Source organism: Burkholderia sp. 572, assembly GCF_040545135.1.
Lineage (GTDB): Bacteria > Pseudomonadota > Gammaproteobacteria > Burkholderiales > Burkholderiaceae > Burkholderia > Burkholderia cepacia.
In genome coordinates, this window is the sequence record NZ_JBEPLH010000023.1 from 57,672 (window position 1) to 112,694 (window position 55,023).

Consider the following 55,023-nt stretch of genomic DNA (forward strand, 5'->3'; position numbering starts at 1 on the left):
GAAGGCCGGCGACTGGATGGCGCGCGTGCTGCCGTCCGCGTACCAGGCGCTCGTCGTGTTCGCGACGCGCCGCGAGGCCGCCCGCGCGCGCCGTGACGCCGCCCGCGGCACGCCGGCGCCCGCGCCGCTGCACGCCACCTACAACAATGCAGGCAATCAGGGAGGAGAACAATCATGACGACCCCGAACATGATGCCGGTGCGGCGCGACATCCGTTTCGCGCTGCCGCCGGAACGCGCGAAGGACTGGCACGTGCAGGGCGTGCCGGTCACGCACTTCATGAACGCGCTGTCGCTGCTGTTCCCGGCCGGCGAACGCTTCTTCATGGATTCGGTGCGCAACTATCGCGACCGGATCGAGGATCCCGAACTGAAGAAGCAGGTACTCGGCTTCATCGGCCAGGAGGCGATGCACACGCGCGAGCACATCGAATACAACGACCTGCTGCAGTCGTCCGGCCTGCCCGCGCACAAGCTCGACAAGCGCCTGTGGACGATCCTCGGCTGGTTCAAGAAGGTGCTGCCGCATTCGATGCAGCTCGCGATCACGATCGCGCTCGAGCACTACACGGCGATCCTCGCGAACCAGTTGCTGTCGGGCCACGAGCACCGGATCGACGGCTCGGTCGAAGGCTACCAGCAGATGTGGATGTGGCATGCGATGGAGGAAACCGAGCACAAGGCCGTGTCGTACGACGTATGGACCACCGTGATGAAGCCGGGCCTCGGCAGCTACCTGCTGCGCACGGGCACGATGCTGACCACGACCGTGTTCTTCTGGACGATCGTGTTCGACTTCCACGTGCGCCTGATGCGTGCGCACCGTCGCGAACACGGCAAGTTCGGCGGCATGTGGCGGCTCGTGAAGTACCTGTACAGCCCGAAACACGGCGTGTTCCCGAGCATCGCGCGCGAATGGCTCGACTACTTCCGCCCCGGCTTCCACCCGTGGGACCACGACAACCACCAGTACCTGCAGGGGCTCGACACGCTGCTCGAGAACATCGACGCGACCAACGCGCGCTACGCCGCGCAAGCCGCCCCGCGCCGCGTGCCGCTGCACCCGGTTGCGCAGGCATGACGCCATGGCGCGCGCCCACGAGATGCTGACCGTCCAGTCCGGCGACGTGAAACTCGCCGTCTACGTGAGCGGGTCGCGTCGCGCCCCGCCGCTGATTCTCGTGCACGGCTACCCCGATTCGGCGGCCGTGTGGGCGCCGATCCGCGCGCGGCTCGCGAAGCGCTACCGCGTGATCGCGTACGACGTGCGCGGCGCCGGCGCGTCCGATGCACCGCGCCGCCGCGCCGACTACACGCTCGAACGGCTCGCCGGCGACCTGAAGGCGGTGGCCGACGCGACCTGCGGCGGCCGGCCGTTCCATCTCGTCGGTCACGACTGGGGCTCGATCCAGTGCTGGGAGGCCGTGACCGACCCCGCGTTCCGCGGCCGGATCGCGTCGTACACGTCGATCTCGGGCCCATGCCTCGATCACGTGTTCCGCGCGAAGATGCGGCTCAAGCAGAGCCTGAAGTCGTGGTACATCGCGTTCTTCCACTTGCCGGTCGTGCCGTCGCTGGTGTGGCGGCTCGGCGGCGCGGCGCTGTGGCCGCGCTGGCTGCAGATCACCGAACGCGTGCGTGCCGAGCGCGATCCCGTGCAACTGAAGAATGCGCTGAACGGCATGCAGCTTTACCGCGCGAACTTCCTTGCGCGGGCGCGCAAACCCCGCGAACGATATGCGCAGGCGCCGGTGCAGATCCTCGTGCCGGTGCGCGACCGCTACGTGACGCCCGAAATGTCGGTCGACCTCGACCGCTGGCTCGGCGACCACGTGCGCGAGGAAATCGACGGCAGCCACTGGGTCGTGCTGCGCCACCCCGACATCATCGCGTCTCGGATCGACCGCTTCGCGTCCGCGCAGGAGCGGCCGGCCGTCGCGAACGCCGCGGTTCAGCGGCCCGTCAGCGCCGGCAGGCGTCTGAACAGCGTCTCGTAGTCGATCACGAGCCCGTCTTCATCGATGTCCATCTCGGCGGTGAAATTCCGGAAGATGCCTTCGTAGCGGTAGCGCCGGCCCGGCTCGATGCACGCGTAAGCCTGCTTGACCGGCGTGACCTTCAGGTCCGGCGTCGAGACGTACGCGACGTCGATCGGCCGCCGCTCGCCGCGCGCGAGCCCAAGGCGGCCGATCGGCAGCGCGTTCGTGAACGGCGTCGCCGCGATGTCGATGTCGACGCAGCCGTCGAGTTCGGGCAGCGCACGGCCCGCGCCGTCGCGCCAGTGGCCTTCGCCGTCGCCGCGCAGTTCGAGCGTGCCGCCGCCCATCACCTTCAACACCGCATACGTCACGCGCCAGTGCGCGTCGCACTCGACGCGATACGCGAGCCCGTACGCACGGCCGTACCGCTGGCCGACCACCGCGCTTTCGACGACGATCCCGCCGCCGCTCCGGTCGAACGCCAGATGTTCGACCCCGTCGCCTTCGAGCGACGCCCATCGCACTTCACGCATCGTTCCCCCTCCCGGTTTCCCCGCTGCGGGACACTGTCGCACGAATCCACCGACGAAAACGCCGGCGGATGCCTGAATTCCCTCACCGCGAAACGTTCGCCCCGAAAAACGCCAATGCAACGCCCGCCAGGACATGGCCGGCCGCCCGCATTCCCCATTTCGGGGCAGCGCCGACAAATCCTGACTATCCAGAATTCCCTATTCCGGTGCATCGGATTGTGTCCTATGCTCGCGGCTCGTCCTGTTCCGCCGCCATCATGCCTACCGCCCGCTCCGCCTCGCCGTCGATCGACCTGCGCATTCTGCTGCGCGGCATCGGTCAGATCGTACTGCAGGCGAACGCGCTCACCGGCGCGCTGCTGCTGGCCGCGCTGGCGCTGACCGACCTGCGGCTGGCGTGCGCGGCGCTGCTCGGCTCGGCCGCCGCCAGCATGACCGCCGTGCTGACGGGCGCCGAGCGTCACGACGTCGAACAGGGGCTGCACGGCTTCAACGGCGCGCTCGCCGCGCTGATCGCGGCGCTGTTCGCGCCCGCTTCCCTTGCAGCCGTCGCGCTGGCGCCGCTGGCCGCAATCGGCGCGGCGCTCGTGCAGCGCGCGATGCGCACGCCGCTCGCCCGCTGGCGCCAGTGCCCGTATTCGAGCCCGTGCCTCGCCGTCACCGCGCTGTGGCTGCCGCTTGTCGCACCGCAACACGCGACCGATGCGACGGCCGGCGTGGCACTGACGCCATCGTCCGTCACCGACGCATTGCTGTCGGGTGTTGCTCAGACCACCTTCGCGCAAGGCGCATGGGCCGGCGCGCTGATCGTCGCCGGCCTCGCCGTCGCGTCGCGCCGCGCGGCCGCGTTCGCGCTCGGCGGCGCGATCGTGTCGACCGTGCTGCTGCTCATGCTCGGCGCGAACGGCGCGCTGTTCGCCGACGGCCTGCTCGGCTTCAACGGCGCGCTCGCCGCACTGGCGCTGATGTCGCGCGGCCCGCGCGCGGCACTTGCAGCCGCCGCACTCGGCGCGCTGATCCAGTGGCTCGCGATGCGCGTCGGCATCCCCGTGTTCACGGCGCCGTTCGCCCTTGCATCGTGGGTGACCGTAGCCGTCGCGCGCCGCCTCACCTTCGGAGAACCCGATGTCGTCATTCGCACACCGTCCTGATGCCGTGAAACCGGGCGGCCCGATCTCGGACGCCGAACGCCGGCTGCGCGTCGACCTCGCCGCCGCCTACCGGCTCGTCGCGCTGAACGGCTGGGACGACCTGATCTACACGCATCTTTCCGCGACCGTGCCCGGCGAGCCCGGCCACTTCCTGATCAATCCGTTCGGCCTGACGTTCGACGAGGTCCGCGCATCGAACCTCGTGAAGATCGACCTGGCCGGCAACCGGATCGGCGCCGGCGAGCACGCGGTCAACGTGACGGGCTTCGCGCTGCACGCGGCCGTGCATGCCGCCCGCGCCGACGCCGTCTGCGTGATGCATCTGCACAATACGGCCGGCATCGCCGTATCGATCCAGCGCGACGGGCTGCTGCCCGCGTCGCAGCACGCGCTGCGCTTTCACGGCGACCTCGCGTACCACGACTACGAGGCGCTCGCGTTCTCGCCGGCCGAAGGCGCGCGGCTGACCGCGAGCCTCGGCGCGAAATCCGCGATGCTGCTGCGCAACCACGGCACGCTGACGGTTGGCCGCACCGTCGCCGAAGCCTATGTGCTGATGGACACGCTGATCAAGGCCTGCGATATCCAGGTGCGCGCGCAGGCCGGCGGCGGGCCGCTCGTGCTGCCCGCCCCGGCGGTGGCCGACCGCACCGCCGAACAACTGCGCGACGGCGGCGCGATCGAAGGCGAACTGGAATGGCCGGCGTTGCTGCGCCGGCTTGACCGAATCGATCCGTCGTATCGCGACTGACGCCGCATCCCTGGCCGCGATCGCGGCCGAACCCGACACACTCAACCGGAGCACTTGTCATGCCGACTTTCAATATCCAGCTCTTCGAAGGCCGCACCGTCGAACAGAAGCGCGAATTCGTCGAAGCAATCACGCGCGTCACCTGCGAGACGCTCGGCTGCGAGCCGGGCTCGGTCGACATCATCCTCACCGACGTGAAGAAGGAGAACTGGGCGACGGCCGGGAAGCTGTGGAGCGACGAGCGCTGAACGTCACACCCGGCGATGCTTGAACGCCCGCCTGCATCACACTGATTCATCACCTGCGGCGCCCGTCCGGCGGCGCTGCAGGCGGCTTCCTTCTCCGCCTCCCGATGTGCGCGCGCACATCGCATTGTCACGCGATCGGTGCATATAATGCGGCTCAGACGCAGCAGCCGATGGCCACCCGACGAGGAGACCGCCATGGAAGCGAAGCACGAGGAAGTCGTCGCACATCTGCTCTCGGACGTCGTCGAATTCGCGCGCGGGCGCCTGCCCGAAGCCACGTTCCGGATCGTCGAACCCTTCCTGCGTCATTACTACGATTTCGCCGATGCCGACGATCTGCAGAGCCGCGGCATCGCCGATCTCTACGGCGCCGCGATGGCGCACTGGCAGACCGCCCAGAAATTCGTGCCCGGCAGCGAACGGCTGCGCGTGTACAACCCGATCCTCGAACAGCACGGCTGGCATTCCGACCACACGGTCATCGAGATCGTCAACGACGACATGCCGTTCCTCGTCGATTCGGTGACGATGGCCGTCAACCGCCTCGGGCTCGCGCTGCATTCGGCACTGCACCCGGTGTTCCGCATCTGGCGCGGCGCCGACGGCGGCATCGAGCGCGTCGATGCGGGCGGCGCGACGCCCGGCGACGGCCAGTCGCAGCTCGCGTCGTTCATCCATTTCGAAGTCGATCGCTGCGGCGATGCCGCGCTGCTCAACACCTTGCGCAACGACATCGCGCACGTGCTCGGCGACGTGCGCGCATCGGTGGAAGACTGGCCGAAGATCGTCGACATCGCCCGCGCGACGGTCAAGGAGATGAAGGCGCGCGAATCGACCGCGGAAGACATCGAGGCGCGCGCGTTCCTCGAATGGATGGCCGCCGATCACTTCACGTTCCTCGGCCAGCGCGACTACGCGCTCGTGTCCGACGGCACGGGCTTCGGGCTGCGCGGCATCGAGGGCACCGGCTTCGGCATCCTGCGCGAATCGCTGCGCACGTCCGGCGCCCCCGACGTCACGCCGCTGCCGCAGGCCGCCGCCGACATCATCACCGGCGCCTGGCCGATCTTCCTGACCAAGGCGAATTCGCGCGCGACCGTGCACCGGCCCGGCTATCTCGACTACGTGGGCGTGAAGCTCGTCGGCGCCGACGGCAAGGTCACCGGCGAGCGCCGCTTCATCGGGCTCTACACGTCGACCTCCTATTTCGGTTCGTATACCGAGATCCCGATCGTGCGCCGCAAGTGCGCGAACATCGTGCGGCGCGCGGGCTTCCTGCCGAAGGGGCATCTCGGCAAGTCGCTCGTGACGGTGCTCGAAACCTATCCGCGCGACGAACTGTTCCAGGCCGACGAAGACCAGCTCTACGACATCGCGCTCGGCATCCTGCGGCTGCAGGAACACCAGCGCACGCGCCTGTTCGTGCGGCGCGACCGCTTCGACCGCTTCGTGTCGTGCCTCGTGTTCGTGCCGCGCGACAAGTACAACACCGACCTGCGCCGGCGCATCGCGAAGCTGCTCGTCGATGCGTACAACGGCGTGACCGTCGAATTCACGCCGCTGCTGTCGGAATCGGCGATCGCGCGCATTCATTTCGTCGTGCATGCGGAACCGGGCACGATGCCCGACGTCGACACGCGCGAGCTCGAAACGCGGCTCGTGCAGGTCACGCGCCGCTGGCAGGACGATCTCGCCGACGCGCTGCTCGACGCCTTCGGCGAAGAGCAAGGCAACCGGCTGCTGCAGCGCTATGCCGATTCGTTCCCGGCCGGCTACCGCGACGACTATCCGGCGCGCACGGCCGTGCGCGACATCGAGCTGATCGAGCGGGTGAAGGATTCGGGGCAGCTCGCGATGAACCTGTACCGGCCGATCGAGGCGGAAGCGCGTGCGTTCCGCTTCAAGGTCTATCGCGCGGGCGACCCGATCGCGCTGTCGCGCAGCCTGCCGATGCTCGAGCATCTCGGCGTGCGCGTGGACGAGGAGCGGCCGTACCGGATCCAGACGCAGGACGCCGCGCATGCGTGGGTGCACGACTTCGGCCTCGAGCTCGCGGACGACACCGAATTCGACATCGAGCGCGTGAAAGGCCTGTTCGAGGATGCGTTCGACCAGATCTGGAGCGGCCGGATCGAGAACGACGACTTCAACCGCCTCGTGCTGCGCGCCCATCTGAGTGCGCGCGAAGTGACGATCCTGCGCGCGTATGCGAAGTATCTGCGGCAAGTCGGCTCGACCTTCAGCGACGCGTATATCGAGCGCGCGCTGACCGGCAACCCGGCGATCGCACGGCAGCTCGTCGAGCTGTTCCTGCTGCGCTTCGACCCGGCCACCGGCGACACGCGCGACGTGCAGGCCGAGCGGCTGCTGAAGGCGATCGAAAGTGCGCTCGACCAGGTGCCGAACCTCGACGAAGACCGCATCCTGCGGCAGTTCCTCGGCGTGATCAACGCGACCGAGCGCACGAACTACTTCCTCGTCGACGCAAACGGCGAATCGAAACCGTACCTGTCGTTCAAGTTCAATCCGGCGAAGGTGCCCGGGCTGCCCGAGCCGAAGCCGATGTTCGAGATCTGGGTGTATTCGCCGCGCGTCGAGGGCGTGCACCTGCGCGGCGGGCGCGTCGCGCGCGGCGGCCTGCGCTGGTCGGATCGCCGCGAGGATTTCCGCACCGAAGTGCTCGGGCTGATGAAGGCGCAGATGGTGAAGAACGTCGTGATCGTGCCGGTCGGCTCGAAAGGCGGCTTCGTCGTGAAGAACCCGCCGCCGCCGAGCGATCGCGAAGCGTGGATGCGCGAAGGCATCGCGTGTTACCAGACCTTCCTGCGCGGCCTGCTCGACCTGACCGACAACCTGGCCGGCAACGCGATCGTGCCGCCGCCCGACGTGGTGCGGCACGACCCCGACGATCCGTACCTGGTGGTCGCCGCCGACAAGGGCACGGCCACCTTCTCCGACTACGCGAACGCGATCTCGCACGAATACGGCTTCTGGCTCGACGACGCGTTCGCGTCCGGCGGCTCGGTCGGCTACGACCACAAGAAGATGGCGATCACCGCGCGCGGCGCGTGGGAATCGGTCAAGCGCCACTTCCGCGAGATGGGCATCGATACGCAGACGACCGACTTCACAGTAGTCGGCGTCGGCGACATGTCGGGCGACGTGTTCGGCAACGGGATGCTGCTGTCGCCGCATATCCGGCTCGTCGCCGCGTTCGATCACCGGCACGTGTTCCTCGACCCGAACCCCGATCCCGCGACGAGCTTCGCGGAGCGCGCACGCATGTTCGCGCTCGAACGCTCGAGCTGGGCCGACTACGATCCGGCCGCGATCTCGGCGGGCGGCGGCGTCTATCCGCGCACCGCGAAGACGATCCCGCTGTCGCCCGCCGTGCAGGCCGCGCTCGGCATCGACGCGCACGCGCTGCCGCCGGCCGAGCTGATCCGCGCGATCCTGCAGGCGCCGGTCGACCTGCTGTACAACGGTGGCATCGGCACCTACGTGAAGGCGGCGCGCGAAACCCACCTGCAAGTGGGCGACCGCGCGAACGACGCGGTGCGCGTGAACGGCGCGGACCTGCGCTGCAAGGTCGTCGGCGAAGGCGGCAACCTCGGCTGCACGCAATTTGGCCGGATCGAGTTCGCGCAGCGCGGCGGCCGCATCAACACCGACGCGATCGACAACTCGGCCGGCGTCGATTGTTCGGATCACGAAGTCAACATCAAGATCCTGCTCGGGCTCGTCGTGTCCGACGGCGAGATGACCGAGAAGCAGCGCAACGCCCTGCTCGCGGAGATGACCGACGAAGTCGGGCTGCTCGTGCTGCGCGACAACTACTACCAGACGCAGGCGCTGTCGATCGCCGGTCGTTATGCGGTCGAGCTGCTCGATGCCGAGGCGCGCCTGATGCGCTGGCTCGAACGCGCGGGCCGCCTGAACCGCGTGATCGAATTCCTGCCGACCGACGACGAAGTCGCCGAACGGCAAGCCGCGAAGCTCGGCCTCACGTCGCCGGAACGCGCGGTGCTGCTCGCGTACAGCAAGATGTGGCTGTACGACGCGCTGCTCGAATCCGACGTGCCCGAGGATCCGCTGGTTGCCGCGATGCTCGTCGACTACTTCCCCAAGCCGCTGCAGCAGCGCTTCAGCGAACCGATGCGCCGCCATCCGCTGCGCCGCGAGATCCTCGCGACGCATCTGACCAACGCGCTCGTGAACCGCGTCGGCTGCGCATTCGTGCACCGGCTGATGGAGGAAACCGACGCGAAGCCCGGCGACATCGTGCGGGCCTGCATCATGGCGCGCGACGTGTTCGACCTCGATGCCGTGTGGCGCGACATCGATGCGCTCGACAACCGCGTCGCCGACGACGTGCAGGCGCGCATGTTCGTCGACGTCGCGCGGCTGCTGGAACGCGCGGCGCTGTGGTTCCTGCGGCATCTGCAATCCGGCGCGGTGGCCGACGGCGGCGTCGCCGAGCTGATCGCGCGCTGCCGCGACGCGGCCGAGCGGCTTGCGCCGCAACTGCCGTCGCTGTTGCCGGCCGACGATCTCGAAGCGCTGTCCGAGCGGCAGCGCGTGCTGGTGGAAGCCGGCGTCGACAGCGCGCTCGCGGTGCGCGTCGCGAGCGGCGACATCTCGGCCGCGCTGCTCGACATCGCCGAAGTGGCCGCGACCAGCAACCGCAGCCTCGAACTCGTCGCGGGCGTGTATTTCTCGCTCGGCACGCTGCTCAATTACAGCTGGATCGGCGAGCGCGCGGCGACGCTGCCGACCCCGACGCACTGGGACATGCTGGCGCGCGCGGCCGCGCTCGCGGAAGTCGCGCGCCTCAAGCGCACGCTCGCGTCGAGCGCGCTTGCGGAATCGCCGGATTCGACCACGCCGGAGACGATCGTCGGCGCGTGGCGCGCGCGCCGCGAAGCCGCGCTCGCACGCTACGAGCACCTGCTCGCCGACTTGCGCGCGTCCGGCGGCGCGAGCCTCGCGGTGCTGCTCGTGGTCGTGCGGGAAATGGCCGTGCTCGAACGCGCGTGACCAGGCTGGCCGGTTCCGCGTGACCGGAACCGGCGCGCTGCCGACATGCCTGCGTACGCGCGAGGCTAGACCGTCGCGACCAGCAGTTCCTCCGCGTTGTTCGGCGGCCTGAGTCCGTCCGCACGATCCGCGAAATAGCGACGCGTCAGTTCGGCAGCCGAAACGTGCTCGGTCTTCGTGAAGCCGGCCTCCCGCGCGAGCGCCTGCATCTGTGCCGGCATGAAGAAGCTGATGAACGGCGTGCCGCTTGCGCGCGCGCCCTTCGCGGCCATTTCCAGCCCCGGGCGCACGTCCGGATCCGCATGTTCCAGCGGCAGCAGGAACGTCATCGCGAGCGTCGAGCCCGGCGCGAGCGAGGCGACTTCGCGCAACGCGGCCGCGTTCGCCCCGCACGTCAGGTACATGCTGACGCCGGTGGACACGACGACCGCCGGCTTGCCGGCATCGAAGCCCGCACCGACGAGCGCCGCGCGCCACGATTGTTTCGCCTCGAAATCGACAGGCACGAAACGCAGCCAGTCGGGCACGCCGAAGCCCAGCTCGACGAGGCGCCGTTGCTTCCAGCGCTGCGGCGCCGGCTGGTCGACTTCGAAGACGGTCACACGCGACGCCATGTCGGGCCGACGCTGCACGAAGCTGTCGAGCCCTGCGCCGAGGATCACGTACTGGCTCACGCCGCGCGCGGCCTGCTCCACCACGAGATCCTCGATGAAGCGCGCCCGCGCGACGATCGACGCGCGAAACGGCCGCGTGAACTGCGGATCCATGTCACCGCGCTGCTGCCAGCCGGGTTCCGGTGCGAGCAATTGCCGCCCGACTTCGTCGGCGAGCACATGCGGCGGCGCATCGAGTTCGACGTGCAGCGCACGCCACAGCGCGACGCGCGCGGCGGTGCTGTCGGGGGCGCTTTCGCGGGGTTCGGTCATGTCGGCCTCACGCACCCTGCTGCCCTGGTGCCTGCAGGCGCCACACGCGACCGTCCGGATCGCGTACGGTCATGTCGCGCGTGCTCCAGTGCGTATCCTCGAACGGCGTGACGACGTCGACGATCGGCTGCGGCTGCACCGCCTGTTCATTCGGCACCTTGAGCACGACCTGCATGTCCGGCGTTTCGCCCGGCGGCACTTCGGCGATGAACAGGAAGGGGCCGTCGCCATGGCGCAGCTGGCCCGAGTTGTGATCGGTTTCGAACTCCAGCGTGAAGCCCAGCGCCTGGAAAAACTTCGCCGACTTGCCCCAGTTGTGCGTCGTCAGGTATACGGCTTCGATTCGCTCGGATGACATGTCACTCCTCCTCGATGGACGGTCCCGCGCCCGGCTGCGGCGCGGCCAGGTACGCGCGCAATGCATCGGCCACCAGCGCGGACAGCGATTGCTCCGTTTCGATGGCGCGATGCTTGACCTGCCGGATCAGGCTCAGCGGCAGGTACACGTTGAATTGCTTCACTTCTTCGTCGGTCATGGGAGCTAGTATGCTAGCAATCTAGTAAAAATCAAGTACGGATGCAGCCCATTTGCGCGAGCCGCGATCGGGTATCGTGAGCCCGCGCTAGGCCGCAGCGCGCGCCGCCAGCCGCGCGAACAGCGCGTCGAGATCGAATCCCGTCGTATCGATGCCGATCGTGTCGCGCAGGCACGCGCCCCATGCGGCCGCATCGTCGAACGTGACGGAGTGCCCGGCGCCCGCCGCATCGCGGATCGTCAGCGTGGTGTTGCGCAGCGCAGCGCGGCCGTCCGGCAGCACGCGGCATGCGATCAGGTTGTGCAGGAAGATCGATTCGGGATACGTCGACGTAAACCAGTTCGCAGCGTCGTAATCGATCCATTCGACCCGCTTCGGCTGGAAGCGGTAGGTGGTCTGCCAGCCGTCAGGCGTCTCGATCTGCATCTCGAATTCACCGTCGACCGGCGCGGCGACGACGCGGAACGCGCCGTGCGGCGTCAATTGCCGCTCGCCCGGCACGAAACGTAGCGGCGCGGTCAGCGTGGCGCTGCCGAAGCCGATGTCGGCGAGCCAGGCCGCGCCGTCGAGATCGATGCGCAGCAGCATGTGCGTATGCGCGGTGGCGACTTCCGGCGGCTGCATCCAGCGCACACGCGCGATCATCGGCGTCACGCGAAAGCCGATCGTCGTGAGCGCGGCGTAGAACAGCTTGTTGAGTTCGAAGCAGTAGCCGCCGCGGCGGCGTTCGATCACCTTGTCGACGATCGCGGGCAGGTCGAGCGCGACGCGCGCGCCGGTCAGCGGATTGAGGTTTTCGAACGGAATCGCTTGCGGGTGCAGCAGGTGCAGCCGGCGCAGCACGTCGAGCGTCGGCTCGACCGGGCCGTCGTAGCCGATGCGGGAGAAATAGCGCGAGAGGTCGAACGAGTCAGTCATGAACCTGCACCGAAAAAGGGACACGCCACGATAACATCGCGCGAAATCCCCATGTTGTGCGGGGCGATCTTCGTCGTCGCGCGCGATGCCGGCACGGCATCGCGCGGCCCTGCGCAACGTTACGGCAGCAGCTTCAGCGCGGACGACGCGACCGACGGCACCGAAATGCCCTGGCTCGTCGCGAACTGCACGGCCTGGCTGAGCGTCGCCGCGAGCGACTGCAGCTGGCCCGGCGCACTTTGCGCGATATATGACGCAGCCTGCATGTTCTGCGGATTCAGGCCCGACTGCAACAGCGACGCCGCGCTCGTCGAGCCGAGATTGCCGAGCCCCGACTGCAGCTGCGAATACTGCGTGAGCCCCTGCCCGAGCGACGCGAGGCCGTTGCTGAACGCCTGCTTGTCGATCGGCCCGTGCGTCGCGCCGCCGCTCGCGAACGCCTGGCCGAGCGCCTGCGACACCGATTGCTGCGCGCCGCCCATCTGCGACAGCGCGGCGGGCGTCAGCGCATCGCCGCCGGCCAGCTGGCTCGCGGCCTGCTGCGCCTGCCCGGCCGCGCCGGTCAGGCCCATCGCCGACGCGAGCGAAGACTGGCCGGTCAGTACCTGCTGGTTCGCGCCGACGTAAGCCTGCAGCAATTGGGAAACGCCGCCCTGCGCGGGCGCCGCCTGCTGCTGCCCGCCGCCGAGCAGCGACGCGCCGAGCGACTGCAGGTCGAGCTGCGCGTGCGCGGCGCCGCTTGCCAGGATGCCGAACGCGATGCCTGCCGAGGCCAGGTACCGGCCCGTCGCGCGAATGTGTTTCATGTGTGTTCCTCGTGCCGGAATGATCGAGGCCGATATTGTCGAAGCGCGCCGCGCGCCGCCGCAACGACTGAAACACATCGAAACGAAATCATGAGACGCGAAGGCTTGTAATTCCGCCGCCGGCGTACGCGCTCGAGCGGATTCGTCCGGGTATGCCACGCGATATCACGCGTGTCCCGACATTCGTTCTCGAGCCGCATCAATGGCGGCGAATGTCGGCGTCCGCACGGTGACGCGGCCGGTGGCCTGCAGCCGTCGCACGTCTTGAACCGCACGTCGGATTCAACATCGACCGGCGGCATGTGACGCGGAACGTGCCGGACCGCGTCAATCACATGACGCCACACCGTCGCGCAAATGCGCCCGTGCCGGGATCGGCGTGACGCGCGCCGACGAACAGCACGGCGCAGCGTGACGCAGAACGTTCCGTGCCGCGTCATTGGCATGACTTCATGCCGTCGCGCAACGCGCCCGCGCCACGGGCTCGGCGTGACATGCCCCGGCAACACGTTCGGAAACAAAAACAAAACGAGCGGCTCGACGCCGCCCGCTTGCCCCCCTCCGCAACCGGCTATCGCCCGGCCGCCGTATCACCCCGCCATCCACGCCGGCAGCCGCCCGTCCACCCAGCCGGCCGCCTGCTCGTAGCCGCGCGCGAGCTGCAACACGGCGAGATCGGCACGCGGACGCCCGATCAGTTGCATCCCCATCGGCAGCCCCGCATCGTTGAAGCCGACCGGCACGCTGATCACCGGGCAGCCGGCCAGCGTCCACGGCACGACCGTTTCCATCCAGCGGTGGTAGGTATCCATCGCACGGCCCGCGATCTCCGTCGGCCAGCGCTGGTCGACGTCGAACGGGAACACCTGCGCGGTCGGCGCCGCGATGAAGTCGTAGCGGTCGAAGAAGCTCAGCACGGCCTGATGCCACGCGGTGCGCTCGACGCTCGCCTCGAACACGGCCGCGCCCTGCATCGCGAGCAGCCCTTCGACCTCGTAGATCGCCTCGGGCTTCAGCAACGCGCGCCGCGCCGGGTCGCGATAGTGCGCCAGCAGCCCGCCGCCGGACAACAAGTGCCGGTGCGCGAGCCACAGGCGCCAGATCCGGTCGGGCGCGAACGCCGGCAGTGCGGCATCGACGTCGCAGCCGATCTCGCGCAGCGTCGCCAGCCCCTGCTCGCACAGCGCGAGCACGCCGGCCTCGGTCGCGAGATAGCCGTTCCAGTCGCCGACCCACGCGATGCGCTTGCCGCGCAGGTCGGTGTCGAGCGGCTGCGCGAACACGGCCGGATCCTCTTCGAGCGACAGCGGATCGTTGCGGTCGTAGCCGGCCTGGATCGCGAGCAGCTGCGCGACGTCGCCGACCGTGCGGCCCATCGGCCCTTCGATGCCGAGCTGCTGCACGAACACGTCGACGCCCGGCCAGCGCGGCACGCGGCCCTGCGACGGGCGGAAGCCGTAGATGTTGCAGAACGCGGCCGGATTGCGCAGCGAACCGCCGAAATCGCTGCCGTCCGCGACCGGCAGCATCCGCGACGCGAGCGCCGCCGCCGTGCCGCCGCTGCTGCCGCCCGCGCTCTTCGTCAGGTCGTACGGGTTGCGCGTCGCGCCGTAGACTTCGTTGAACGTGTGCGAGCCGAGCCCGAATTCGGGCGTGTTGGTCTTGCCGATGAAGATCGCGCCGGCCGCGCGCATCCGCGCGACGCACACGGAATCGGCCTGCGGCACGTTTTCGCGGAAGATCGGCGAGCCGTAGGTCGTCCGCAGCCCCTTCGTCATCGCCAGGTCCTTCGGCGCCTGCGGCATCCCGTGCATCCAGCCGTGGTACTCGCCACGCGCCAGTGCGGCATCCTTTTCCGCGGCTTCGGCGAGCAGCGCGTCGCGATCGCGCAGCGCGACGATCGCGTTGACCGCGCCGTTCACGCGCTCGACGTGATCGAGATACGCGCGCATCGTCTCGACGCACGACACGGCCTTGCCGCGAATCGCCGACGCGAGTTCGCCGGCCGACAGGCGCACGATCGGGTCGACGGGGATGGAAGCGGGAGCGAGAAGCTGCGGGGCGCCGTGCGGCATGCGGAGTCTCCTGGAATCGGAACGGGATGGCGGGCCGCATGGCGGCGGACGCCCCCCGAAACGGCCGGGCGGGGCCGCGCCGCGGCCGATGCACTACTCTACGCGACGCCGGTTCGGCAACCTCCGATATTTTCCGCCGCGATTCATTGCGGTTCCGACTAAATCGGGGCGACTGGCCACGCTTCGCACGCGCCGCCCTCGCGGATGAAATCGTTTATGCGCATAAACTTAAATTTCTTATATTTCTATCAGGCGCATCAGGAGACGGCGCGCGTTAACGACATTTTTACGCGGTCGCCCGTTCTCTTTAGATCGTTCGTCCCGGCGGCACGCTACGCTGGAATCATCTCGTCTCCTGGACAACGTTCATGCTCAAGCTGCTGGTTCCGGTCGGCCACTCTCCCCGCTCGCTTCAGGCAGTTCGCCACGCGACATTCCTGTATCGCGAACGGTGCGCGTCGGAAATCGTGCTGATCAACGTTCAGGCGCCGCTCGAATCGACGCGGCTCGAGGCCTACCATCCGCTGTCGCGGCTGCGTTCGATCGAGGAGAAGTTCGCGTCCGCCGACCTGGCCATGGCCGAGCGGATCCTGCGGGAAGCCGGCGTCAAGTACAGCGTCGTGATGAAGGTCGGCCCGGTGGCCGATACGATCGCGGCCGTGGCGGCGGAGACGGGGTGCGACGAGATCGTGGTCGTCGCGCCGCGGCACGATCCGTTGCATGCGCTGATGTCGGTGTTCCGCCGCAGCGTGATGAGCCGGCTGGTGCGGATTTCGAACGTGCCGGTCACAGCCGTGCAATGACGGCGATGACGCGCGGCAACGCGACGGCGGCCGTTCGCTGACGGACCGCAGGTTTGCAGCGAGCGGAGCGACACCCGGGCGCGTTCAGCGTTACCGCCCACGCACGCACCGGCGTTCCCGCTGCGCTTACTTGATGACCTTGCGCCAGAACACGAAATAGGCGGCTGCCGAAGACGCAACGAGCAGGATGGCCCACATCGGGGCGAGGCTGATCAGGACGGAAGAGACGTTAAGCATTTGGATTCCTCACTATTTCGACAGCGATGTTCAACTCGCACCTGCTTGCCGGAACCGATGCATTCCTCCGCGATCGCGTTCCGTCAAATCATGCATTCATGCTATCGCTCTGAACGGTCGTCCGACCGCCCCCTCCCGCCCGTCTCCTGACATTCGTCAAACTCGCGCGAATCGCGGGCCTGTCGCGCAGAAAACCGTCGCGCGAATGCGTCGCCGCACGTCCGGTTCCGCCCGCCGGCCGCATGGAAGCGGCGCCTTCGTTCCCCACGCAACACGCAAAAAACGGGACACGATCAACCCGCCCGCCCCCGTTTCAGCAGACGTTTACCGGGGGAACCCCCAAGTGCTTCGTCGAACGTGTCCGCGTTACGCTTGTGCGACGAGGAGACGAACCATGAGACGAGCCGTACATATCGCTGTTTTCGCGCTGCTGGCATATCTCATCGGCGATCGCGCGATCCTGCATGCGCAGGGCCGCGACACCAGCCCGCTCGCATGCGAACAGGGCGCCGCGCAAGTGAAGGTCGACGCGCTCGGCCGCGGCTTCGGCGAAGCAGCGGCCAGCAGCCAGGGCGAGGCATTCATGTCGGGCTGCCTGGTGACGGGGCGCGGCAATCAGGACGTGGCGCTGGCGAACCGCTGACGAGCATTCGCCGACGCTCCGGCCGGGTTCGGGTCGCGAGGGCTGAACCGGAGGAGCCGCGCACGCCCTCATCTCTTCCCGCTTGTTTCGATCGATATCGCGACATGTCGCGACGCATGTCACGTTCAGGACGGCGGCCATGCCGAACGCCCGTGCGTGACCCGCATCGTCGCGTGGAATACACGCCGACATCCGCTCGATCGGGGCATTCCTGCCGTATGGCGCGCCCCCGTCGATCAACCGGACGAATGTCCAGCCGCCGCGTCGAGACTCCGTTTCATCTGCAACGACACCCCACCCAACGATGAGCCATCCGCACACCGAGTTGATCCAGCGCTTCTACACGGCGTTCCAGCAGCGCGACATCGACGCGATGCTCGCCTGCTATGCCGATGACGTCGTCTTCAGCGATCCCGCGTTCGGCGAGCTGCGCGGCGACCTCGCACGCGACATGTGGCGCATGCTGGTCGCGCGTGCGCAGGACTTTTCCTTGACGTTCAGCGACGTCGCCGCGGATCAGCAGGCCGGGCGCGCCGAATGGATCGCCCATTACCGGTTCACCACGACCGGCCGGATGGTGGTCAACCGGATCGACGCGCGGTTCCGGTTTCGCGACGGGCGCATCGTCGAGCATCGCGACAGCTTCGACCTGTGGCGCTGGGCGCGTCAGGCGCTCGGACTGAAAGGCGCGCTGCTCGGCTGGACGCCTTTCGTGCAACGCGCGATCCGCGCACAGGCGCGGAAGAATCTCGACGCGTATCGCGCACGGCGGAATTAGCTCGCGCCACGTCATGGCTTCATCGTCGCGTTGATCAGGTCGTACGCCATGTCCGGCAGAACGCCGTCCGGATTCCGGAGACCGTACTCGCGATACCAGCTTTCGTCGGCTTCGGGATGCGGGCCGACGAGCCCGACGCGCCCTTTGCCGTAGCGATAGGTCGCGGCTGCGATATCGCGGTTCGGATAGGTCGCCAGCACGGCCGCGCCAGGGGCGGCCGGGAGCATCGCGCCGTCCTGGAAGTAGATCCAGCGTTTCTTCCCGCGCCATACCACCGGCGTCACCGTGTCCGCGATACCGTGAAGCGTCGAGCGCGGCCGGTCGACCTCCGAGTCGATCTCGCCCGCGACCAGCCCGAAACCCGGGTCACCCGCCAGGTAGGCGCCCATGCAGATGCCCAGATAGCGCCCGCCGTTCGACACGTAGTGCCGCACGGCCTCGATCGAGTCTTTCCCGATGCTGGCCGCCGCGCCGGGGATGTCCTGCCCGCCGCCTGGCTGGACATACAGCGCGGCGCCGGCCAGGACGGCAGGCGTGATCCGGCGTTTTTCCGCCGGCCCGACGTAAAACACCCGGAACTTGTGCTCGGATTCCCGCAGGTGCCTCGCAATCGTCTCGGGGCAACCGTCGCATGCGGCCGGGCCGCGATAGACCAGAGCGACGGGACGGCTGTCGAAGCCGCGCGTTTCGTCGTCGGCCGCCGCCGCATGAACGAGCGACGACGCGACGAGCGACAGGACAACGAAAATCGATTCTCTGGATCGCATGTTCCGGATTGACGGGACTTGAGGGTTAACGGCCGGCCGTTCACGACGAAGCGACCGGCACGCGCCAATGCCCCGCTTTTTTTGAAATATCGCTGAAAGGCACGTGAAATACAGCGTATGCGCCCGAAAGCGGTATGTGTGTACCGTTTCCTGTGTGCTTGTGCAGAAATGTGCGCCGCCGGCTTCCGTGCTCCCGTGCTCCCGTGCTCCCGTGCTCCCGTGCTCCCGTGCTCCCGTGCTTCCGTGCTTCCGGGCTTCCGTGCTTCCGGGCTTCCGGGCTTCCGGGCTTCGTAACCGGTAGCGCCCCCGCGCGGGCGGCAGCCTCGGGCGCCGCTTGCCTGCTCACACGACAGCGGCCGGCGCCGCAACGCGGGCGACCCGGCGCAGACGGACGCCCCCGGATCCCGGTCACGCACACCGCCGCCCCCGCTTCTCCCATCAACAGTCGGGACACCCGAGACACCGCGCCCGCAAGCATGCCCCGGCGCGCCGCCGAAACACGTCCGCATACACCGGCTCCCCCGCGCCACCGCGTTTTCCCATGCCCCAAGTCTCAACTCTTATATAAGACATAAGACATTTGACGTTACAGATCATTGAGATTAGAATCCCGCTCAAAGCAGTGCCTGGAACAGCCCCGGAGTGCCGGCAAGGCCTTCCCCTCAAACGCAATATCAGCAGGTCTCCCCATGCTTGAAAACTTTCGTGCTCACGTGGCCGCCCGCGCCGCGCTCGGTATTCCTCCCCTGCCGCTGACGGCTCAGCAGACCGCCGAACTGGTGGAACTGCTGACCAACCCGCCTGCCGGCGAAGAGCAGACGCTCGTCGACCTGATCACCCATCGCGTGCCGGCCGGCGTCGACGAAGCCGCCCGCGTGAAGGCCGGCTTCCTGGCCGCCGTGGCCAAGGGCGAGACCGCCTGCCCGCTGATCTCGCGCGAACGCGCCACCGAACTGCTCGGCACGATGCTGGGCGGTTACAACATCCAGCCGCTGATCGAACTGCTGTCCGACGAGGCAGTCGCTGCCGTCGCCGCTGACGCACTGAAGAAAACCCTGCTGATGTTCGACCAGTTCCATGACGTCAAGGAACTCGCCGACAAGGGCAACGCGCACGCGAAAGCCGTGCTGCAAAGCTGGGCCGACGCCGAATGGTTCACGAGCCGTCCGGAAGTGCCGCAAAGCCTGACCATCACCGTGTTCAAGGTGACGGGCGAAACGAACACCGACGACCTGTCGCCGGCTCCGGACGCCACCACCCGCCCGGACATCCCGATGCACGCGCTGGCGATGCTGAAGAACGCACGCCCGGGCATCACGCCGGAAGAAGACGGCAAGCGCGGCCCGGTCAAGTTCATCGAATCGCTGAAGGAAAAGGGTCACCTGGTCGCCTACGTGGGCGACGTGGTCGGCACCGGCTCCTCGCGCAAGTCGGCCACCAACTCGGTGCTGTGGTTCACCGGCGAAGACATCCCGTTCGTGCCGAACAAGCGCTTCGGCGGCGTGTGCCTCGGCGGCAAGATCGCCCCGATCTTCTACAACACGATGGAAGACGCCGGCGCGCTGCCGATCGAGCTCGACGTGTCGCAGATGGAAATGGGCGACGTGGTCGAACTGCGCCCGTATGAAGGCAAGGCGCTGAAGGACGGCAACGTGATCGCCGAATTCCAGGTCAAGTCCGACGTGCTGTTCGACGAAGTGCGCGCCGGCGGCCGCATTCCGCTGATCATCGGCCGCGGCCTGACCGCGAAGGCGCGTGAAGCGCTGGGCCTCGCGCCGTCGACGCTGTTCCGCCTGCCGCACCAGCCGGCCGACAGCGGCAAGGGCTTCTCGCTCGCGCAGAAGATGGTCGGCCGCGCATGCGGTCTGCCGGAAGGCCAGGGCGTGCGCCCGGGCACGTACTGCGAACCGAAGATGACCTCGGTCGGCTCGCAGGACACCACGGGCCCGATGACCCGCGACGAACTGAAGGATCTCGCCTGCCTCGGCTTCTCGGCCGACCTCGTGATGCAGTCGTTCTGCCACACCGCCGCGTATCCGAAGCCGGTCGACGTGAAGACGCACCAGACGCTGCCGAACTTCATCAGCACGCGCGGCGGTATCGCGCTGCGCCCGGGCGACGGCGTGATCCACTCGTGGCTGAACCGCATGCTGCTACCCGACACCGTCGGCACCGGCGGCGATTCGCACACGCGTTTCCCGATCGGCATCAGCTTCCCGGCAGGTTCGGGCCTGGTCGCGTTCGCGGCCGCCACCGGCACGATGCCGCTGGACATGCCGGAATCGGTGCTGGTCCGCTTCAAGGGCAAGATGCAGCCGGGCGTCACGCTGCGTGACCTCGTCAACGCGATCCCGCTGTACGCGATCAAGCAAGGCATGCTGACGGTCGCCAAGCAAGGCAAGAAGAACATCTTCTCGGGCCGCATCCTCGAAATCGAAGGCCTGCCCGACCTGAAGGTCGAGCAAGCGTTCGAGCTGTCGGATGCGTCCGCCGAGCGTTCGGCCGCCGGTTGCTCGGTGCGCCTGAACAAGGAACCGATCATCGAATACCTGAACAGCAACATCACGCTGCTGAAGTGGATGATCGCGCAGGGCTACCAGGATCCGCGCAGCCTGCAGCGCCGTATCGCGGCGATGGAGCAGTGGCTGGCCGACCCGCAACTGCTGTCGCCGGATGCCGACGCCGAGTACGCGGCCGTCATCGAGATCGACCTCGCCGACATCCACGAGCCGATCGTCGCCTGCCCGAACGACCCGGACGACGTGAAGACGCTGTCGGACGTCGCCGGCGCCAAGATCGACGAAGTGTTCATCGGCTCGTGCATGACCAACATCGGTCACTTCCGTGCCGCATCGAAGCTGCTCGAAGGCAAGCGCGACATCCCGGTCAAGCTGTGGGTCGCGCCGCCGACCAAGATGGACCAGAAGCAGCTGACGGAAGAAGGCCACTACGGCGTGTTCGGCACGGCAGGTGCGCGTACCGAAATGCCGGGCTGCTCGCTGTGCATGGGTAACCAGGCTCAGGTGCGCGAAGGCGCGACGGTCATGTCGACGTCGACCCGCAACTTCCCGAACCGTCTCGGCAAGAACACGAACGTGTATCTCGGCTCGGCGGAACTGGCGGCCATCTGCTCGCGTCTGGGCAAGATCCCGACCAAGGAAGAGTACATGGCGGACATGGGCGTGCTCAGCGCCAACGGCGACAAGATCTACAAGTACATGAACTTCGACCAGATCGAAGACTTCAAGGAAGTGGCCGACACCGTGCAGATGTAAGCACGCGCGACGGGCTGCGACGGGCGGTTGACACGTCGCGGCACCGTTCAATGGCGCCGCAGGCTGAAAGGCCTGCGGCGCTTTTTTATGCCGTTTCGCCGCCCGGCTCTCGCCGGATCACCAGCTCGTTGAAGCCGGTGCCCGCATCGGGTTCGCGAGAGAAACGATGTGCGGGCAGCAGCGCGAGCAGGATCTCGGCGGTCGTGCGCACCACGCAACCGCTCGCCACATGGCCGCCCGACACGCGGCCGCTCGCATCGGAAACGGCCATATGCAGGTGCGCGCCGTCCGGCGACACCGAACCGGCCAGCGTCAGAATTTCGAGGTCGCCGCGCAATTCGGTCGGCTGGTCGACGCCGGCGAAGCGCAATTGCGCGACGCTCAGGCTGCCGATGCCCTGGATCACGAAGGCCGCGCGCGCACCGTGCGGGCGCAATGCTTCCTCGATCGACCGGCGCAGATCGTCGCCGGGGGAAAGACGCAGAGGATGGGCTTGCATGGTCGATCCTGTTCGTGGGCCGGGGTGCCGGCCAAGCGTAAGTTTGCGCCGGCAACCCGGCAAGGCCGTCAGTCGATCGGCCGCTCAGAGGTCGAGCCGCAGACACTCGAATTCGACCGCGCCACCGCATGGCAACTCGCCCACGTCGATCACGAAGCCGACCACGTCGATCAACCCCTGCTCCCGGTCGACGACCTGCGCACATCCGCGATAACCATACGGGTTTGCGGTTTTCCCGATCCATTGCCGGCTGGCCGCCCGCTTTGCATCGTCCGGCCAATCGTCAAGACAGGCCGCGCGTACATCGCAGTCGACCGCCGACACCGGCGTTCGCACGATGTCGTTCACGCGCGCCGTGCCGCCGAACGAGAACACCGTGATCTCGTGCTCGCCGCAGGATAGCGTCACTTCCGCGCATTCACTGTCGACGGAATACGCTGCGACGCGGGGTTACCACGATCTGTTTCATGTCGTTGCTCCATACTCGGCGCCACCCGCTCCGCGGTCGGTCAGCGAATCCGGTCCTGACTCGCAAGCATACCTCCGGCGATTCGCGCGCACTGCTTCCTCCGGCCCGCCAGCATGCGCCGGCTAGGCACGCGAATGCGATTGGTCTAATCTGCAACGCGAGCCGCCAACCCCAACTTCCTCCGATGACGACCCTTCCGAACCGACAATCCCGCCTGCGCGGCGGCCTGCTTGGCCTGCTGATCGGCGACGCACTGGGCGTGCCGTACGAATTCCACGACGCCGCGTCGATCCCGCCGCCCGCCGCGATCGACATGACGCCGCCGCCCGGCTTTGCGCGCGCACACGACGGCGTGCCGCCCGGCACCTGGAGCGACGACGGCGCGCAGGCGCTCGCGCTGCTCGACGCGCTCGCGGATGACCGCGACCTGAATCTCGACACGTTCGCCCGCAACCTGCAGGACTGGTTTCATCGCGGCGCCTTCACGCCGGACGGCCGCGTGTTCGATGTCGGCCTGCAGACGCAGCGTGCGTTCCGTGCGCTGGCGGCCGGCGCGGCGCCCGCCGTTGCCGGCCCCGACGGCGAGCGCGACAACGGCAACGGCTCGCTGATGCGCTGCTTCCCGGTGGTGATGGTCGCCGCCTCGCGCGACGACGCGATCCGGCTCGCGTGCAAGCAGAGCGTCGTCACGCACGGCCACGTGCGCTCGCAGCTGTGCTGTGCGCTTTATGGCCTGACGGCATGGGGCATCGTCAAGGGCAAGCCGGCGCCGGATGCGGTGCGCGCGGCCGAGGACGAGCTGCTCACACGCTACGCGGGCACCGCAGACGAAGTCGAACTGAAGATCGTGCTCGATGGCCGCTTCGACGCGCCGCAAGGGTCCGGTTACGTGGTCGACAGCTTCTGGTCGTCGATCCATTGCCTGTTGTCGACGCGCAGCTACGAAGACTGCGTGAAGCGCGCGATCGCGCTCGGCAACGACACGGATACGACGGCGGCCATCGCCGGCAGCCTAGCCGGCGCGCTGTACGGCGAGCACGCGTTACCCGACCGGTGGGTCGCGGCACTGCGCGGGAAAGAACAGGTCGAGGGCCTGCTCGCGAAATCGTGAGCGTTCGAACAGAATGCGCGGCCAGCAACAGAGAGAGACCGGACGGGAGAGTACGCAGACGCGAACGGGAACAACCGACGCGTGACCGACATGGAAAACAGCCGCCGGGATTGACCTGACCGGGCCATCGCCGGCCCGGCCGCCTCACGCGCGCCGGTCGCTCGCCAGCAACCCGTACAGCGTGCTGTCCGACACTTCGTCGCCGACGATCCAGCGTTCGCGCAGCAACCCTTCCCGCGCGAAGCCGAGCCGTTCGAGCAGCCGCGCCGACGCGACGTTGCGCGGATCGATATCGGCTTCGATCCGGTTCAGCCGCAGCGTGCCGAACGCGTGATCGATCACGGCCGACGCCGCCTCGCGCATGTAACCGCCGCGCCAGTACCGGCGCCGCAGGCTGAAGCCGATCTCGGCACGCCGGCATTGCTCGTTCGCATGGAACAGCACGCATTCGCCGAGTGCTTCACCGGTTTCCCGCAGTTCGAGCACGCAGATCAGGTCCTGCCCGCTCGCGGACGTCTTCAGGTTGCGCGCGACGCGCTCGACGGCCTGTTCGATGTGCGTCATCGGCGAGAACGAGAAATAGCGCATCGCTTCCGCATCCGACCAGATCTCGAAGAAGGCGTGCGCGTCGGCTTCGCGCAGCGGCCGCAGGACGAGGCGGGATGTTTCCAGCGTGACGGGTTCGAACAGGGGCATGACAACACTCGATCGAAAAACGGAAGCGTGAATTAGAACACGCAAGCCTCGAGTCGGCCACGCCGCGCGTTCGCACGGCCCGCCACGCCACGCCAACCGGATCGCCGCGAAAAACAAAAAGCCCGGGCATCGCCCGGGCCTCACCACGTCATCCGTTACCGCCGCCGGCCGCGCCTACGCTTCAAGCGCTTCGAGCACCTTCCCCTTCGTCTCGATCCCGACGAAGTGCACGGTCACCGCCGCGATCAGCGGCACGATGCCGATCAGGTAGAACGCGGGGGCGAGATTCCCGCCGATGATCGCGTGCGGCACCACCATCGGCGCGACGAACGACGCGATCTTCAGCCACGCGCTGCCGAGTCCGCAGCCCGACGCGCGGATGCTCGTCGGATACTGCTCCGGCGTATAGACGTACGCGGTGATGAACCCCGACGCCATCAACCCGAGCGACAGCGAGCAGAAGATCGAGACGACATACACCGACGACGCGTGATAGACGCCCGCGAACGCCAGCGACAGCGCGCACAGCACGAACGACCACACGATCACCGGCTTGCGGCCGAGCTTGTCGACGAGCAGCGCCGACGCCAGCGACCCGAGCACGCCCATCACCGAGCCGATCACCGCGAGGTTCAGCGCGAGCTGCAGCGGCGCGTGATAGAAGTTCTTGTAGATCGTCGGCAGCCACGTCGACAGCCCGTACTGGATGAACCCGCAGGTCGCCCACAACGTCGCCACCGCGAGCGTACGCTTGCGATACGCGGCGCTGAACAGGTCGCTCATCCGGCGCTTCGGGTGCTGGCGCACCATCTCGTCGAACGCGGCCACCTGCGTGACGGGCGGCAGTTCGCCGCGCACCGACGCTTCGAACGCGCTCGTCGCCCGCCCGGCTTCCGCGAGCCGCCCGCGCGACGCGAGCCAGCGCGGCGATTCCGGCACGAGGCGCGCCAGCACGAGCGACAGGATCAGCGGCAACCCGCCGACGAAGTACATGATCTCCCAGCCGAAGCGCGGCACGAGCCACGCGCCGAGCGCCATCGACACGAGCAGGCCGATCGGGAACACGATCTCGTACAGCAGCACGAAGCGGCCGCGGCCATGTGCGCGCGTGATCTCGTTGATGTACGTCGCGGCGACCGGCAGCTCGCCGCCAAGCCCGAGCCCCTGCAGGATCCGCAGCAGCACAAACACTTCGAACGTCGGCGCGAAGCCGCACGCGATACTCGTGATGCCGATCACGGCCGAACTCCACGCGATCGCCTTCACGCGACCGTGCTTCTCCGCCAGCGCGGGAAACAGGAACGCGCCGATCAGCTGGCCGATCGCGCCGGACGCGATCAGCAGGCCGATCTGGGTCGGCGACAGCCCCCATTTGTGAATCAGCAGCGGCAGCGTGGCCGCGATCGTGATCACGTCGAAGCCGTCGAAGAACGTCGCGGTGCCGATCAGCACGCGGGCGCGGATCTGCATTGCGTTGGCCGGAAGCCGCTCGAGCCGCGCGATGATCGCGCCGGGCGTGGAGGCGGCAGCTTCCATCGTGGCGCGACCGGCCACGACATTGTCGAAAGTGCTCATGCGGAGGATCTCCTGGGTTTCGTCGCCCGGTCAGGCCAGTGTCTTGCTCGTGTCTGCCAGCGCTTCCGTATCCACTGCCCGGCCCTGGTTCATCCACTTGCGCGCGAGCTTCAGCTCACGCGCGTTGTTCACGGCGATGACACCTCTCACATGCCCTTCGCCCACGAAAAACAGCGTCGCGCGTCGCGCGGCAAGCTCGCCGCGCACGACGAGCTGCGCATCGGCCGGCAGATCGCCGAGGATCTGCAGGTTCACGTCGTACTGATCCGACCAGAACCACGGAATCTCCGCGTACGGTGCGCGCACGCCCAGCACGGCCTTCGCGGCCGCGATCGCCTGGTTCTGCGCATTGGCCCACGATTCGAGCCGCACGCGCCGCTTCAGCCAGCCGTTGTGATGGTTCGCGACGTCGCCGCACGCGAAGATCGCCGGGTCGCTCGTCGCGCCGAATTCGTCGACGACGATGCCGTCGTCGATCGCCAGCCCCGCGTCGCTCGCGAGCGACGCGTTCAGCGCGAGGCCGATGCCGGCCACCGCGAAATCGGCGTCGATCGTCGTGCCGTCGGCGAGCGTCGCGCGTACCTTCGACGCATCGTCCGGCTGGGCGTCGAGCGACGCGAGCGCCGCGCCGAGCCGGACGTCGACGCCGTTCGCGCGATGCAGGTCGAGCAGGAAATCCGACACGATCTGCGGCACCGAGCGGCCGCACAGCCGCGGCGCGCCCTCGACCACGACCGCCTCGACGCCGAGCTTGCGCGCGGTCGCCGCGACTTCGAGGCCGATCCAGCCGCCGCCGATCACGAGCACGCGCCGGCTCGCGCGCAGCTTCTCGCCGAGTGCGGCCGCTTCGTCGAGCGTGCGCAGGTAATGCAGGTTCGGCGTCTTCACGAGCGCGTCCGGCAGGCGGCGCGACGTGCCGCCGGTCGCGATCACGAGGCGGTCGTATTCGATCTCGCGGCCGCTTTCGGTACGCACCACGCGGCGCGCACGGTCGATCGATGCGGCGCGTTCCGGCTGCCACGCCTCGACGTTCAGCGCGTCGAACTCGTCGGGACGCACGACGCGCACGGTTTCGATGTCGGCGTCGCCGGCCAGCACGGCCTTCGACAGCGGCGGCCGCTCGTACGGCAGATGCGGCTCGTCGGCGATCATCACGAGACGGCCCGCAAAACCTTCCGCGCGCAGCGTCTTCAGCACCCAGCCGGCGGCCTGGCCGCCGCCGATCACGACGACCGTGCCCGGCGCGGCGTGCGCCTGTGCGTTCTCTTTGCTCACGATTTGCGCTCCGTCATGAACTTGCCTTCCGGCGCCTTCGCGTGCTTCTGCCGGCGCGTGTTGCCGTCGAGGCCGCCGTCGACGGCCCATTCGGCGAACACGGTCGGGCCCGGTTCGAATTCGCGCGGCTGCCACTCGGGCGTCAGCATGTCTTCGTCCGCGTAGTACTCGATCAGGCCGCCGGCCGGGTTCTGGAAGTACCAGAAGTACGCGGACGACACCGGATGACGCCCCGGGCCGAGTTGCGTTTCCCAGCCGCAGCGGTCGATGTGCAGGCCGCCGCCGAACACTTCGTGGATGTCGCGCACGGTGAACGCGACGTGGTTCAGGCCGCGTTTTCCGTTCGGCAGCGCGAGCAGGAACAGGTCGTGGTGGCCGCCGTGCGGCGCGCAGCGTATGAACGCGCCGCGGCCCGGGTAGCGGTCCGACGTCTCGAAGCCCAGCAGCTCGTGATAGAACTTTTCCTGCGCGTCGAGGCAGTTCGTGAAGAACACGACATGCCCGACCTCGACCGGCTCCGCACGCGCATAGATCGGGCTCGGCTGGTCGACGCGCAGCGTCCGGCCCCACACGTTCGACGGCGAGCCCGTGATGTCGAGTGCGCGCTTGCGCGTGACTTCGATGCGGATCGCCATCCCGTTCGGGTCGGTGCAACCGAACGCATCCTTCCGCGCATAAAAGCCGGGCTGGCCTGCAAACTTGCCGCGCAGCGCGTCGAGTTCCTGCTGCGTCGCGACGCCCCACGTGACTTCACGCAGCGTCGGGCCCGCTTCGAACGCGGGCGGCAGCGCCGGGTCGTCAGCCTTGACGACCAGCACGGTGCAGCCGTTCAGCGTCTCGAAGCGCGCCTGCGTGTCGTCGTGCTCGACTTCCTTCAGCCCCCAGTCGGCGAAAAAGCGCCGGCAGGTGGCGAGATCGTCGACCCCGTACGTGATCTGCTCGATTCCCAGAATGCTCATTGCGTTTTTCCCCTTCGCTCAGTTCGCCCACGGCAGCGGCGCGTCGTTCAAGCCCCAGTAGAGGCTCTTCTGCTGCATGTACTCGCGGATGCCGAGACGCCCCTTCTCGCGGCCCATCCCGCTCTCCTTCCAGCCCGAGAACGGCGTGGAGATCGAGAACAGCTTGTACGTGTTGATCCAGACGGTGCCCGTCTCCAGCGCGCGCGCGATGCGCCATGCGCGCTTGTAGTCGCGCGTCCAGATGCCGGCGGCCAGGCCGAACACACTGTCGTTCGCCTGCGCGATCAGCGACGCTTCGTCGTCGAACGGCATCGCGACGAGCACGGGGCCGAAGATTTCTTCCTGGCAGATGCGCGCGCTGTTCGGCAGGCCGTCGAGAATCGTCGGCTGATAGAAGAAGCCGTTCTCCCGACCGTCGCCCGACGGCCGCTCGCCGCCGCACAGCAGGCGGCCGCCTTCCTCGAGGCCGAGCGCCACGTAGCGCTCCACCGACTCGCGATGCTTCGCGGTGATCAGCGGCCCCATCTGCGTGTCGGGGCGCGTCGGGTCGCCCACTCGCAGCTTGCGTGCGCCCGCGACCAGGCGCTTCATGAATTCGTCGTACACCGCACGCTGCACGAACAGCCGCGAACCTGCGATGCACGCTTCGCCCGACGAGCTGAAGATGCCGTACAGCACGCCGTTCACTGCATGATCGAGATCGGCGTCGTCGCATACGATCGTCGGCGACTTGCCGCCGAGTTCGAGCGACACGGGCATCAGCTTTTCCGCCGCGATGCGCGCGATGCCGCGCCCGACTTCCGTGCCGCCCGTGAACGACACCTTCTTCACGAGCGGATGGCGCACGAGCACGTCGCCGATCACCGAGCCCTTGCCCGGCAGCACGCTCAGCACGCCCTTCGGCACGCCCGCCTCCTCGCAGATGCGGGCCAGCGCGAGCGACACGAGCGGCGTGACCTCGGCCGGCTTGAGCACCACCGCGTTGCCGCCGGCAAGCGCCGGCGCGAGCTTCTGCGCGTCGGACGCGATCGGCGAATTCCACGGCGTGATCGCCGCGATCACGCCGATCGGCTCGTGCACGCTCATCGTCAGGTAGTCGCCGCGCGACGGCGTCAGTTCCTCGTCGAGCGTTTCGAGGCACGCCGCGAAATAGCGGAACGTGTTCGCCGCGCTCGCCACCAGCACGCGCGTCTCGCCGATCGGCTTGCCGTTGTCGCGGCGCTGCAGGTTCGCGAGCGCCTCGTGGCGCTGCATGATCAGGTCCGCGATGCGGTACAGCACCTGCGCGCGCAGGTGCGGCTTCAGCCCGGCCCAGTCGGCGCGGCGCCAGGCGGCGTCGGCGGCCACGACGGCTTCGGCCGCGTCTTCCGCGTTCGCCGTCGACACTTCCATGTTCAGCGACTGGTCGGCCGGATAGATGCTCGCGTAAGGCGCGCCACGGCCGCGCCGCCATTCGCCGCCGATCAGGATGTTGCCGTCGGGCACGAGGCTCGTATCGAAAGGAGTCATGTCACAAGTCCCACAAATCTGTCTCTGCACGTTCGCCCTCGCGGTGGCGCGGGCGGACATTCAATGGCCCGGTCAGATCACGCAGCGGGCCGCGCGGTTGCGCAGCGCGCGGATCGCGCTGTACGCCGTCAGCGCGGACGTCTTCGGGTTGTCGGGCAGCGGCTTGCCGCTCATTTCCAGCGACATCTCGCCGAATGCGCCGCGCGCGGTGATGCGGTGTACGTTGCGCTCGACCGCCGGATCGGCGATCAGGCGCACGTGCGTCGCGTCGAGGCCGAGGCCCGCGATCGCCACGGTGGCCGCGACGTTCGCGTTCTTCGGATACAGGCGCGCGGCGTCGCGCGCGGTGCCTTCGAAGATCACCTTTTCCGCGGTCATCGCACGCAGGTCGCACATCTCCTCGGCGGGCGTGCCGAGCCAGCCGAGCGGCGGCTTGCGGCCCACGTACAGCACTTCGTCGAGGCCGCCCTGCTTCGCGGAGGCCAGCGCGTCGATGCCGCCGATCGCGCCGGACAGCAGCGTGACCGTCGCGTCGCCTTCGTCGGCCGCCTGCGCGAGCACGTCGAGCAGCGCGAGGTCGGACAGCGCGCCGATCGACGCGACCGCGCAGTCGGTGCCGGCCTTCAGCAGCGGCACGACGTGATCGACGAGCGCGCTGTGGCCCGCGCATTCGAGCGCGAACTCGGGGCGGCGGGCCAGTGCGTCGACCGACGACACGACCTCCACCGCGCCGCCCAGCACGCCCTGCACCGCCGCGCGCTGGTGTTCCGGCACGATCACGTGCGCGATGCGCAGCGACGCATCGTGCTCGACCGCGTGGTACACGGCCGCGCCGATCGCACCGAAGCCGATCATCGCGACGTCGACGGGGGCGTGGGCCCGCTTTTGCCCGTTAAGCATACTGGCGCTCCGTCGGCGCTTCCTTCTTCACCGGGGGGCCCGCGAACTGCGATGCGAACGAGCCGACCGACAGCATGTCGACCTCGACCATCACCGGCCCTTCCTTGGCCATCCCTTCGCGCACGATCGCCTCGGCGTCGTCGAGCGACGTGATCCGGTAATGCGTGAGGCCGAAGCTCGCGCAGAACTGCGCGAAATCGGGCTGGTGCAGCTGCACGAAGCAGCGGCGGCCGCCGTAGTGCGCGTCCTGGATGTTGCGGATCACGCCGTAGCACTGGTCGTTCATCAGCACGATCATCACGTTCGCGTTTTCCTGCACGGCCGTCACGAGCTCGCCGACGTTGACCATCAGGCCGCCGTCGCCGACCAGACAGACCGTCTTGGCCGCCGCGCCCGCGAGCGCCGCGCCGATGCCCATCTGGATGCCCTGGCCGATGCCGCCGCCGAGCGCATGCACGCCCGAGCGCGGCTCGAAGATCTTCAGCAGGCGGTTGCCCCACGTGCTGTTCGAGATCGTCACGTCGCGCACCCAGTTGTAGTCGCGGCCGACCGCCGCCTGCAGCGTGTCGACCAGCTTCTTGTACGGCCCGAGGCCCTTCGACACGTCGGCCACCGCCTGCTCGCGGGCTGCCGCGAGATCGGCCGCGAACTGCGGATCGACCGACAGGCGGCCTTCGAGCCGGTCGGCCAGCTCGGCCAGCACGCGCTTCGAATCGCCATGCACGAACAGCTCGTTGCGATAGCCGCGGTTGTCGGCAAGTGCCTCGGCATCGACGCGGAACAGCGGCTGCGGCAGCGCGAGCTTGTACTTCAGCGTTTCGTTGCCGCGCAGGCGCGAACCGACGACGACGAGCGCGTCGCAAGTCTTGTAGAACGCTTCGACGGACGCGTGCACGTTGAACGCGCCGAGCGTCGCCGGGTGATCCTCGGGCAGCACGCCACGGCCCTGCACGCTCGTCACGACGCCGAAGCCGAGCTTCACGAGGCGCTCGACTTCCGCGCGTGCATGGCGCGCGCCGCCGCCGAGCCACAGCAGCGGACGGCGCTTCGCCGCGAGGGCGTCGGCGAGCTTCGCGACGCGTGCGGAATCGTGCTCGCGCACCGTGACGTGCGCCGGTGCGAGGTCTTCCGGCCATTCGATTTCAGCTGCCTGGATGTCGATCGGAATCTCGACCGACACCGGGCCCGTCGGCGCCGTCTGCGCGATGCGCACGGCTTCGCGGATCGTCGGCAGCACGGTTTCGACGGTGCGCACGCGGAAGGCGGCTTTCGAGATCGAGTCCAGCATCGACAACTGGTCCGGCGCTTCGTGGATATACGCGAGATCCTGGTCGAGATACGGCGTCTCGATCTGCCCCGTGACGTGCAGCAGCGCGGTGCCTGCCGTCAGCGCCTCGACCATCGCGCCCGCTGCGTTGCCTGCCGCCGTCCCCGTGCTCGTGAACGCGACGCCGAGGCCGCCCGAAACGCGGGCCAGGCCGTCTGCCATGTTCAATGCGCCGGCTTCGCCGCGTGCGCCGACGTACCGGATGTTGCCGCGCGAGTTGATCGCGTCGAGGATCGGCATGTTGTGGATCGAGATGACACCGAATGCGGTCTTCACGCCGCACTGCTCGAGAAAGGCGGCAATCAGCTCGCCAACCGTGGTTTTTTCAGACATGGCGTGCAAAGCCTCCAGAAACGTCGATATGGCTGCCCGTCGTGTAGGACGACAGATGCGTTGCGAGATAAAAAAGTGCCCAGGCTGCCTCGTCGGGCTTGCCGAAGCGGTTCAGCGGAATGTGCTTCGTGCGGGCGATCGCGCCCGTCCAGTCCTCCCAGCTTTCGCCGGCCTGCGCCTGCGCTTCGTAACGGCGGCGCCACTGGCCCGACTCGACGATGCCGATCAGGATCGAGTTCACGCGGATGCGCTGCGGCGCGAGTTCGTTCGCGAGCGACTTCACTAGGCTCAGCACGCCCGCGCGCGCCGACGACGTCGCGACCATGTGCGGCTCCGGCTGCAGAGCGAGCAGCGAGTTCACGCAGGTGATCGTCGGCGCCTGCGCATCGCGCAGCAGCGGCAGGAACGCGCGCGTCGGGCGGATGATGCTGAAATACTTCAGTTCGAGCTCGTCGCGCCACGCGTCGTCGGTCGTGTCCGCGAAGGTCGACACGCGACCCTGGCCGGCGTTGTTGACCAGCATGTCGGCGCGGCCGAAGCGTGCGGACACCGCTTGCGCGAACGCGGCGACGTCGTGCTCGTCGAGCACGTTGCAGCGCGCGGCGAGCAGTTGCGCGCCCGGGTATTTTTCGTTGAGCATCGCCTCGGCGCGCGCCAGGCGCTCGCCGTCGCGGCCGCAAATCGCGACCGATGCGCCTGCCTGCAGGAACCGTTCAGCGGTCGCGAGGCCGATGCCGGACGAACCGCCCGTCACCACCGCCACCTGCCCGGTCAGATCGATCTGGATCATCGGAGTCCTAATGCTTTCATAAACGTGTGCTCGTCATCCGAGCGGTAATTGAGCCGCCGCGACAGTTCCGCCGCCGCGCGCTGCACCTTGTCGATCAGCCCGTCGGCGATCAGCGCCGCGTCGATCTCCGGCCGCGGCACCGTCACCGTGATGCACGCGACGATCTTCTGCGTCTCGTTGCGCACCGGCGCCGTGACCACCGAGATGCCGCGCTCGAACGACGAATTGCTGACGCCGTAGCCGCGCAGCGCATCCTCGCGGATCACTTCGTACAGTGCGTCGACCGTTTCCGGTGTCGCGTTCGTCATCCGGTTCAGCGTGCCTTCCGGATAGAGCGCATGCAGTTCCTTCAGCGACAGGTCGCCCATCAGCACGTGGCCGTGCGTCGTCGCATGCGCGGGCAAGCGCGTGCCGACGTTCACGCGGATCGAGCTGAACACCGGCGACTGGCTCTGCGCCTTCGCGACGAACACCACGTCGCGGCCGTCGCGGATCACGATGTGCGTCGTGAAGCCGGTGGCGTCGCGCAGGCTCTCGATCACGGGCAGGCCGAGATCGGTCAGTTCCAGCGAGCTCAGGTATTCGAAGCCGAGCCGCAGCACGGCGATGCCGAGCTTGTAGTTGCGATCCTTGTCCGCGCGCTCGAGGAAGCCGAGCGATTCGAGCGTCTGCAGCAGTCGGAACACCGTCGTGCGCGGAATGCCGAGCCGCTTCGACAACTCGGGCGCGCCGAGCACGGGCTCGCGTGGCGAGAATTCGGCGAGGATCCGCAGCCCGCGTTCGAGGCCGGGCACCACGTAGCTGGCTTCGGCCTTGTCGTTTTCGGGTGCGGGTCGTTGCAGCGGTTCGTTCATGCCAGCCCCCGCTGTTGGTCGCACTGACGGCAGAACGAGTCGATCAGTGCGGAATAGACGGCCGGAGCCTCGACATAACCGGCATGCCCGGCTTGCGGAATCACCTGCAGCCCGACGTGCGCGGCAGCGGCGATCCGCTCGCACGCGGCGGGCGGCGTGATCGCGTCGTTCGCGCCGACGGCCACGGCCGTGCGACCGCGAAAGCCGGCGAGATCGGTCGCGAGATCGGCGTTCGCGAGCAGATGCGTGGCCTGCGCGTAGCCGGCCGGCACGATGCGCGCCATGTTCCAGCGCACCCACGCACGTGCCTCCTCGTTCGCGAAACCGGACAGCATGTTGCCGCTGCGCTGCTCGGCGAGCCCGGCCGGGCCGAGTTCGGCGAGCATCGCGAGCCGCGCGTCGCGGCGCGATTCGCGCGTTTCGGCCGGTGCGCTGCCGTAGCCGCCCGCGGGCGACACCAGCAGCAGGCCGGCGATCCGCGCGGGCATCACGCGGGCGAGACCGCCCGCGACGATCGCGCCGAGCGAATGGCCGACCAGCACGCAGCGTTCGATGCCGAGTGCCTCGAGCCACGCGTTCAGCGAGGCCGCGTAATCGGCGGCGGCCGGCGACGCGCCGTGCACGGGCGTCGACACGCCGTAACCGGGCGCGTCCCACGCGAGCACGCGCCGCGATGCGCCGAGCGTGTCGAGCTGGCTGACCCACGATGCGGCGCCCGAGCCGATGCCGTGCAGCAGCACGACGGGCAGCGCACGGCCCGCATGCTGCGCGCCGGCCTCACGGTAACCGATCGTGCCCGCCGCGCCGGCCGCGCAACGCTGCTCGGGAAACTGCCCGAGCAGCGCGGCGAACGTCGCGGTGCGGTCGCGCTCACGTTTGTCGATGACACTCATTGCTTCACCCGTCCCGTCTCAGCGCTTGATCTTCGCGAGCGGCGAATCGGGCGGATACGTCGGCGTGACCGGCTTCGGCGAACCGAGCATCACGCACATCAGCGCATCTTCCTCGCCGATGTTGATTTCCGTGCGATACACGCCCGGCGGCACCGAGATCAGGTCGCGCTCGCCGAGGATCGCTTCCCACGTCTCGCCGTCGCGCTCGCAGATCACCTTCATCTTGCCGCGCAGCACGAAGAAGATCTCTTCCACGTCGATGTGGATGTGGCTCGGGCCGATGTTGCCGGCCGGGATGACCATCGTCGAGAACGTGAAGTTGCCGGCCGGCACCGTGTTGACGTCCTTCGCGACGCCCGTGCCGCCCGTGCCGACGTAGCGCATCTGCGCGCGGCGGTACTTCGGGTCGTAGTCGGCCTGGAACTTCAGTGCGTCCCAGTCGTAGCGCCGCGTCGCGTAGCGAGCAACGCGCCCTTCCATCCAGTCGTTGAAGCTTGCGCCTTCCGGCTGGTCCCACGACTTGCGTTCGAGATCGGCGTCCGCCATCGTCCTCTCCTTCATCAGAGTGAAAACTTCAATTCAATTCATTACGAAGCCGCCGTTCACCGGCAGCAGTTGACCCGTCACGAAGCGCGCGCCGTCCGACAGCAGGAACAGCACGGGGCCCGTCACGTCGTCGGGCACCTGCGCGCGCGTCAGCGCGCGGCCCTGCATGTAGAACGCGTGGCGCTCGGCCGGCACGTAGGCCGTCGCCTCGACTTCGGTCAGCCCCGGCGCGATCGCGTTGACCGTCACGCCGTGCGCGCCGAACTCGCGCGCCTGCGCATGCGTCATCGCGATCACCGCGCCCTTGCTCGCGACGTACGCGAGCAGCTTCGGCGCGCCCCACAGCGCGGTGTCCGATGCGAGGTTCACGATCGCGCCGCGCCCCGACTGCGCGAGGTGCGGCAGCGCCGCATTGCTGACGAGCCACACGCCGCGCACGTTCACGTTCATCACCGCGTCCCAGGTCGACACGTCGAGCTCCGTCGACAATTTGCCGCCCGAGTTCGTGATCGCCGCGTTGTTGATCAGTGCGTCGATGCCGCCGAGCGCCGCCGCGCCCTGCGCGACGAACGCGTCGACGCTCGCCGGATCGGCCAGGTCGAGCGTGAAGAAAAACGCGGCGTGACCGGCTTGCGTGAGTTGCGCGGCCAGCGCGCGGCCTTCTTCGGCGAGCACGTCGCCGAACGCGACCTGCGCACCCGCCGCGACCAGCGCCTTCACGAACGCCGCGCCCAGCCCGCGCGCGCCGCCCGTGACGAGCACGCGGCGCCCCGGCAGCGACACGACCGGAGCGAGCTCAGCCATTCGAGGGCTCCGCCGCGGCCTGCGCCGCGCGATGCGCGTCGAGCGCGGAAAGATGCTCCTGCGCACGCTGGCGCAGCATCCGCCGCACGCGCGTGATGCCGACGTCGTGCTGGTACAGGTATTCGTGATCGCGCGCGTGCGGCGCGAGGCTTTCGAGGACGTAGCGGTCCTGCTCGAGCACGTCCCAGTGCAGGCCCTCGAGGCGGTTGCGGTACATGAAGCGCCACACGTCGCGCTGCCAGCCGCTGACCTTGCGCGTGCGCCAGAAATAGACCTGGCAGTTGTCGCCGTCGACCGGCGTCGCGAAGCCGATGATCCCGAAGTTGCCGCCGGGGCCGAACTTCTGCTTGTACGGAATCGCGAGGCGCATCCACAGGCAACCGGTTTCGCCGAGCTCGACCCAGTCGAAGTTCACGTCGCGCTGGCCGATCTTCTCGAACATCAGGCCCGTTTCCGTCTTGCGCACGCGCATGTCGGCCTGCTTGTCGCCTTCGGCCATCGAATGCGACGTCGCGTGCAGGTACGCGCCGTGCATCGGGTCCATCACGTTGTCGATCGCGTACTGGTAATTGCACTTCCAGTTCGACACGCACAGGAAGTGGCCGTATTCGTCGGCGACCAGTTCTTCCGGCAGGTTCAGCGGCGCCGGCTCGCCGTGCGCTTCGTCGCCGAACCACAGGAAGATCGCGCCGGCCTTCTCCTCGACCGGATACGACTTCACGCACTTCGTGCCCTCGAGCGGACAGTTCGACACGGCCGGCACACGGTTGACCGTGCCGCCGCCGTCGACTTCGATGCCGTGATACCAGCAGGCGATGCTGCCGCCGAGGTTCCAGCCGAGCGACAGGCGTGCGCCGCGGTGCGGGCAGCGATCTTCGAGTGCGTGAACCTTGCCCTCGTGATCGCGCCACAGCACGATCTGCTCGGACAGGCGCGTGAGGCCGACGGGTGCGTTCGACACCTGCCAGCTCGGCGCGACGGGATACCAGTAGTTCTTGATGCCGCGGTCGAGATAGTCACGGACCGGGTCGTGTTGGACTGCGTGTTGTACGGGGGACGTCATCAGTGTGCTCCGGATGCGGTTGTCGTCGGGTCGGCGGTCACGCGCTCGGCGCGGTCATTCCGCGAGCGAGGCCATTTCGGCGCGGAAGCGCTCGGCGGTCCACGCGGTGCCGTCCGGTGCGCGGAAGCCGATGCGGTTCAGGCCCGCGACGACATCGTCCAGCTCGGTCGCGCCGGCTTCGAACACGCGTTCGAGCGCATCGCCGAGGTCGTTTTCGTACTGGGTCGGGGCGGCCTTGCGGTTCTGCCAGACCTGGTTCTCGACCTGGCCGGGGATCTCGATCTGCCCCTTGCCCGCGACGTTGTTCGGCTGCGGCGCCACCCACGGCTTGAGGAAGGGATTGAAGTTGACGGTCGCTTCTTTCATCGGTTACTCCACCTTGATCTGGATTTCCTCGCCGGCAAGGCGCACCGCGTACTGCTTCAGCGCGCGCCCGCCCGGACCCTTCAGGCATTCGCCCGTCCTGATGTCGAACACGGCCTCGTGCAGCGGGCATTCGACCGTGCCTTCGTCGACGAACCCCTGCGTCAGCAGCGCGTACGCATGCGGGCACACGTTCTCGAGCGCATACACGTCGTCGCCGACGCGGTAGATCCCGATTTCGACGCCGTCGGTCCGCTTGAACTCGATCGGCGTGTCTTCCGACAGCGCGCCGGCGTGCCCGGCGCAAATCCATTGTTCAGACATCTCACACCCTTCCTTCTGATCGACTCTCGGTTTGCTCCGATTTGTTCCATACCAGGAACAGCAGTTTATGGATGGTGATTATAGGAGCGACTTTTCACGAGTAAAACAAAAAGCTGCACGCCCTAGGGAAAACACCGACCATCGGGTCGGCAGTCGCTTCCGCCTGCCTTGCCAAATGTAATTTTTTGTTGTGCAGCGGGCATTTACCGCCTTTTTTCGGGCGTCGTGCACCGCAACCGGGCAGCGGCACGGATTCCATCCGTCCCGAAAAAATTATTTTTGATACGGCGCTCGACGCCCCTATACTCCATTCCATCAGAGGCACGTTGTTCCTTGTATGGAACATAAAAAATGCCCGCTCGATGGCGAAGACGCGCAACGGCAGGCCGTTCCCGCGCAGGCCGCCACGGCACGTTTTCATCAGGTTGGAGATTCAGGAGATCAAATGGTCAAGCATGCGGTAGCAGCAACAGTGATCGGATTGGGCGCCGTGTCGGGCGCGTGGGCGCAGAGCAGCGTGGTGCTGTACGGCAGCATGGATGCGGGGGTCGCGTACGTGAACAACGTCGGCGGCCATGCGAAATGGGCGATGATCCAGGGCAATACACAGCCCGACCGGTGGGGCCTGAAGGGCAAGGAAGACCTCGGCGACGGCCTGTCGGCGATCTTCCAGCTCGAAAACGGCTTCTATACGAACAACGGCCAGTTCGCGACCGCGAACACGATCTGGAACCGCGCGGCCTTCGTCGGCCTCAGTTCGGAACGCTACGGCACGCTGACGCTCGGCCGCCAGACGCCGCTGTCGTTCGACTATCTCGATCCGCTCAGCACGGCCTACCTCGCGATGAGCTGGTATGCGTTCCACCCCGGCAACATCGACGGGCTCGCCGCGACCGGCAACGTGCCGTACAACAACGCGGTCAAGTATCGTTCGCCGACCTTCGCGGGCTTCTCGGCCGCGGCGACGATGGCGCTCGGCAACACGACGAACTTCTCGACCGGCAAGTCGGTCGGCGTCGCGCTGAACTACGCGAACGGGCCGTTCAAGGCGTCGGCCGTGTACTCGAACGAGCACGACCGCTCGATCCTGATCGGCACGACCGGCATCACGTCGTTCCAGGGGCAGAACACCGCGAACGGCTACATCGCGAACAAGGTCGAGAACATCGGCGCGGGTGCGTCCTACCAGTTCGGCGACTTCCTCGTGCATGGCCTGTACACGCGCACGAAAATGCAGTCGAACGGCTATTCGGACACGTTCCAGAGCTACGACGCGGGCGTGAACTACCGCAGCAGCGCGTTCAACACGATCGCGGGCGGCGCGGCAACCACGACGCTGGCCGGCCGCCGCTGGACGCAGGTCGAACTCGGCGACATCTATTCGCTGTCGAAGCGCACGCAGCTTTATGCGAACGTGCTGTACGAGCACGGTTCGGGTGGCGCAAAGGCCGCGTTCTTCACGGCCGGCGTGTCGAGCACCGCGAACCAGGTGGTCGTGCTCACCGGGATCCACCACTCGTTCTGAACGGCGTCAGGCAGTCGGTGCCTGAAATGAAATGAGGGGCCCGCGGGCCCCTCGTTTTTTGATTGCGGTGCCGCGTGCGGCGGCCCGCCCGACAAGTCGGCGTCAGAACATCGCGACCTTGTGGCGCGCGTGCGCGAACGTCGGGTCGCTTTCGAGCGGACGATAGTTCAGGCGCTGGGACAGGTCGACCGCCGCGCCGCACACGGCTTCGACGAGCCGCTCCTTCTCGCCGGCCTCGCCGATCTCCGAGCGCGGCACCGTCGCGGTGATCGCCGCGACGATCGAGCCCGAATGATCGCGCACGGGCGCCGTGACCGCCGAAATGCCGCTCTCGAACGCCCCCTCGCTGACCGCATAACCGAGCCGCGCGTAATGGCGCACGCGCTCGTACAGTTCGTCGACGGTGCCCGGCGTGCGCTCGGTGAACTGCTCGAGCCGCTTTTCCGGATAGAGCTGGCGCAGTGCGTCGCGCGTCAGGTCGCCCATCAACACGTGGCCATGCACGGTCGCATGCGCGGGCAGGCGCGTGCCGACGTGCACCTTCACCGAACCGAACATTGACGCGTTGCTCTGCGCCTTCGCGACAAACACGACGTCGCGCTGGTCGCGGATCAGCAGATGCGTCGACAGGCCCGTCGTATCGCGCAGCCGCTCGAGCACGGGCGTGCCGAGATCGGTCAGTTCGAGCGAATTCAGGTATTCGAAGCCGAGCCGCAGCACGCCGACGCCCAGCCGGAAATAACGGTCGCCGTTCACGCGCTCGAGGAAACCGAGCGCTTCGAGCGTCTGCAGCAGGCGGAACGTAGTCGTGCGCGGAATGCCGATGCGCTTCGACAACTCGGGCGCGCCGAGCACGGGCTCGCGCGCGGAGAATTCGGCGAGGATCCGCAGCCCGCGTTCGAGCCCCGGCACCAGGTAGGACGATGCGCCGCCGGACGATTCGTCGTCGCCGGGCGCCGCGGATTCAGGCGCGTCGCTCATCGTTGTCTTGACCATGTGGACATGGACGGAAGGAAATCAATCACGAAACGGGTCATGGATCGCCGTGGACAGGCGGCCATGCGAGCCCGGCGCGCACGCGGGCTCGCACCCGCGCGAATCGCCGCGGCGCGGCATGCGCATCCACGGCCCCACGAATAGTCATTCACGGTCGAGAGGATAGCAGCGATGGACAGCGCGGCGCCATGCGGAAATCGCCGGACGACGCGATGCCGGCCGTGGGCGCGGCGCGCGGCGGCCGATGCCGCGCCGCCTACAGGCGCGAGAGGTGAACCCGGATGTTCGCGCGGTCATACGTGAATCCGCCGGCCGCGTCCGGCTCGAGCACCCGCGCAAGGTCGACCGCGTACATCCAGCCGCTGCCCAGGCGACCCCCGTTGATCGCCCGGATCCGGCTGCCGCCGACGGCGATCGCGGCATGAAAAACGGTGCCGCCCCGCGAGAAGCCGACCGCGGTTCCGGCCGGAATGCTCGCGCGCCCGTCCCACTCGCCGCCGGTCTCGAAGTTGAAGCGGGTCCGCCAGTGCTGGCCGATCGTGTCGAGCAGCGCACCGGGCGCGATCATCGCGTCACTGCGCAGCAGATACCGGACATAGGCCGCGGCGTCATAGCAGACGCCGCCGGACACGTATTCGTTGATGTCGGCCATGCCGAACATCAGCGCCTGCGCGTGCTTCTGCCGTTCGGCGAAACCGGATTGGGCGACGTGCCCGCCTAACTGGCTCAGTTGCATGGGTGGCTCCTCGTGAAGAAGCAGGACGTCATCGTCCTGCCGACGCAATAACGTCATATGTTATTACGATATCCGGCCACGCCCGCATTCCGGCCCGGGCGTCACGGCATGCGGGCGGCCGATGCCGGCGCGGCAGCGGCCGCACCGGGATTCGGCGCGAGCCGCAGGCGCACGCGCAACGGCTGCAGCATGTCGGGCGGCGGCGGTTCCGCCAGCGGGCCGGCCGTAAGCAGTTGCCGCAGTGTCGTGTCTGCATCGGGATCGCCGAGCGACGCGAATTCGACACGCGTGACGGCGCCGTTCGGGCCGATCCACGCGCGCACGACGATCGCGGGCGGCGGCGCTCGCGTTCAGCACGCGCGCCTCGAGATAGCAGTGCACCCGATCGCGCGCATCACGGCACCCAGCGCCACCGCGACGATCGCCAGCGCGATCAGCAACTCGATCAGCGTGAATCCCCGTTGCGGCGTCCGCGCCGTGCGCGATCCGCCGCGCGCATGGCGGTTGTAGTCGGTTCTGTCGTCGCACGTGACCTGCATTCTTGTCGATGGGTCGTCGTCCGGCGTGTCGATCGCGGCACGCAGCCGCATCGCCGGCGCGACGGACGCCGTGCACGGACGTTAAGCGCCGCGTATGGCACACACGTGTCGAATGGTACGGACCATTTGGCGCGGGCAGCCCGGACGGACAGGCGCCCGGGCGCGCCGCATCCGCTGTCGCGCGACGGGCACGGCACAACGCGGCCCGGCGGGCGGGCAAACGGATGGAAAACGGGAAGCGATCGAAAGAAACACCCGGCAGCGGGTGGTGAGCGGTGAAGACGATCCTCGGGCGGAATCGCCGCGACGGCGTCAGGCCGTCACGGCGGCGTCATACTCGGCGCGGGCAAGCTGGCCGGCGGCATAAGCCTCGGCCTCGCCGCGAAAGCCTTCCCGGCTGAACGCAACGACTTTCACGCCGACGCCGGTCGCCCGCTTCACCGTCAGCGCCCATTGCCATCCGCCGTCTTGTTCAAAGACGTGTAGCGAGGGTTCGAAGGAAGGGTCGATTACGGTCACGCGTTTTACTCCTGCCCCCTTGCGCGCCGCATCGGCGACGCTCGGGGCATGTCGAAAGGGTCGCGCCGGGATACGACGCGCTTCTGCCATTCGACAGTCTAGTCAAGGATTGTTGCGACGCACCATCAGAGGTTTCACTCATCTATCGGTACCGGGCGGTCGATCGAATCTACCTGAAACCCATATGGGATGGGGCTCAGCGCCGTTTCACGGCGCACGGCGCGACATTCGTGCGTCAACGTGCCGCACACGCGACCGCTTGCGTGTGTCGGTCGCCCGTGCCCCGCAAAGAAACGGGGCGCGAATCGCCCGGCGATCCGGCCACCTCGGCGACGAGGATCGTTACCGATCCGTACCACCCGGCATCACGCGCCGGAACGTCAGGTTCACGCGCTCGCCCTGCACGCCCGGCGCCTTCGGCACGCGATGCTGCCATTCGGCCTGCGTGCGCCCGCGCATCACGAGCAGGCTGCCGTGCACGAGGCGATACGCATGCGTGACACCGGTCGCGCGATGGCGCAGGTCGAACACGCGCATCGCACCGAGGCTCACCGACGCGATCACCGGCGCATCGCCAAGCTCGGGCTCGTTGTCCGCGTGCCAGCCGAGGCTGTCCAGCCCGTTGCGGTAGCGGTTGAGCAGCACGCTGTTGAAACGCGCGCCGCACGTCACCTCGACCGCGCGCTTCAGGTCGAACACGGCCGGTGTCCACGGCGCCGGCACGTTGCGGATCCCCGAATACACGTAGACGGCATCCGGCTCGCCCTGCCATGCGGTGAGCCGCGGCAAAGGAATGCGTCCGCGCGGCGTGCGGATCGTGTCCTGACGCCACGCGACCTCGTCGATCAGCGCGGCCAGCGCGCGATCGGCATCGGGCGGCGCCAGCCAGTCCGGGTACCAGTCCACGTCGGGTGCGGGCGTGTCAGCAAAGAGATCGGGCGTCGACATGTCGGGAGGAACGGGCGATGAGCGGAGCGAACGGTGCATGCCTGCATACTAGCCAACGGCGTCGCACGCCGCCATGCGCTGTCATTCGCAGACGAGGCAGGCTGCCGCCCGCCCGGCTCCCGCTGACGACGGGCGGGCGCCGGCCCAGCGAATGGTTTCCCCCGGACGGGAACCGTGCGCTACCCGCCGCGCGTCAGCCGGATCAGCGTGATCTCGGACGGCACGCCGAAGCGGTTCGGCGGCCCCCAGTATCCGGTGCCGCGGCTCGTATAGAGCCACAGATCGCCGAAGCGGCTCAGCCCGCCGATCACCGGCTGCTGCAATCGCACGAACGGCGGCCACGGCAGGAACTGGCCGCCGTGCGTGTGCCCCGACAACTGCACGGTAAACCCCGCGCGGTTGGCCGCTTCCGCGCTGCGCGGCTGGTGCGCGAGCAGGATCTTCGTGGCCACCTCGCGCGGCGCACCCGCCAGCGCCTGCTCGGGATCGCTGCGATGGGCGGGATCGAAACCGCCCGCCGTGAAGTCGGTGACGCCCGCGAGCACCGCGTGCGCGCCGTCGTGATCGATCAGCACGTGCTCGTTGAGCAGCACCGTCAGCCCGATGCGCCGGAATTCGTCGATCCACGCGTGCGCGCCCGCGTAATACTCGTGGTTGCCAGTCACCAGGAAGCTGCCGTGCCGCGACTGCATGCGGCCGAGCGGCGCCGTGTGCTCGCGCAGGCGCTTGACCGAGCCGTCGACCACGTCGCCCGTCACGACGACGAGGTCGGCATCGAGCGCATTGACCGCGCGCACGATCCGTTCGACATAGGGCCGCTTGATCGTCGGCCCGACGTGGATGTCGGACAGTTGCACGATCGTCAGCCCGTCGAGCCCCGCCGGCAGCCCCTCGACCGGGATCGACACACGCTTGACCGCCGCCGTGCGGCGCGCGCCGACGAACCCGACAACGGTAACGAACGCCGCACCGGCCAGCACGCCGAGCGCCGTGACGGTCGCCGCGCCGGGCCACGCGCCGGCGTGCCCGAGATGCCGCCATGCAAACACGCCGAGCAGCACGAATTCGCGGAGGAACGTCAGCAGGAGCAGCGACGAGAAGAAGCCCATCACGACCGAGCCGGCCCAGCCGACCAGTGTCGCGGCCCAGCCTTCGTCGAAGCGGCGCGAGAACATGCCGACCGGAATCAGCACGACGAAGCTCGCCAGCACGAGCGCCGCGATCGTGCGCACGACCGGCGACGCGAACGCATCGGGAATGATCCGCATCCCGACGTAGAGATGGAACAGCACGCCGATTGCAATGAACCGGACAAAAAAACTTCGCATGGAACGTTCACCTTCGTTGCGATACGGCCTTGACGCTTCCGCGACGTGCGTTGCACGAGGCCGTGAGGCTCCGTTCCGCGCGCCGCGCCATGCGTACGATGGTACACAGATCGCGGCGGCGACGACCGGTCGCCGGATTTGGCGTCGATGCCGTCCGGCACGGCGTGCGACCGCGCCCTCATCGGCCAGCCAGGTCAGCCTGATTCCCGCGCGTCAGAACGACAATCGCCCGTTTCCGCACCGATTCCGCTCTCCCGACATCGCAAATTCAGCCACGCTCCGTTCGTCTGACGATCCTTTACAGTCCGTTAGCAACCCTACGCGAGCCCGCACTGGCAGAATCGCGACGACTCGGTCTGCGCTGCCCCCGGTTGCGGAAACGCGATGCCGGCCATGCGGACACGCCCCCTGAACCGCCACCGCTCCGCCATGGTGAGCAGGAAGGATGGCTGGCGATCCGCATCGCGCTGATTTATTATCGGCTCCGTATCCCGGAATCGTCGTCGCGGCGACGATCCACATTGCGCCGCGCCCGGCATCCACCCCCACCGTCGAGCTCGTCACATCATGAGAAAAACAACGCCGCGCGCGCCCTTGCGCGTCGCCGCCGTCCTTGCGCCAGCCCTGCCGCTCGCGGGCTGCGCATCGCGCGGCGCACCGTCGTACGTCCTGTTCGGCGCATATTTCCCGCTTTGGCTCGTCAGCGCGATCGTCGGCGTGATCGGTGCGATCGTCGCGCACCGCGTATTCGTCGCAACCGGCTGGGCGGCCACGGTGCCCTACCAGCTTGCCGTCTGCACCGCGATCGGGCTCGTGATCGCCGTGATCGTGTGGCTCACCGGCACGGGGCCGTTCGCATGAAGGCCGCCGGCACCGCCCGCCCCTCCGTCAAAGGCCGCGTGATCGCCCTCGCGATCGTCGCGCTCGGCATCGCCGCACTCGTATACGCGTACCACCGCACGACGGCCTACCCGTCCACCGACGACGCGTCGATCGACGCGGACGTCGTGCACGTCGCGTCGCCGGTCGGCGGCCGCATCGTGCAGCTCGCGGTGCATGAAAACCAGCGCGTCGCGAAGGGCGACCTGCTGTACGTGATCGATCCCGTTCCGTACCGTCTGACCGTTGCGCAGGCGCAGGCCGACCTCGAGCTCGCGCGCGCGTCGCTCGACACGCGCCGCCGTTCGCTGATCGGCGAGCGCTCGAACGCGGCCGTGGCCGCCGAGCAGGTCAAGCGCGCGACGCAGAACCACGATCTCGCGACGCGCGACGTGAACCGGCTCGCCCCGCTCGCCGCGCAGGGCTACGTCAGCGCGCAGCAGTTCGACCAGGCGAAGGTTCGCCAGCGCGACGCAGCCGTGTCGCTCACGCAGGCACAGGAACAGCAGCGCGCGTCCGCGCAGACGATCGGCGACGAAGCCGACGCGATCGCGACGCTGCATGCACGCGAGGCCGCGCTGGCGCGCGCTCAGCATGCGCTCGAAGACACCGTCGTGCGCGCGCCGCACGACGGGCTCGTGACGGGCCTGACCGTTCTCGCCGGCGAAACCCTCGCGCCGAACCAGTCGATCTTCACGCTGATCGACGCACGCGAATGGTTCGCGGTCGGCAATTTCCGCGAGACGGCACTGAGCCGCATCGCGGTCGGCGACTGCGCGACCGTGTATTCGATGATCGACCGCAGCCGCCCGCTGACGGGCAAGGTCGTCGGCATCGGCGCCGGCATCGCCGACAGCGCGCGCATCAACCTGCCGCGCTCGCTGCCGATCGTGCAGAACTCGGTGAACTGGGTGCACGTCGCGCAGCGCTTCCCGGTGCGCGTGAAGCTCGACGAACCCGACGGCACGCTCGTGCGCGTCGGCGCCAGCGCGATCGTCGAGGTCCGGCATGGCACTGCCTGCCGCTGAGGTTCGCTCGCCGGGCCCGCGCGAAGTCCTGCGGCTGCTCGCACCGTTTCCGGGGCGCGCGTCGATTGCCGCGCGGGTCGCACTGATCTGCGCGCTGACCGCGTTCGTGACGGCCGCATACGGCACGCCCGAAGCCGCGCTGTCCGCGTACGTCGTGTTCTTCATGATCCGTGCCGACCGCGTGACGAGCGTCGTGCTCGCGGCCGCGCTGCTGCTGATCGTCACGATCGTGATCGGGCTCGTGCTTGGCATCGCGATCTTCAGCATCGACTATTCGATCCTGCGGGTCGCGTGCATGGCCGTGCTGTCGGTCGCGCTCCTGTACCTGACTTCCGCCAGCAAGCTGCGCCCGGTGGGCGCGATCCTCGCGATGATCGTCGGTTTCGGGCTCGACCAGCTCGGCCTCGCGCCGTTCGGTGAAGCCGCGACACGTGCGCTGCTGTACATCTGGCTGACGATCGCGATCCCGGCCGGTGTCGCGATCGTCGTCAACCTGCTGATCGCGCCGTCGCCGCGCAAGCTCGCGCACGCCCAGCTCGCGAAGCGCCTGCGGCTCGCCGCGCAGCGGCTGCGCGGCGACGATGCGGCGCGCGACGCATTCGATGCCAGCCTTCACGAAGGCGACAAGCAGCTGCTCACGTGGCTCAAGCTGTCGACGCTCGAAGGCTCGTCGTCCGCCGCCGACTTCGCGGCGTTGCGGCAGGCCGTGGCATCGAGCACCGCGCTGCTCGTCGGCGTCGCGCTGGCCGATCGCGAACCGGGCGCGCGCCTGCCCGACACGTACGCCACCCCGATCGCCGCGACGCTCGACGAGATGGCCGACATCCTCGACCAGGGCGGCTACCCCGTCGACGTGACGCTCACGCTGCCGCCGGCCGACACATTGCCGCCGCTCGCGCGCGTCGCCGCCACGGATATCCATGCGGCGATCACGCGCTTCGCGGAACCGGTCGCAGCGGCCGAAGCCGCGACGGATGCACCGGCCGCCGCGGCCAACACGCCGGCGGCCGCGCCCGGAACGCCTGCCCCCGCGGAAGCCGCCGCACCGCGCGGCGGCTTCTTCCTACCCGACGCGCGCACCAATCCCGACCACATCCGCTACGCGCTGAAAACGACCGCCGCGGCGATCTTCTGCTATCTGCTGTATTCGCAGCTCGACTGGTCGGGCATCCATACGTGCGTCGTCACCTGCTACATCGTGTCGCTCGGTTCGACGGCCGAGACGGTCGAGAAGCTCACGCTGCGGATTCTCGGCTGCATCGTCGGCGCGCTGCTCGGCACCGCCGCGCTCGTGTTCGTCGTGCCGTCGCTGTCGTCGGTCGGCCATCTGATGGCGCTGGTGTTCGCCGGCGGCTGGCTCGCCGCGTGGGTCGCATTCGGCTCGCCGCGCATCGCGTACGCGGGCTTCCAGATCGCGTTCGCGTTTTTCCTGTGCGTGATCCAGGGCGCCGGCCCCGGTTTCGACCTGACGATCGCGCGCGACCGCACGATCGGCATCCTGCTCGGCAACGTCGTCGTGTATCTCGTGTTCACGCGCATCTGGCCCGTCAGCATCGGCAAGCAGATCGACGCCGGGCTCGCCGCGCTGACGGACCAGTGGCGGCGCCTCGCGCAGGTCGCGCAGCCGGCCGAGCGGCGCGCGCTCGCGGCCGACGCGTTCGCCCGCCACGGCGCGATCGCGCAGGCGCTCGGGCTGGTTCACTACGAACCGTCGTGGGTGCGACCGGCCGCCACGTGGCTCGCCACGCGGCGGCGCGCGCTCGCGGAACTCGGCGCGCTCGAAGGCCCGCTGTTCCTCCTCGCCGAACGCAAGCCTGGCGACGCGGCGATCGCCGCGCAGCTCGCGCGCGTGACCGACCCGCGCGACGACGAAGCCGCGCGTCATGCGGATTCGCCCGCACCGCCGGCCACCGCGCCGGGCCTTGCCCCTGCCGACCCCGCGCGCGACGCGCTGCTGAACCTGATCGACACGCGGCTCGCGCACATCGCCGACGCCGCCCGTCAAGCCACACCGAAGGAGCCTGCCCCCCATGCGCCTACCTGAACCGCCGGCCGCCTCGATCGCCGCCGCCGCCCTCGCGACCGCCGTCGCGCTGGCCGGCTGCGCGACGTCGTCGATCGATCTGGCGCCGGAGGCGTCCGACCGCCCATGGCAACCGCAAACGTCGGCTGCCGGCGACATCGTGCCGGGCCCGCCGCGCGCGTCCGCGCAAGGTTCGCATGACTACACGCTGCCCGCGTCGCCCGCGCTCGCGTCGGTCTCGCCGCCGGCTGCGCTCGATGCCGCGCACGCGTACACGCTGCCCGAACTGATCGATCTCGCCGAATCGGCGAACCCGCTGACCCGCATCGCCTGGAACGACGCGCGCAACGCGGCGCTCGCGGTCGGCCTGGCCAAGGCCGCCTACCTGCCGAGGTTGTCGGCGACGGCCATGGGCGCGTACCAGGCCAACCACGGCTCGACGTCGACGATCCTCGGCGACTCGTCGAGCGACACCACCGTTCACGGCACGATCTCGGCGCTGTCGCTGCAATGGCTGCTGTTCGATTTCGGCGGCCGCGCGGCGCGCGTCGAGGCGGCCGAGCAGGCGTCGATCGCGTCGAACGTCGCGTTCACGGCCGTGCATCAGCAGGTGATCCACGACGTGACCGTCGCGTACTACCGCTACGAAGCCGCGCGCTCGCGCGCCCTCAGTGCGCAGCAGGGCCTCGCGAACGCGGACGCGATCCTCGCGGCCTCCCGCGCGCGGCTCAAGCACGGCGTCGGCACGGTCGTCGAGCTCGCGCAGGCGACGCAGAACCGCGCGCAGGCAAACCTCGCGCTCGTGCAGGCGAACGGCGCGGAGAGCGACAGCTACCTCGCCCTCGTCTCCGCGCTCGGCATCTCGCCGCTGTCGAAGCCGACCATCGCCGCGCTGCCGAAGCGGCCGCTGCCGCCCGCACTCGGCTCGTCGGTCGATGCGATCGTGTCGGACGCAATTGCGCGCCGCCCCGACCTTCAGGGCGCGTTCGCGCTTGAAAAAGCCAATCGCGCGAAGATCAAGGCCGCGGAAGCCGCGTTCATGCCGAAGATCTTCCTGTCTGCGTCGACGTCGTACGCGAGCGGCGGCACGTCCATCTCCGCGCTGCCCGCGATCGGCGACCAGTCACCGACCGTCAACCTGAACGGCAGCCGCTACGGCGGCGGCGTGTTCCTCGGCGTGACGATCCCGCTGTACGACGGCGGCATGCGCTCGGCCGTGCTGATGCAGGCGCGCAACGACGCGGAAAGCGCGTCCGCGCGACTCACGCGGACCAAGGAGGAAGCCGTCCGCCAGGTGGTCGCCGCGCAGAACGCGGTGCAGACGAGCCTTGCGTCGCACGACGCCGCGAAGGCGCTCGTCGATGCCGCGCAGACGAGCTACGACGCGGCGCTGACCGCGTACCGGAACGGCGTCGGTTCGGTCACCGATGCGACGATCGCGCAAAGCCAGTTGCTCGCCGCGCGCAACGCGGAGGTCGACAGCTATGCCGGTGCACTGTCCGCTGCCGCCGGGCTCGCGCTCGCGACGGGGACGATCGGCTCGGCGCAGTAGCACGACCGCCGCGAGGCGGTTGACGCATGCGCGCGCCGCCCACTAGAATGCCGCCCATTCTTCCTTCAGGAACCATCGTGGACAGTTGCAGCACTCCGTTGCGTGCGCCGCTTGCCGCCTGAACGCCTGTCCGACGCAGTTCTCCTGCCCGGCTCGCGTTCCGCGAGCCGCACGCCCACCGTTTCACACTGAATGACGCATTCGCGCGGTACAGTACCGCGCGATGACGGCTATCGTCGTGTCGCCTTCGGCCGTGCGCCGCAGCGACGCGGGACGGCACGCGCTCCTTGCACGGCAGGACAACCATGACTTTCGATTTCGCACTCCGCCTTTTCACCGCGTTCGCCTGCGGCGTCGCCATCGGCCTCGAGCGCCAGATGCGCCAGCGCACGGCCGGCCTGCGCACGATCACGCTCGTCGCGAGCGGCGCGTGCCTGTTCGTCACGCTCGGCGTGCTGACCGGCAACGGCGTCGCGGGCGTCACGCAGATCGCCGCATACGTCGTGTCGGGCGTCGGCTTTCTCGGCGGCGGCGTGATCATGCGCGACAAGGGCTCGATCCAGGGCATCAACACGGCCGCGACACTGTGGTGCTCGGCCGCCGTCGGCGTACTGGCCGGCTCCGGTCATTACGTGCCCGCGCTTGCTGGCACGGGCGTCGTACTCCTCACCAATACGGTGCTGCGCGGCGTCAGCCAGGCGATCAACGCAACCCCGGTGTCGAACGCCGATCTCGTGCGCGAATACCAGATCACCGTGATCTGCCTGACCGCCGACGAAGTGCACATCCGCACGCTGCTGTCGAACTCGATGTATGCAAAGCCGCTGTCGTTCCAGAGCCTCACGAGCGAGGACGTGCCCGACCAGCCGGACCGGCTGAAGGTGACCGCGACACTGAAGCTGCATCCGAAGGATCAGCAGAAGCTCGAGCAGATCGCGAGCCGGATGAGCATGGAGAAGAGCATTTCCAGCGTGAGCTGGACCGCGAAGGAAGCGGAGCCGATGATGGAGTGAGCGGCCTGGCGGCAGCGGCATTTCGCGCTGCCGCCCGCCCTCGTTCGAGGTCAGGGCGCCTCGATCAGCCCGGCCGAGATTGCCTTGACGACCGCCTGGACCTTGTTCGTCGCACCCAGCTTCTCGAGGATGTTGTTGACGTGGAAGTTGACCGTTCGCTCCGAGATGCTGAGGATCTGGCCGATTTCGCACGCGGTCTTGCCCTCGGCCGTCCAGCACAGCACCTCGCGCTCGCGCGCGGTCAGCGTGACGCCCGCCGCCGGCGACAGCTTCGGCACCATGAAGCGGCTCATCAGCGAATGCGACAGGTTCGCGAGCCAGTTCGTCTGCAGCGTCAGCATGTTGATTTCGGCCGGCGTCAGGCGGTCCGCATGGCGTGCGATGCTCAGCAGGCCGAACGCGCCGCGGGCCGCCCAGCTCGATTGCGCGACGCCCACCGACAGCCCGAAATCCCGCGCGTCCTGCCACAGCGGGCACGGTTCGATCTGGTCGACGTCCGGCCAGACGATCATGTTGGTGCTGAGCGCGCCGTCGCGAACCGTCGAATCGATCTCGATGTAGTTGTGCGCCTGATAGTGCGCCATCCAGCCGTCGGGATAGGTATCGAAGATGGCTACCGACGGCTTCGATACCGGCAGCGGCACGCGAATGCCATAACAGCAGTATTCGAATCCCAGCCGTTTGGAATAGGCGGCAATCCGCTGGAAGAGCTGCTGCTCGTCTTCCGCGGCACTGAATTGTTGATAGGCATCCTGCCAGCGCAGTTCCATTCATTCTCCGACAACGTCACGCTGTCATACTTGTCAGGTTCCAGCACCCGTTCGACGCTGATACATTCCGCGCATGACTTCACCTTTGCTGCACCCGGTCCCCGGCCCGTCCCCGGACGGCTACGTACGCCTGTCAGAAAGCGCACTGGCCGTGCTCGCGCTCGACCATGTCGCAAGCGGCCTCGACGCATCGCTGCGTGCGGAACTGCGCGACAGCGCAATCGACGCACGCCTCGCCGGTTATACCGAATGGCATCGCCCGGCCAGTGCCGGCGTCGCTTACGTGACGGTCGGCTGGGACTGGTACCTCGAACGCGCGACGGGCACGTTCGTGATCGCGGGCGGCGACGTCCGCAGCAACGTGATGGCCGTCGACGCCACGGGTGCCGACATCGGCATGTTCCGCACGGCCGCCGCGCTTGCCGCGCGGCTCGCGTGCATCGACTGGCCCGCAGCGGTCGCGTCGGCCCTGCTCGGGCACAACGACGCCTATCATGCCGGTCCGACGCTCCAGTGACAACTGGCCCCGCATTCCTCTGACAATTTCCGCAGTGCTGGCGCTCTTTATAAGCAAAAGCGGCCCGGTTTTCAATCCCGTTGATCAAGAAACCGTTACCACGTCCTGATCGGCGTCATTCCACCGTCACCCTGTAAGAGTTACCAGTTACAGCCCCCTCGTGCGGCGCGATGTAATGCGCACATACAAAAGCACAAATCCGAGGACACCATGCGGACCTTCGTTCACGAGGAAGGGCGGTTGCCACACGAACTTGCAGCGGATCTCGGGCGCTACCGGCGCCGTGTGTTCGTCGAACAGCTCGGTTGGGCGCTCCCGTCGGCGAACGAAAGCTTCGAGCGCGACCAGTTCGATCGCGACGATACCGTCTACGTGTTCGCGCGAAACGCCGGCGGCGACATGTGCGGATGTGCACGCCTGCTGCCGACGACGCGCCCGTATCTGCTGAAGTCGCTGTTCGCCGACCTGATCGCCGAAGACATGCCGCTGCCGCAATCGGCCGCTGTCTGGGAGCTGTCCCGGTTCGCGGCGACCGACGACGAAGGTGGGCCGGGCAACGCCGAATGGGCCGTGCGCCCGATGCTCGCGGCCGTCGTCGAGTGCGCGGCGCAGCTCGGCGCGCGGCAGTTGATCGGCGTGACGTTCGCGAGCATGGAGCGGCTGTTCCGCCGGATCGGCATACACGCGCACCGCGCAGGCCCGCCGAAGCAGGTAGATGGGCGTCTGGTGGTCGCGTGCTGGATCGACATCGATCCGCAAACGTTTGCCGCGCTAGGAATCGAGCCGGGGCAGGCCGCCCGGCAAGCCATCGCCGCCTGACCCGGAACGCGCGTTCCTGTCCGGGCGGCATCGTAACGAAGGAGAATCAACGTGGACCAGTCTCAGGTCTTTCGCGCGATGATGCCCGGGTTGACGAGCGCCGGCGGCGCCCGCATCGCGGTCGCCTACCCGTCGTTTCCACGGCCGCTGCCGCTCGTGCGGCTCGACCGGCGCGGCCTCGTGTTCCGTGCCCCCGGCGCGGCGCCGCTGGTCTGCGGGCTGCCGCGTGCGGCGACGTTGCTGGTCGCGGACGAACCGCTCTGCTCGCTGCGCCTCGTGATCCGCGACATCGCCCCGGCCGGCGAAGGCCGGCATGACCTGACGATGCAGCCGTCCGGCGCCGCCGGTGACGAATTGCTGTGGCATGCGCTGCGCGATCGCGAGCCCTACCGCCGGCTTCAGCATCCGCTCGCCCCTGTCGACACGTCCATCGCCACCGACGGCGAATCGCACGCACCGGCCGGTGAAGCCGGGCCGCGTCCGTCGCGCAGCGCGGCCTTCCGGCTGCCGTGCCACAGCGACGCGCTGTTCTTTGCCGACTGGCTCGAATATCACTTCGACGAATTGCGCGCGCTTTCGCAGCAGCACGGGCCACAACTGCAACTCAACCAGATCGAGCGGCAGGTCGCCGACGACGAGGTCGGCGTGCGCTTCGTCTACGACATAGACGGCCATGCGACACGCCACGCGCTGACCGACTGCGCACGCGAGGCCTGTGCATGGATCGAGACGGAGATGCGCGACAAGTTCGCGCTGCCGGTCGCGCAGGAGCGATTCAGCGCGTTTGCGGCGCATGCGCGGGCCAGCGGCATGTGAACGCGGCACAACAGGAAGTTGTATCGATACAACTAGGGCTTGCCATGCCTCGGGTTTTCCCTTAAATTCACGTCTGTCTCCTCCATGTCTCCAAACATGGATTCAGCCCGCTCAATGTAGCGGGCTTTTTCTTGCCTGCTCGAATTGCGGGGCCATACCACCGCCCTCCTTCATCGATTGCCTGCCCGGGCATTCCGACGCGCCACAATCCGGATCGATTATCATCGGCGGGTCTGCCACGTTCCCCCGAGGCCATCTTGCACGCCCATCTGCGCATTGCCCGCCCGGTCAGCAACCTCGCCCGAACCGAGCGCATGTATCGCGACGCTCTCGACCTGTCCGTTCTCGCACGCTTTGAGGATCACGACGGCTTTTCCGGCGTGATGCTCGGACGCGACGGCCTCGACTATCACTTCGAATTCACGCACTGCCCCGACCATCCGATCGCGCCGTCGCCGACGCCGGAAGACCTGATCGTGTTCTACCTGCCCGATCGGCCGGAATGGGAAACCGCCTGCGCGCGCGCCACGGCGCACGGCTTCATGCCCGTGACGTCGTTCAATCCGTACTGGGAAATATCCGGCCAGACCTTCGAGGATGCCGACGGCTACCGGATCGTGCTGCAGAACGGTACGTGGCGCTGACGAGCGAATCCGCGTGAGTCGTTACGCGCCGGCCAGGCCGGCGGCGCGGGCGGCATACACGACGTGCCGACGCAGCGCGTGCCCTTCCGGCAACGCAGGATGGTCGAAATCGCGCGCGGGCTGATGGTGCATGCCAAGCCGCTGCATCACGTGCTGCGATCGTAGATTAGTGTCGGCGGTCCACGCGAGAATCTCGCCGAGCCCGATCCGCTCGAACCCGTCGGCCAACGCGGCGGCAGCCGCTTCGGCGACGTAGCCATGCCCCCATGCGTGGCGAGCCTGCCGCCACATGATCTCGACGCACGGCGCCATCGGGTGCGTTGCGCGCACCTCGTGCGACAGGCCGCATACCCCGATCAACATCCCGTCGGCGCGGCGCTCGACCGCCCACGGGCCGAAACCGTACGCATCGAAATGCGCGTCGAAGCGCGCGATGACGTCGCTCGCCTCGTCAACGGACATCGGGCCGCGCGCGAGCCACGCGGTCACGTCCGGATCCGCATGCAGCGCCGACAGCGCGCCCGCATCCACCGGCTGCCAGCGACGCAGCGTCAGACGCGCGGTTTCGATTTTCGACGGTGTGGACATGGGGAACAGGATCGTTCAGGCGGCGTGACGC

56 protein-coding genes and 1 pseudogene (1 of these 57 cut by a window edge) are annotated in these 55,023 nt (G+C 68.1%); 22 read left to right on the plus strand and 35 right to left on the minus strand.

Annotation, left to right across the window (positions count from 1 at the left end):
* The 3 genes in view from ABIC51_RS32665 to ABIC51_RS32675 are tightly spaced (at most 4 nt apart) and all read left to right on the plus strand, a layout consistent with a single transcriptional unit that may run on beyond the window.
* Positions 1-178 carry the 3' end of an SDR family NAD(P)-dependent oxidoreductase gene (locus tag ABIC51_RS32665; RefSeq protein WP_021156860.1) on the plus strand. 758 nt of this gene lie to the left of the window's left edge, so the window shows 178 of its 936 coding nt (coding positions 759-936); the start codon falls outside the window, past its left edge; it ends in the stop codon at positions 176-178.
* Entirely contained in the window at positions 175-1,080 is a 906-nt protein-coding gene (locus ABIC51_RS32670) for a metal-dependent hydrolase (protein WP_027789351.1), read from the plus strand. Before ABIC51_RS32665 ends, ABIC51_RS32670 begins: the two co-directional genes overlap by 4 nt.
* A 4-nt stretch (positions 1,081-1,084) precedes the next feature.
* On the plus strand, positions 1,085-1,996 hold the full coding sequence (locus ABIC51_RS32675) for an alpha/beta fold hydrolase (RefSeq protein ID WP_027789352.1): 912 nt from the start codon (positions 1,085-1,087) through the stop codon (positions 1,994-1,996).
* On the opposite strand, the gene ABIC51_RS32680 is transcribed toward ABIC51_RS32675, so the two are convergent.
* Positions 1,951-2,511 carry a putative glycolipid-binding domain-containing protein gene (locus ABIC51_RS32680; protein ID WP_175853097.1) on the minus strand — a complete coding sequence of 187 codons (561 nt, stop codon included), beginning with the start codon at positions 2,509-2,511 and terminating at the stop codon, positions 1,951-1,953. The two genes, ABIC51_RS32675 and ABIC51_RS32680, sit on opposite strands and share 46 nt — an antisense overlap.
* Positions 2,512-2,768: 257 nt before the next feature.
* Between ABIC51_RS32680 and ABIC51_RS32685 the strand changes: the two genes are divergently transcribed.
* The 4 genes from ABIC51_RS32685 to ABIC51_RS32700 all read left to right on the plus strand — a co-directional run bounded on the left by ABIC51_RS32685 (position 2,769) and on the right by ABIC51_RS32700 (position 9,698).
* Positions 2,769-3,662, plus strand: a complete 894-nt coding sequence (locus ABIC51_RS32685) for an urea transporter (protein ID WP_175897579.1) — start codon at positions 2,769-2,771, stop codon at positions 3,660-3,662.
* A complete protein-coding gene (locus tag ABIC51_RS32690; RefSeq protein ID WP_175853101.1) occupies positions 3,637-4,413 on the plus strand; it encodes a class II aldolase/adducin family protein in 777 nt (258 codons plus the stop codon). The genes ABIC51_RS32685 and ABIC51_RS32690 overlap by 26 nt, the downstream gene beginning before the upstream one ends.
* 59 nt (positions 4,414-4,472) lie before the next feature.
* Positions 4,473-4,661: a 4-oxalocrotonate tautomerase gene (locus tag ABIC51_RS32695; protein ID WP_027789356.1), complete on the plus strand. Its 189-nt coding sequence runs from the start codon at positions 4,473-4,475 to the stop codon at positions 4,659-4,661.
* A 195-nt stretch (positions 4,662-4,856) separates the two neighbouring features.
* Positions 4,857-9,698, plus strand: a complete 4,842-nt coding sequence (locus tag ABIC51_RS32700) for an NAD-glutamate dehydrogenase (RefSeq protein WP_334053889.1) — start codon at positions 4,857-4,859, stop codon at positions 9,696-9,698.
* Positions 9,699-9,763: 65 nt separating this feature from the next.
* Here ABIC51_RS32700 and ABIC51_RS32705 read toward each other — a convergent pair whose 3' ends face one another.
* The 6 genes from ABIC51_RS32705 to ABIC51_RS32730 all read right to left on the minus strand — a co-directional run bounded on the left by ABIC51_RS32705 (position 9,764) and on the right by ABIC51_RS32730 (position 14,959).
* Positions 9,764-10,624, minus strand: a complete 861-nt coding sequence (locus ABIC51_RS32705; RefSeq protein ID WP_146253872.1) for a class I SAM-dependent methyltransferase — start codon at positions 10,622-10,624, stop codon at positions 9,764-9,766.
* Between the two features lie 7 nt (positions 10,625-10,631).
* Positions 10,632-10,982 (minus strand): VOC family protein, encoded by a 351-nt coding sequence (locus ABIC51_RS32710; protein WP_146253871.1) that lies wholly within the window; start codon positions 10,980-10,982, stop codon positions 10,632-10,634.
* A 1-nt stretch (position 10,983) separates the two neighbouring features.
* Positions 10,984-11,160, minus strand: a complete 177-nt coding sequence (locus ABIC51_RS32715) for a ribbon-helix-helix protein, CopG family (protein ID WP_021161490.1) — start codon at positions 11,158-11,160, stop codon at positions 10,984-10,986.
* Positions 11,161-11,247: 87 nt separating this feature from the next.
* Entirely contained in the window at positions 11,248-12,078 is an 831-nt protein-coding gene (locus ABIC51_RS32720) for an arylamine N-acetyltransferase family protein (protein ID WP_146253870.1), read from the minus strand.
* 119 nt (positions 12,079-12,197) lie between these two features.
* Positions 12,198-12,884: a hypothetical protein gene (locus tag ABIC51_RS32725; RefSeq protein WP_027789362.1), complete on the minus strand. Its 687-nt coding sequence runs from the start codon at positions 12,882-12,884 to the stop codon at positions 12,198-12,200.
* 590 nt (positions 12,885-13,474) lie between these two features.
* Positions 13,475-14,959 (minus strand): amidase, encoded by a 1,485-nt coding sequence (locus ABIC51_RS32730; RefSeq protein WP_226127952.1) that lies wholly within the window; start codon positions 14,957-14,959, stop codon positions 13,475-13,477.
* A gap of 368 nt (positions 14,960-15,327) precedes the next feature.
* On the opposite strand from ABIC51_RS32730, the gene ABIC51_RS32735 reads away from it, so the two are divergent.
* The 3 genes from ABIC51_RS32735 (at position 15,328) to ABIC51_RS32745 (ending at position 17,420) form a co-directional block, all read left to right on the plus strand.
* Complete coding sequence (locus ABIC51_RS32735; RefSeq protein ID WP_060206788.1) at positions 15,328-15,762, plus strand: universal stress protein; 435 nt, start codon at positions 15,328-15,330, stop codon at positions 15,760-15,762.
* A 631-nt stretch (positions 15,763-16,393) separates the two neighbouring features.
* Complete coding sequence (locus ABIC51_RS32740) at positions 16,394-16,642, plus strand: hypothetical protein (protein WP_021161497.1); 249 nt, start codon at positions 16,394-16,396, stop codon at positions 16,640-16,642.
* 304 nt (positions 16,643-16,946) lie between these two features.
* Positions 16,947-17,420: a nuclear transport factor 2 family protein gene (locus ABIC51_RS32745; RefSeq protein ID WP_048022623.1), complete on the plus strand. Its 474-nt coding sequence runs from the start codon at positions 16,947-16,949 to the stop codon at positions 17,418-17,420.
* Positions 17,421-17,431: 11 nt separating this feature from the next.
* Here the strand turns inward: ABIC51_RS32745 and ABIC51_RS32750 are convergent, their stop codons facing one another.
* On the minus strand, positions 17,432-18,187 hold the full coding sequence (locus ABIC51_RS32750) for a BPL-N domain-containing protein (RefSeq protein WP_226127954.1): 756 nt from the start codon (positions 18,185-18,187) through the stop codon (positions 17,432-17,434).
* 689 nt (positions 18,188-18,876) lie between these two features.
* On the opposite strand from ABIC51_RS32750, the gene acnB reads away from it, so the two are divergent.
* The gene (gene acnB, locus ABIC51_RS32755; RefSeq protein WP_027789367.1) at positions 18,877-21,462 is read left to right on the plus strand and encodes a bifunctional aconitate hydratase 2/2-methylisocitrate dehydratase; all 2,586 of its coding nucleotides are present in this window, start codon (positions 18,877-18,879) and stop codon (positions 21,460-21,462) included.
* A gap of 85 nt (positions 21,463-21,547) precedes the next feature.
* Here acnB and ABIC51_RS32760 read toward each other — a convergent pair whose 3' ends face one another.
* Positions 21,548-21,961 (minus strand): PPC domain-containing DNA-binding protein, encoded by a 414-nt coding sequence (locus tag ABIC51_RS32760; RefSeq protein WP_175853111.1) that lies wholly within the window; start codon positions 21,959-21,961, stop codon positions 21,548-21,550.
* 84 nt (positions 21,962-22,045) lie between these two features.
* Positions 22,046-22,309 (minus strand): hypothetical protein, encoded by a 264-nt coding sequence (locus ABIC51_RS32765; protein ID WP_124673954.1) that lies wholly within the window; start codon positions 22,307-22,309, stop codon positions 22,046-22,048.
* 305 nt (positions 22,310-22,614) lie between these two features.
* Here ABIC51_RS32765 and ABIC51_RS32770 point away from each other — a divergent pair, with 305 nt between their 5' ends.
* Entirely contained in the window at positions 22,615-23,541 is a 927-nt protein-coding gene (locus tag ABIC51_RS32770) for an ADP-ribosylglycohydrolase family protein (protein ID WP_027789370.1), read from the plus strand.
* Positions 23,542-23,685: 144 nt separating this feature from the next.
* Here ABIC51_RS32770 and ABIC51_RS32775 read toward each other — a convergent pair whose 3' ends face one another.
* The 16 genes from ABIC51_RS32775 to ABIC51_RS32850 form a co-directional block, all read right to left on the minus strand.
* Entirely contained in the window at positions 23,686-24,237 is a 552-nt protein-coding gene (locus ABIC51_RS32775; protein ID WP_226127956.1) for a GNAT family N-acetyltransferase, read from the minus strand.
* A gap of 174 nt (positions 24,238-24,411) precedes the next feature.
* Positions 24,412-25,812, minus strand: coding sequence for an MFS transporter (locus tag ABIC51_RS32780; RefSeq protein ID WP_226127959.1), 1,401 nt, complete (start codon positions 25,810-25,812; stop codon positions 24,412-24,414).
* A gap of 30 nt (positions 25,813-25,842) precedes the next feature.
* Positions 25,843-27,087 (minus strand): NAD(P)/FAD-dependent oxidoreductase, encoded by a 1,245-nt coding sequence (locus ABIC51_RS32785; RefSeq protein ID WP_226127961.1) that lies wholly within the window; start codon positions 27,085-27,087, stop codon positions 25,843-25,845.
* Positions 27,084-28,046: a VOC family protein gene (locus ABIC51_RS32790; RefSeq protein ID WP_226127963.1), complete on the minus strand. Its 963-nt coding sequence runs from the start codon at positions 28,044-28,046 to the stop codon at positions 27,084-27,086. Before ABIC51_RS32790 ends, ABIC51_RS32785 begins: the two co-directional genes overlap by 4 nt.
* Before the next feature lie 18 nt (positions 28,047-28,064).
* Positions 28,065-29,555, minus strand: a complete 1,491-nt coding sequence (locus ABIC51_RS32795; protein WP_226127965.1) for an aldehyde dehydrogenase — start codon at positions 29,553-29,555, stop codon at positions 28,065-28,067.
* A gap of 72 nt (positions 29,556-29,627) precedes the next feature.
* Positions 29,628-30,455 carry an aspartate dehydrogenase gene (locus ABIC51_RS32800; RefSeq protein WP_175897584.1) on the minus strand — a complete coding sequence of 276 codons (828 nt, stop codon included), beginning with the start codon at positions 30,453-30,455 and terminating at the stop codon, positions 29,628-29,630.
* Complete coding sequence (locus ABIC51_RS32805; protein WP_175755239.1) at positions 30,448-32,115, minus strand: thiamine pyrophosphate-binding protein; 1,668 nt, start codon at positions 32,113-32,115, stop codon at positions 30,448-30,450. The genes ABIC51_RS32800 and ABIC51_RS32805 overlap by 8 nt, the downstream gene beginning before the upstream one ends.
* Positions 32,108-32,905 (minus strand): SDR family oxidoreductase, encoded by a 798-nt coding sequence (locus tag ABIC51_RS32810; RefSeq protein WP_048022634.1) that lies wholly within the window; start codon positions 32,903-32,905, stop codon positions 32,108-32,110. Before ABIC51_RS32810 ends, ABIC51_RS32805 begins: the two co-directional genes overlap by 8 nt.
* Positions 32,902-33,759, minus strand: a complete 858-nt coding sequence (locus ABIC51_RS32815; protein ID WP_060173496.1) for an IclR family transcriptional regulator — start codon at positions 33,757-33,759, stop codon at positions 32,902-32,904. The genes ABIC51_RS32810 and ABIC51_RS32815 overlap by 4 nt, the downstream gene beginning before the upstream one ends.
* Positions 33,756-34,652: an alpha/beta fold hydrolase gene (locus ABIC51_RS32820; RefSeq protein WP_027789380.1), complete on the minus strand. Its 897-nt coding sequence runs from the start codon at positions 34,650-34,652 to the stop codon at positions 33,756-33,758. Before ABIC51_RS32820 ends, ABIC51_RS32815 begins: the two co-directional genes overlap by 4 nt.
* 18 nt (positions 34,653-34,670) lie before the next feature.
* Positions 34,671-35,198 carry a cupin domain-containing protein gene (locus ABIC51_RS32825; protein WP_021161513.1) on the minus strand — a complete coding sequence of 176 codons (528 nt, stop codon included), beginning with the start codon at positions 35,196-35,198 and terminating at the stop codon, positions 34,671-34,673.
* Between the two features lie 33 nt (positions 35,199-35,231).
* Positions 35,232-36,002, minus strand: a complete 771-nt coding sequence (locus tag ABIC51_RS32830) for an SDR family oxidoreductase (protein ID WP_060206800.1) — start codon at positions 36,000-36,002, stop codon at positions 35,232-35,234.
* Positions 35,995-37,065, minus strand: a complete 1,071-nt coding sequence (locus ABIC51_RS32835) for an aromatic ring-hydroxylating dioxygenase subunit alpha (RefSeq protein ID WP_027789382.1) — start codon at positions 37,063-37,065, stop codon at positions 35,995-35,997. The genes ABIC51_RS32830 and ABIC51_RS32835 overlap by 8 nt, the downstream gene beginning before the upstream one ends.
* Before the next feature lie 54 nt (positions 37,066-37,119).
* Positions 37,120-37,431 (minus strand): recombinase-like helix-turn-helix domain-containing protein, encoded by a 312-nt coding sequence (locus ABIC51_RS32840; RefSeq protein WP_027789383.1) that lies wholly within the window; start codon positions 37,429-37,431, stop codon positions 37,120-37,122.
* A 3-nt stretch (positions 37,432-37,434) separates the two neighbouring features.
* Positions 37,435-37,752 (minus strand): non-heme iron oxygenase ferredoxin subunit, encoded by a 318-nt coding sequence (locus ABIC51_RS32845; protein WP_027789384.1) that lies wholly within the window; start codon positions 37,750-37,752, stop codon positions 37,435-37,437.
* Positions 37,753-37,846: 94 nt separating this feature from the next.
* A complete protein-coding gene (locus ABIC51_RS32850) occupies positions 37,847-38,173 on the minus strand; it encodes a hypothetical protein (RefSeq protein WP_175897585.1) in 327 nt (108 codons plus the stop codon).
* Between the two features lie 24 nt (positions 38,174-38,197).
* On the opposite strand from ABIC51_RS32850, the gene ABIC51_RS32855 reads away from it, so the two are divergent.
* Entirely contained in the window at positions 38,198-39,277 is a 1,080-nt protein-coding gene (locus ABIC51_RS32855; RefSeq protein WP_060083660.1) for a porin, read from the plus strand.
* A 102-nt stretch (positions 39,278-39,379) separates the two neighbouring features.
* On the opposite strand, the gene ABIC51_RS32860 is transcribed toward ABIC51_RS32855, so the two are convergent.
* The 7 genes and pseudogenes from ABIC51_RS32860 to ABIC51_RS32890 form a co-directional block, all read right to left on the minus strand.
* Positions 39,380-40,273, minus strand: a complete 894-nt coding sequence (locus ABIC51_RS32860) for an IclR family transcriptional regulator (RefSeq protein WP_354006825.1) — start codon at positions 40,271-40,273, stop codon at positions 39,380-39,382.
* 256 nt (positions 40,274-40,529) lie between these two features.
* A complete protein-coding gene (gene tecA / locus ABIC51_RS32865) occupies positions 40,530-41,009 on the minus strand; it encodes a type 6 secretion system effector deamidase TecA (RefSeq protein ID WP_021161519.1) in 480 nt (159 codons plus the stop codon).
* 101 nt (positions 41,010-41,110) lie between these two features.
* A complete protein-coding gene (locus ABIC51_RS32870) occupies positions 41,111-41,332 on the minus strand; it encodes a hypothetical protein (protein ID WP_404841760.1) in 222 nt (73 codons plus the stop codon).
* 48 nt (positions 41,333-41,380) lie between these two features.
* Positions 41,381-41,548 (minus strand): annotated as a pseudogene (locus ABIC51_RS32875) (type II secretion system protein); the annotation flags it as partial.
* A 312-nt stretch (positions 41,549-41,860) separates the two neighbouring features.
* On the minus strand, positions 41,861-42,067 hold the full coding sequence (locus ABIC51_RS32880) for a hypothetical protein (RefSeq protein WP_027789389.1): 207 nt from the start codon (positions 42,065-42,067) through the stop codon (positions 41,861-41,863).
* Between the two features lie 342 nt (positions 42,068-42,409).
* Entirely contained in the window at positions 42,410-43,015 is a 606-nt protein-coding gene (locus ABIC51_RS32885) for an alpha-ketoglutarate-dependent dioxygenase AlkB family protein (RefSeq protein ID WP_226127967.1), read from the minus strand.
* Positions 43,016-43,194: 179 nt separating this feature from the next.
* Positions 43,195-44,343 (minus strand): metallophosphoesterase, encoded by a 1,149-nt coding sequence (locus ABIC51_RS32890; protein WP_226127969.1) that lies wholly within the window; start codon positions 44,341-44,343, stop codon positions 43,195-43,197.
* Positions 44,344-44,910: 567 nt separating this feature from the next.
* Between ABIC51_RS32890 and ABIC51_RS32895 the strand changes: the two genes are divergently transcribed.
* From ABIC51_RS32895 to ABIC51_RS32915, 5 genes are all read left to right on the plus strand, one after another.
* Positions 44,911-45,204, plus strand: coding sequence for a hypothetical protein (locus tag ABIC51_RS32895; RefSeq protein WP_060313047.1), 294 nt, complete (start codon positions 44,911-44,913; stop codon positions 45,202-45,204).
* On the plus strand, positions 45,201-46,250 hold the full coding sequence (gene mdtN / locus ABIC51_RS32900; protein ID WP_059697609.1) for a multidrug transporter subunit MdtN: 1,050 nt from the start codon (positions 45,201-45,203) through the stop codon (positions 46,248-46,250). Before ABIC51_RS32895 ends, mdtN begins: the two co-directional genes overlap by 4 nt.
* On the plus strand, positions 46,231-48,294 hold the full coding sequence (locus ABIC51_RS32905; protein ID WP_175861392.1) for an FUSC family protein: 2,064 nt from the start codon (positions 46,231-46,233) through the stop codon (positions 48,292-48,294). The genes mdtN and ABIC51_RS32905 overlap by 20 nt, the downstream gene beginning before the upstream one ends.
* Positions 48,281-49,825 (plus strand): TolC family protein, encoded by a 1,545-nt coding sequence (locus ABIC51_RS32910; protein WP_027789394.1) that lies wholly within the window; start codon positions 48,281-48,283, stop codon positions 49,823-49,825. Before ABIC51_RS32905 ends, ABIC51_RS32910 begins: the two co-directional genes overlap by 14 nt.
* A 305-nt stretch (positions 49,826-50,130) precedes the next feature.
* Positions 50,131-50,838, plus strand: a complete 708-nt coding sequence (locus ABIC51_RS32915) for an MgtC/SapB family protein (RefSeq protein WP_021162348.1) — start codon at positions 50,131-50,133, stop codon at positions 50,836-50,838.
* A gap of 50 nt (positions 50,839-50,888) precedes the next feature.
* Here the strand turns inward: ABIC51_RS32915 and ABIC51_RS32920 are convergent, their stop codons facing one another.
* Entirely contained in the window at positions 50,889-51,608 is a 720-nt protein-coding gene (locus ABIC51_RS32920) for an autoinducer binding domain-containing protein (RefSeq protein ID WP_027789395.1), read from the minus strand.
* Positions 51,609-51,681: 73 nt separating this feature from the next.
* On the opposite strand from ABIC51_RS32920, the gene ABIC51_RS32925 reads away from it, so the two are divergent.
* From ABIC51_RS32925 to ABIC51_RS32940, 4 genes are all read left to right on the plus strand, one after another.
* A complete protein-coding gene (locus ABIC51_RS32925; protein ID WP_059697617.1) occupies positions 51,682-52,125 on the plus strand; it encodes a DUF4902 domain-containing protein in 444 nt (147 codons plus the stop codon).
* A gap of 210 nt (positions 52,126-52,335) precedes the next feature.
* Positions 52,336-52,944: an acyl-homoserine-lactone synthase gene (locus ABIC51_RS32930; protein WP_027789397.1), complete on the plus strand. Its 609-nt coding sequence runs from the start codon at positions 52,336-52,338 to the stop codon at positions 52,942-52,944.
* Between the two features lie 51 nt (positions 52,945-52,995).
* Positions 52,996-53,760: a hypothetical protein gene (locus ABIC51_RS32935; protein ID WP_175861390.1), complete on the plus strand. Its 765-nt coding sequence runs from the start codon at positions 52,996-52,998 to the stop codon at positions 53,758-53,760.
* Between the two features lie 257 nt (positions 53,761-54,017).
* A complete protein-coding gene (locus tag ABIC51_RS32940) occupies positions 54,018-54,404 on the plus strand; it encodes a VOC family protein (protein WP_146253856.1) in 387 nt (128 codons plus the stop codon).
* Between the two features lie 21 nt (positions 54,405-54,425).
* On the opposite strand, the gene ABIC51_RS32945 is transcribed toward ABIC51_RS32940, so the two are convergent.
* On the minus strand, positions 54,426-54,992 hold the full coding sequence (locus ABIC51_RS32945; protein WP_060199302.1) for a GNAT family N-acetyltransferase: 567 nt from the start codon (positions 54,990-54,992) through the stop codon (positions 54,426-54,428).
* Between the last annotated feature and the right edge of the window lie 31 nt (positions 54,993-55,023).

Bases quoted from the DNA above. Each gene is read 5' to 3' on its own strand.
- ABIC51_RS32855 (WP_060083660.1), top strand. From the start codon at position 38,198: ATGGTCAAGCATGCGGTAGCAGCAACAGTGATCGGATTGGGCGCCGTG.
- ABIC51_RS32730 (WP_226127952.1), bottom strand. From the start codon at position 14,959: ATGCCGCACGGCGCCCCGCAGCTTCTCGCTCCCGCTTCCATCCCCGTC.
- ABIC51_RS32680 (WP_175853097.1), bottom strand. From the start codon at position 2,511: ATGCGTGAAGTGCGATGGGCGTCGCTCGAAGGCGACGGGGTCGAACAT.
- ABIC51_RS32775 (WP_226127956.1), bottom strand. From the start codon at position 24,237: ATGCCCCTGTTCGAACCCGTCACGCTGGAAACATCCCGCCTCGTCCTG.
- ABIC51_RS32810 (WP_048022634.1), bottom strand. From the start codon at position 32,905: ATGATCCAGATCGATCTGACCGGGCAGGTGGCGGTGGTGACGGGCGGT.
- ABIC51_RS32850 (WP_175897585.1), bottom strand. From the start codon at position 38,173: ATGAAAACGTGCCGTGGCGGCCTGCGCGGGAACGGCCTGCCGTTGCGC.
- ABIC51_RS32910 (WP_027789394.1), top strand. From the start codon at position 48,281: ATGCGCCTACCTGAACCGCCGGCCGCCTCGATCGCCGCCGCCGCCCTC.
- ABIC51_RS32800 (WP_175897584.1), bottom strand. From the start codon at position 30,455: ATGCTTAACGGGCAAAAGCGGGCCCACGCCCCCGTCGACGTCGCGATG.
- ABIC51_RS32685 (WP_175897579.1), top strand. From the start codon at position 2,769: ATGCCTACCGCCCGCTCCGCCTCGCCGTCGATCGACCTGCGCATTCTG.
- ABIC51_RS32945 (WP_060199302.1), bottom strand. From the start codon at position 54,992: ATGTCCACACCGTCGAAAATCGAAACCGCGCGTCTGACGCTGCGTCGC.
- ABIC51_RS32845 (WP_027789384.1), bottom strand. From the start codon at position 37,752: ATGTCTGAACAATGGATTTGCGCCGGGCACGCCGGCGCGCTGTCGGAA.
- ABIC51_RS32795 (WP_226127965.1), bottom strand. From the start codon at position 29,555: ATGACTCCTTTCGATACGAGCCTCGTGCCCGACGGCAACATCCTGATC.
- ABIC51_RS32790 (WP_226127963.1), bottom strand. From the start codon at position 28,046: ATGAGCATTCTGGGAATCGAGCAGATCACGTACGGGGTCGACGATCTC.
- ABIC51_RS32715 (WP_021161490.1), bottom strand. From the start codon at position 11,160: ATGACCGACGAAGAAGTGAAGCAATTCAACGTGTACCTGCCGCTGAGC.
- ABIC51_RS32885 (WP_226127967.1), bottom strand. From the start codon at position 43,015: ATGTCGACGCCCGATCTCTTTGCTGACACGCCCGCACCCGACGTGGAC.
- ABIC51_RS32725 (WP_027789362.1), bottom strand. From the start codon at position 12,884: ATGAAACACATTCGCGCGACGGGCCGGTACCTGGCCTCGGCAGGCATC.
- ABIC51_RS32690 (WP_175853101.1), top strand. From the start codon at position 3,637: ATGTCGTCATTCGCACACCGTCCTGATGCCGTGAAACCGGGCGGCCCG.
- ABIC51_RS32815 (WP_060173496.1), bottom strand. From the start codon at position 33,759: ATGAACGAACCGCTGCAACGACCCGCACCCGAAAACGACAAGGCCGAA.
- ABIC51_RS32840 (WP_027789383.1), bottom strand. From the start codon at position 37,431: ATGAAAGAAGCGACCGTCAACTTCAATCCCTTCCTCAAGCCGTGGGTG.
- ABIC51_RS32770 (WP_027789370.1), top strand. From the start codon at position 22,615: ATGACGACCCTTCCGAACCGACAATCCCGCCTGCGCGGCGGCCTGCTT.
- ABIC51_RS32830 (WP_060206800.1), bottom strand. From the start codon at position 36,002: ATGGCTGAGCTCGCTCCGGTCGTGTCGCTGCCGGGGCGCCGCGTGCTC.
- ABIC51_RS32745 (WP_048022623.1), top strand. From the start codon at position 16,947: ATGAGCCATCCGCACACCGAGTTGATCCAGCGCTTCTACACGGCGTTC.
- ABIC51_RS32670 (WP_027789351.1), top strand. From the start codon at position 175: ATGACGACCCCGAACATGATGCCGGTGCGGCGCGACATCCGTTTCGCG.
- ABIC51_RS32705 (WP_146253872.1), bottom strand. From the start codon at position 10,624: ATGACCGAACCCCGCGAAAGCGCCCCCGACAGCACCGCCGCGCGCGTC.
- ABIC51_RS32825 (WP_021161513.1), bottom strand. From the start codon at position 35,198: ATGGCGGACGCCGATCTCGAACGCAAGTCGTGGGACCAGCCGGAAGGC.
- ABIC51_RS32695 (WP_027789356.1), top strand. From the start codon at position 4,473: ATGCCGACTTTCAATATCCAGCTCTTCGAAGGCCGCACCGTCGAACAG.
- ABIC51_RS32750 (WP_226127954.1), bottom strand. From the start codon at position 18,187: ATGCGATCCAGAGAATCGATTTTCGTTGTCCTGTCGCTCGTCGCGTCG.
- mdtN (WP_059697609.1), top strand. From the start codon at position 45,201: ATGAAGGCCGCCGGCACCGCCCGCCCCTCCGTCAAAGGCCGCGTGATC.
- ABIC51_RS32820 (WP_027789380.1), bottom strand. From the start codon at position 34,652: ATGAGTGTCATCGACAAACGTGAGCGCGACCGCACCGCGACGTTCGCC.
- ABIC51_RS32835 (WP_027789382.1), bottom strand. From the start codon at position 37,065: ATGACGTCCCCCGTACAACACGCAGTCCAACACGACCCGGTCCGTGAC.
- ABIC51_RS32735 (WP_060206788.1), top strand. From the start codon at position 15,328: ATGCTCAAGCTGCTGGTTCCGGTCGGCCACTCTCCCCGCTCGCTTCAG.
- ABIC51_RS32720 (WP_146253870.1), bottom strand. From the start codon at position 12,078: ATGACTGACTCGTTCGACCTCTCGCGCTATTTCTCCCGCATCGGCTAC.
- ABIC51_RS32905 (WP_175861392.1), top strand. From the start codon at position 46,231: ATGGCACTGCCTGCCGCTGAGGTTCGCTCGCCGGGCCCGCGCGAAGTC.
- ABIC51_RS32805 (WP_175755239.1), bottom strand. From the start codon at position 32,115: ATGTCTGAAAAAACCACGGTTGGCGAGCTGATTGCCGCCTTTCTCGAG.
- ABIC51_RS32895 (WP_060313047.1), top strand. From the start codon at position 44,911: ATGAGAAAAACAACGCCGCGCGCGCCCTTGCGCGTCGCCGCCGTCCTT.
- tecA (WP_021161519.1), bottom strand. From the start codon at position 41,009: ATGCAACTGAGCCAGTTAGGCGGGCACGTCGCCCAATCCGGTTTCGCC.
- ABIC51_RS32780 (WP_226127959.1), bottom strand. From the start codon at position 25,812: ATGAGCACTTTCGACAATGTCGTGGCCGGTCGCGCCACGATGGAAGCT.
- ABIC51_RS32920 (WP_027789395.1), bottom strand. From the start codon at position 51,608: ATGGAACTGCGCTGGCAGGATGCCTATCAACAATTCAGTGCCGCGGAA.
- ABIC51_RS32740 (WP_021161497.1), top strand. From the start codon at position 16,394: ATGAGACGAGCCGTACATATCGCTGTTTTCGCGCTGCTGGCATATCTC.
- ABIC51_RS32930 (WP_027789397.1), top strand. From the start codon at position 52,336: ATGCGGACCTTCGTTCACGAGGAAGGGCGGTTGCCACACGAACTTGCA.
- ABIC51_RS32915 (WP_021162348.1), top strand. From the start codon at position 50,131: ATGACTTTCGATTTCGCACTCCGCCTTTTCACCGCGTTCGCCTGCGGC.
- ABIC51_RS32675 (WP_027789352.1), top strand. From the start codon at position 1,085: ATGGCGCGCGCCCACGAGATGCTGACCGTCCAGTCCGGCGACGTGAAA.
- ABIC51_RS32760 (WP_175853111.1), bottom strand. From the start codon at position 21,961: ATGCAAGCCCATCCTCTGCGTCTTTCCCCCGGCGACGATCTGCGCCGG.
- ABIC51_RS32890 (WP_226127969.1), bottom strand. From the start codon at position 44,343: ATGCGAAGTTTTTTTGTCCGGTTCATTGCAATCGGCGTGCTGTTCCAT.
- ABIC51_RS32860 (WP_354006825.1), bottom strand. From the start codon at position 40,273: ATGGTCAAGACAACGATGAGCGACGCGCCTGAATCCGCGGCGCCCGGC.
- ABIC51_RS32700 (WP_334053889.1), top strand. From the start codon at position 4,857: ATGGAAGCGAAGCACGAGGAAGTCGTCGCACATCTGCTCTCGGACGTC.
- ABIC51_RS32710 (WP_146253871.1), bottom strand. From the start codon at position 10,982: ATGTCATCCGAGCGAATCGAAGCCGTATACCTGACGACGCACAACTGG.
- ABIC51_RS32925 (WP_059697617.1), top strand. From the start codon at position 51,682: ATGACTTCACCTTTGCTGCACCCGGTCCCCGGCCCGTCCCCGGACGGC.
- acnB (WP_027789367.1), top strand. From the start codon at position 18,877: ATGCTTGAAAACTTTCGTGCTCACGTGGCCGCCCGCGCCGCGCTCGGT.